The sequence below is a fragment of the Pseudomonas sp. P39-UII1 genome, assembly GCF_039672635.1.
In the GTDB taxonomy this organism is placed as follows: Bacteria; Pseudomonadota; Gammaproteobacteria; order Pseudomonadales; family Pseudomonadaceae; genus Aquipseudomonas.
Map to the genome: position 1 here is coordinate 57,672 of NZ_JBDFPP010000013.1, position 55,600 is coordinate 113,271.

The window sequence follows — 55,600 nt, forward strand, 5'->3', positions numbered from 1 at the left end:
AAGCTCGGTGGCCACCTGGGGCTGATCATCGCCAAGCAGCTGATCGGCCTGATGCAGGGCGAATTCGGCATCAAAAGCAGCACCAGCATGGGCAACACCCTGTGGCTGACCCTGCCGCTCGACCCGTCGCGGCTTGAACAACCCCCGGCCGACCTCGACGGCCCGCTGCGCGATGCGCGGGTGCTGGTGGTAGACGACAACGACACCTGCCGCAAGGTCCTGGTGCAGCAGTGCAGTGCCTGGGGCATGAACGTGAGTGCAGTGCCGTCCGGCAAGGAGGCCCTGGCCCTGCTGCGGACCAAGGCGCACCTGCGCGACTATTTCGATGCGGTGTTGCTGGACCAGAACATGCCGGGCATGACCGGCATGCAACTGGCGGCCAAGATCAAGGAAGATCCAAGCCTGAACCACGACATTCTGGTGGTGATGCTGACCGGTATCAGCAATGCGCCGAGCAAGGTCATCGCCCGCAATGCCGGGGTCAAGCGCATCCTGGCCAAACCTGTCGCCGGTTACACACTCAAGACCACCCTGGCCGAAGAGCTGGCCCAGCGCGGCCGCGAACAGACCGTGCCGATGCCATTGCCCAACACGCCGCCCGCGCACGAGTTGCCCGGCGACTTCCGCGTACTGGTCGCCGAGGACAACAGCATCTCGACCAAGGTGATCCGCGGCATGCTGGGCAAACTCAACCTCGAACCGGACACCGCCAGCAACGGCGAAGAAGCCTTGGAAGCGATGAAGGCTCGGCGCTACGACCTGGTGCTGATGGACTGTGAAATGCCCGTGCTCGACGGCTTCTCCGCCACCCAGCAACTGCGCGCCTGGGAGCTCGACAACCAGCGCCAGCGAACGCCGGTGGTGGCACTGACCGCGCACATTCTTGCCGAGCACAAGGAGCGCGCACGGCTGGCCGGCATGGATGGGCACATGGCCAAGCCGGTGGAGCTGTCGCAATTGCGTGAGTTGATCCAGTATTGGGCGAACCAGCGCGAAGCCAAGGCCGATCCGCTGCATACCTCGTAGCCGATCCCGCCCCCACAAGGACACACTGCATGCTCCATGAGTTGTTCAGTGTCTATCTGAAGATGCTGGTGCTCTACAGCCCGTTTTTCGTGCTGTCGTGCTTCATCAGCCTGACCCGTGGCCACTCCAGCAAGGAGCGCAAGCAACTGGCCTGGAAAGTGGCCTTCGCCGCACTGGTCGCCAGCGTGCTGCTGTACCTGTTCGGGCGGGCGATTTTCGGTATTTTCGGCATCACCGCCGACGCCTTTCGCATCGGTGCCGGCAGCGTGCTGTTCATTTCGGCGCTGGGCATGGCCCAGGGCAAACCCGCCGTGCAGGCCGACAACGTGCAGCAGGACGTGACCATCGTGCCGCTGACCATACCGCTCACCGTAGGCCCTGGCACCATCGGTGCGCTGCTGGTGATGGGGGTGAGCCAACCGCACTGGGACGACAAGGCCCTGGCCATCGTCAGCATCGCGCTGGCCAGCTTCACCGTGGGCCTGGTGCTGTACCTCTCGCACGGGATCGAACGGATACTCGGCGAACAGGGCCTGCAGATCGTCAGCCGGTTGATGGGGCTGTTCGTCTGCGCCTTGGCGGCGCAGATCATCTTTACCGGGATCAGGGGCTACCTGGTCGGTTAGCGCTGCGACTCACGGCGCAACCGGGTACCAGCGCGGTGTGTACACCCATTGCTGGCCATCGGCACGTGCGAAGGTGCAGGTGGTGGACGAACCCACCAGTACCATGGTGCGCATGTCGACCATTTCCGGCGTCAGTTCAGCCAGGGTGACCACGTTCAGCGTCTGCCCAGGCCTGCCGATATCACGCCCCAGGACTACCGGTGTAGCCCCAGCCCGATGCTGGCGCACGATTTCCAGCGCGCGCCCCAACTGCCAAGGGCGCGAACGTGAGATCGGGTTGTAGAAGGCCAACACCAGGTCGGCCTGGCCCGCCAGGTCCAGCCGCTGCTCGATGGTCGCCCAGGGCTTGAGGTTGTCGGAAAGCGACATCACGCAGAAGTCATGCCCCAGTGGCGCCCCCGCTTGAGCGGCGGTGGCCAGCGAGGCCGAAACCCCCGGCAGGATTTCCAGGTCGACACGCTGCCAGGCGGGGTCAGTGGACGCGTGCAGGGCTTCCAGCACGGCTGCGGCCATGGCGAACACACCCGGGTCGCCCGACGACACCACCACCACTGAACGGCCTTGCGCGGCGAGCTCGAAGGCGTGCCGCGCGCGCTGCATTTCTTCGCGGTTGTCGGTGCAATGTTGCACTTGGTCGTCGCGGAACGGCCCAGCCATGCGCACGTAGGTTTCGTAGCCAAGAATGTCCTCGGCGCGGGCCAGCTCGGCCTTGACCGCCGGCACCATCAGTTCGGCAGCGCCAGGGCCAAGGCCGATGACGGCCAGGCGACCGCGCTTGCGGCCCAGCTGGTTGGCGTCGACAGGCGCCGATGCAACGGCAATGACCAGGCCCGCCTGCTCGATCAGGCGCGCATCAGGCAGTGCTTCGGCGGCCATGTCGACAAGGGTGCTTTCTTTGGCGGCAAAACGCAGCGGGACACCCAGCACCCTGGCCGCTTCCTGCAAGGCCGGTTCGGCCATGGCCTGTTCAGCAGCCAGCAGGCACGCCAGCGACTGTTGGGCGATGCCCGCTTCATGCAGCGCCCCGCTGATCCGCTCAACCAGATCAGAGCCGCCCGCGCCCACTGCAACCACCACTGAACGGGGGTGGATCAGCAACTCGTCACGGCTGGCCGGGCGGGCTGTGCATCCGACATGAATGGTGCGCTGGGCAGCTTCACTGGCCGGCAACTGCGCCTGCGCCAGCCACGGTGCATCGCCCTCGATACGCACGGCCTCGCCAGCCAGCAGGTCGGAGACGAAGCGCTTGCCCTGCTCGATATCCGCCAGGGCATAGCCCTCGGGCGGGTTCAGCAGGCAGGTGCCGAAACGCAGTTCACCACTGGTGGTGATCGCCGCGGCCACGCCCAGCGCCTCACCGATCTCGCGGGCCAAGACATTGACGCCACTCAGCCCGCCCAGCAGCGGCACTACCGCACTGCCATCCTCGGCCACCGCCAGCACCGGCGGCTCGGCGCCCTTCTCGCTGAGCAGGCTCGCCAGACTGCGGATGACGATGCCCGCCGCACACAGGGCGATGATCGGCGTGTCCTGCTGGTACAGCGCGCGCAGTGTGTCGCCGAACCCGTCGTAATACTGGTCGGCCTGGTCGACCCGGCCGGCCAGGCCATGCACCGTCGCCTGTGGATACCGCTGCTGGATGCGCCGCGCAGTAGCCAGGCTGCCAGCGCCAAGCACGATGATTGCCGGTGCCTTGTGCATATTCACCCCTGCCATTTTTCACCCGGCACGATGATCAGCGAGAAGTACGGCGACGACTGTGGGTCGACCGCGTCCAGCGCCACGATCTTCTGGTTGGCCATGGTCGCCCGCTCGACGTACAGCGCACGCCCGTCCAGGCCCAGGTCAGCCAATACCTGGCGTACCTTGGGGAAGTTGCGGCCAAGCTTCATGATCACGGCCGCATCGGCGTCAGCCAGGCGGCGCTTGAGCTCCTCGGCTGGCAGCACGCCCGACAGCACCGACAGGCTCTGGTTGCGGTAGACCAGCGGTGCGCCCAGTACCGAAGCGCCACCCAGCATCGAACAGACGCCAGGGATCACCTGGGCTTCATAGCGCTGGGCCAGGCGGTCATGCAGGTACATGTAGGAGCCGTAGAAGAACGGGTCGCCCTCGCAGATCACCGCCACATCACGGCCGGCATCCAGGTGTTCGGCTACCTGCACGCTGGCTTCATCGTAGAAGTCGCTGATCACCTGCTCGTAAGACAGTGGTGCCGGCAGGGCTTCGGTCGTCACCGGGTAGACCAGCGGCAGCAGCGTTTGCGCAGGCTGCAGGTGCGCCTCGATGATGCCGAAGGCGTTGCCGCGCTTGCCCTTGGCCACGAAGTAGGCGACCACCGGGGCCTCGCGCAGCAAGCGCAGGGCCTTGAGGGTGATCAGCTCAGGGTCGCCAGGGCCTACGCCCAAGCCCAGCAGACGTCCGCGCGGCGCCATCACTCTACCTCCGTGGCGAGGGCGTTGACTGCAGCGGCGGCCATCGCGCTGCCGCCCAGGCGGCCTTGCATGATCACGAAGGGCACGCCACGGCTGTCGGCGGCGAGCATGGCCTTGGACTCCGCAGCGCCGACGAAGCCGACCGGGAAGCCGAGGATCAGCGCCGGCTTTGGTGCCCCGGCGTCGATCATTTCCAGCAGGTAGAACAATGCGGTAGGGGCGTTGCCGATCACCACCACGCTGCCTTCCAGGTACGGCCGCCACAGTTCCAGTGCCACGGCCGAGCGGGTGTTGCCAGCAGCCTTGGCCAGGCCAGGAACGCTCGGGTCGCGCAGGGTGCAGATCACCGGGTTGTCCGCTGGCAGGCGTGCACGGGTGATGCCTTCGGCGACCATGTGCGCGTCGCAGAGGATCGGCGCGCCGTTGGCCAGGGCTTCGCGCCCGGCGCGGCCGGCGCCTTCGGAGAACTGCAGGCCATCGATGGCCTCGACCATGCCGCAGGCGTGGATCACACGCACGGCGAGCTTCTCGAGGTCTGCGGGTATCCGCTCGAGTCGGGCTTCCTCACGGATGATCCGGAAGGAATTGCGATAGATCTCCTGACCATCGCGGATGTAATCAATCATCAAGGTGCTCCGTCGGCAGGGCGAGCATGGCGCCTGCCTCATTCAAGGTGAGGTCGGTGCCGCGCAGGGCGCCGAAGCCCGGCAGGCGCGCGTCACGCAAATAAAGGTCATAGCGGCCCGGTGAACGGGCCAGCAGCGTGGCCGGGGCGACATGGGCCACGGCGCAGGAACGGGGGCAGCCGGAGAGGTGCACGCTGGCAGGGGCGCCTGCGGGCACCAGCGCGGCCAGGCGCACGGCATCGGCTTTGGTATCGCCCTGCGCCTTGGCGCAGCCGCTGGCGCCGGTGCAGGCGACCAGGCGGGCCAAGGGTGCATCGCTGTGGCAGAGCAGGCCCAGGCTCGCCAATGTGTGTTGCGCCTGGGTGAGGCTTGTGGGGGCGATATTGGGCAGCATCAGGCTTTGCCAAGGGGTCAGGCGCAGGCTGCCATCGCCGTGCTGGCGGGCAACATGCGCCGCGCCGCGCAGCATATCGGCGGTCAGCCGGCCAAGCGGTGGGGCGATGCCCAGCGCCACGCCTTGCTGCTGAGGCACTGCACCGAGCCACCCGCTGTTGCCTGCCACGCGCCGCCAGCCAAGCACTGCAGCATCGCGGCGCACATCCAGCCCAAGCCCGTCGATGAAACAGTCCACAGTGCAATGTTCCAGCAACTGCCGCATGCGCGCCTGATCCGGGCGAGCCAGATCGAGGAAACGCCCGAGTACGGCCCGCACCAGCGCCAGCCCCTGCTCCACCGGCACTGCACCGACTACCTGGCCATCGCCCGGGCAGCCGGCCAGGCCGAACGCCAGCCAGGTACGTTGTTCAAGGCGCATGGCCGACAGCCACAGGTCGTGAGGGTGTTCGAGCATCGCCAGGCCTTCGCCGCCGTCCAGCTGCACGGCGAACTTGGCCGACAGTTGGTGAAAGCGCGGCGTGCCTTGCAACAGGTCGAGAACCTGATCGGCCAAAGGCCGCACATCCAGCACCGTCGACGGGTCATGCCCGGCCAGGGGGCTGAGCATGAGATTGCGCACATCGTCGCTGGCGGCATCACGCGGGCCAAGGCCTGCTGCCAACAGGCCGTCGATCAGGTGCCGGTGGTCATCGCCAATACCGCGAATTTGCAGGTTGGCGCGGTTGGTCGCCTCGATCACGCCGGTGGCGAAACGCTCGGCAGCCTCCGCCACCGCATCGGCCTGGTCGGCGAGCAGCAGCCCGCCAGGCAGCTTGACCCGGCAGATCCCGCCATCGAGGGCGCTGACGATACGCCACAACCCCGGGCAAGCCGAGGGACGGGGCGATACGGTGGGGGCATGGTCCTGCTTCAATGGGGCGTCCGGCAATCGCTGAAAATGCGCTTGAGTGTAGAAGGCGCGGTATTATGCCTGCTTTGTCCGGCGGCATGAAAAGCCGGTGGTCGAGCATCATTAGTGATTTGGCAAAAAACAGGGTGCTTTGCAGCCCCAACACCACGGAACGAAACACATGGCACCCTGGCTGACAGTAGTAGGCATCGGCGAAGACGGCTTCAGCGGCCTGGGCAAACAGGCCCGGCGCGCCCTGCTGGGCGCCTCGCGGATCATCGGCAGCCCACGCCAGCTGGCCTTGCTGCCGCGCTGCATAAGCGCTGCCCGGCAGGATTGGCCGAGCCCGTTCTCCCTGGCCCCGGTACTGGCCCTGCGCGGTGAACCCGTGTGCGTACTGGCCAGCGGTGACCCGATGTTCTACGGCGTCGGCGCAAGCCTGGCGCGGCAGGTCCCGGCCGAAGAAATGCAGGTCCTGTCGATGCCCTCCTCCTGCGCCCAGGCGGCCGCCCGCCTGGGCTGGCCGCTGCAGGACGTGCAGGTGGTGTCGATTGTCGCGCGCCCCCTGGCCACTCTCAACGCCCACCTGTACAGCGGCATGCGCCTGCTGGTGCTGAGCAACGACGGCGACAGCCCTGCCGCCATCGCCGCCTTGCTGCGTGAGCGCGGCTTCGGGCCAAGCCGCCTGCAGGTGTTCGAACACCTCGGTGGCGCAGCTGAGCGCCGCCTGACGGGCAGCGCAGATGACTGGGCGCACGCTGAGGCAGCCGCACTCAACCTGGTTGCCATCGAGTGCCAGGCCACCGCAGATGCTCCCCGGCTTTCGCGTACGCCAGGCCTGCCGGACGACGCATTCCGCCATGACGGCCAACTCACCAAACGTGACGTACGCGCCATCACCCTGGCCCGGCTGGCCCCGCAGCCGGGCGAACTGCTGTGGGACGTGGGCGCGGGCTGCGGCTCGATCGGCATCGAGTGGATGCGCGCGCACCCTGCTTGCCGAACACTGGCGATCGAGGCCGATGAAGGCCGCCAGGGTTTCATCGAGTACAACCGTGATGCGCTCGGCGTGCCCGGGCTGCAATTGATACGCGGCAAAGCACCGCAGGCGCTGGTTGAACTTGAGCGGCCGGATGCCATTTTCATCGGCGGCGGCGTCACCCGGGAAGGCGTGCTGCCGCTGTGCTGGGAACGCCTGCGCCCCGGTGGCCGGCTGGTGGCCAACGCGGTAACCCTGCAGAGCGAACTGGCCCTGGCGCATTTTCGCCAACAGCACGGCGGCGAACTGACCCGCATCCATGTCGCCCAGGCCCAGCCGCTCGGGGCCTTCGACACCTGGCGCCAGGCGCTGCCGATCACCCTGCTCGACGTGGTGAAACCCTTCGATGCGTGAGGAAACCCGCGAACAACCCGCGCCACTGCGCAGCGGCCTGACCACCGGCAGCTGCGCAACCGCCACCAGCCTGGCCGCCGCCCGCCTGCTGCTCACCGGCCTGCGTGACGACGCAGTCAGCATTACGCTGCCCAAGGGCAAGGTGGTGCAAATGCGCCTGGAGTTCTGCCGCTGCGAGGGCGAGCGCGCCGAAGCCGGTACGCTCAAGGATGCAGGCGACGACCCGGATGTTACCCACGGCGCCCTGCTGTACAGCCAGGTGCGCTTGCTGGATGAGCCGGGCGTGCGCTTTGTCGCGGGCCAAGGTGTCGGTACCGTTACCCGCCCCGGCCTGGTGCTCGCGGTAGGTGAACCGGCGATCAACCCGGTGCCGCGTCGCATGATCAGCGAGCACTTGCAGCGGTTGGCCGATGAGTGCGATTACCGGGGTGGCTTCGAGGTCACGGTGAATGTGCAGGGCGGCGAGGCGCTGGCCTTGAAGACCATGAACCCGCGCCTGGGCATCCTCGGGGGGCTGTCGATTCTGGGCACCAGCGGCATCGTCCGGCCATTCTCCTGCGCGGCTTACATCGCCTCGATCCACCAAGGCATCGACGTAGCCCACACCAATGGCTACACGCATATCGCCGCCTGCACCGGCAACGCCAGTGAGGACACCATGCGCCGGGTCTATGGCCTGCCGGAAATCGCCCTGATCGAGATGGGCGACTTCGTAGGTGCGGTGCTCAAGCACCTGCGCAAGGTGCCGGTGCCCCGCCTGACTCTGTGTGGAGGTTTCGGCAAGATCAGCAAACTGGCCGCCGGGCACATGGACCTGCATAGCCGCCATTCGAGCATCGACCTGCCACAACTGGCCGGCTGGGCCGCCGACATTGGCGCCGATACCGACCTGCAGGCCGCGATCATTGCCGCCAACACCAGCCAGCAGGCCCTGGCCCTGGCGCACGCCGCCGGTATCGCCTTGGGCGACGCGGTCTGCGCCCACGCCTTGGCCTTCGCCCGCAGCATCGTACCGGCGCAGGTGCAGGTGGAAGTATTCGCCATCGACCGCCAGGGCGGCATCGTCGGCCAGGCAGGTGTGCAATGAACCGGCGCATCCTGTTGCTCGGCGGCGTCACCGAGGCACTGGCCATCGCCCGCCAGCTGGGCCCCGAGCATGTCTACAGCCTGGCCGGCATAGGCCGCGTGCCACAGGACCTGACCTGCCAGGTCAGGGTCGGTGGCTTTGGTGGCGCCGAAGGCCTGGCCAACTACCTGCGCGAGGCGGGTATCACGCTGCTGATCGACGCCACTCACCCCTACGCGGCGCAAATCAGCCGCAATGCCGCCGCTGCCGCGCAGGCCGCTGGCATTCCTTGCTGGGCCCTGCGCCGCCCGGCCTGGCAGGCACAGCCGGGTGACGACTGGCGCGAAGTGGAAGACTGGGCAGGGCTGATCGAAGCGCTCAGGCCGTTCCGGCGGCCACTGTTCACCCTCGGCCGCGAGCCGCTGCAACACCTTGACGACATTCCGCCGGAACAGTTCTGGACGCTGCGGGCGCTGGAGGCCTGCGTTGGCAATGATCGCTGTGAAGTGATCGGCGCGCGTGGGCCGTTTCAGCTTGAAGCGGAACGGGCGCTGTTTGCGCGGCGTAATATCGATGTGCTGGTCAGCAAGAACAGCGGTAGCGTGGCGACCGAACCGAAGCTTGAGGTGGCGAGAGAACTCGGGGTTCCTGTGGTGATTCTGAAACGTCCCGCATTGCCTGGCGTAGACCGTGAGTATGCGTCCCTGGATGCGTTGACGGCGGCTCTCAATGGTTTTGGCGATTAACCTTCAGGGCGCCTGCCTTGAATTTTGCAGCGTGGCCAAGATCGAGCACCGGCAAACTCCCGACAAGCATCAGCATTTCCCTACACACATCGCTCTTTTGCCTGATTAGCCATCTGCCTCTCCATTAACCTAAAATCACCCCCCCTCCCCCGGAAGGCTTTACACATATGGAAATGCAATGGTGGATCTGGCTGGTCTTCGGCATCGCGCTGATCCTGCTCGAGCTGGTCCTGCCCACGTTCTTCATCATTTGGTTCGGCATCGGTGCCGTGCTGGTCGCACTCATTTCGCTGGCCGCCCCCACCCTGCAACTGGATATGCAGGTGCTTTTTTGGGTGCTGTTCTCCTCTGCCACCACGGCCCTGTGGTTCAAGCTGTTTCGGCGCACGCAGCCGGATGTGCGCTGGACCGCCGACAGCGTGATCGGCGAAGTCGGGCTGCTGATAAGCAGCGTTTCGCAATTTCAGAAAGGCCGTGTGCGCTTCCAGAAGCCGATCCTGGGCAATGAGGAGTGGATCTGTGTGGCCGACAGCGACATCCCGTCCGGCGAGCGCGTGCGCCTCGTCGCCATCGAAGGCAATACCGCCCGGGTCATTCGGGCCTGACGCCTTGTCAACAGCTTGCATTAAAAGGAAGTTCGCAGCATGACCAGCCTCATCGTTGTCGCCACACTTGCCGTGTTCGTTCTGATCACGGTGTTCAAAGGGGTGCGCATCGTGCCCCAGGGCGAAGAATGGATCGTCGAGCGCCTGGGCCGCTACCACAGCACGCTCAAGCCCGGCCTGAACATCGTCATCCCGTACATGGACGTTGTCGCTTACCGCCTGCCGACCAAGGACATCATCCTCGACGTGCAGCAACAGGAAATCATCACCCGCGACAACGCGGTGATCGTTGCCAATGCCCTGTGCTTCGCCAAGGTGGTCGACCCGCAGAAAGCTTCCTATGGCGTACAGGACTTCTCGTTTGCCGTCACCAGCCTGACCATGACCTCGCTGCGCGCCATCGTCGGCGCCATGGACCTGGACGAAGCGCTGTCGAGCCGCGAGCAGATCAAGGCGCGCCTGCGCGAAGCGATGTCCGAACAGACCGAAGACTGGGGCGTCACGGTGCGTTCGGTGGAAATCCAGGACATCAAGCCGTCCGAAAACATGCAGCTGGCCATGGAGCGCCAGGCCGCCGCGGAACGTGAGCGTAAAGCCGACGTGACCCGTGCCGAAGGTGCCAAGCAGGCGGCGATTCTCGAAGCGCAAGCACGGCTGCAGTCGGCCAAGCTGGATGCCGAGGCGCAGATCAACCTGGCCGAGGCTTCGGCGCGGGCGATCTCGCTGGTCAAGGAAGCCGTGGGCAACGAGACGGTACCGGCCATGTACCTGCTGGGCGAGCGCTACATCGGCGCCATGGAGAACCTGGCAAACAGCAACAACGCCAAGGTTGTGGTGCTGCCGGCGGATCTGCAGGAGACCGTCCGTGGCCTGATGGGCCGCAACAAGGCTTGATATCACCGGGGCCGCTGTGCGGCCCCAGATGTCACACCACCTGCGTCACTTCACCGCACCCCGCCATTTTTACCTATACTCGGCCTTACAATACCCGCCACGATTCCTGACCGGATCTCTCCATGCCCCCACGTCGGCACATTGCCTGGATAGCCTGCCTAGCAGTGCTGTTCAACCTGCTGGCCATGCCGCTGTCCTCTGCCGCGCCCAAGGGCCCGGCCGAACAGCTGCTGTGGGGGGCTTTCTGTTCCAGCCTGGCCGGCAAGGCCAAGGTCGATGTCCAGGCCTTGGCCAAGATCGACCTCGGCACCCAAAGCGACCAGCATTCCAGCATGCAGCACTGCTGGTGCTGCGCTGGCGCCGCACCGCTGCTGGCGCTGCCGGGCTATCCGCCGCAGCTGCACAACCCGCCCACGCTGCTGGCCGGGTATCCACCGCCGCTCGCTACCTACCAACCGACGCCGCGCCAGCTATGGCCTGCGCTCAACCCCCGTGCCCCTCCCCTGGTCTGAGTTCATCACGCTGTCTGCCTGAACCTGAACAGAACGGAGACTCACACCATGCTCAAGCAAGCTCTCATCGTGGCCGCCTTGCTGCTGCCCGGCGCCTTCGCCAATGCCCATGAATACACCGTGGGCGACCTGCACATCGCCCACCCGTGGTCGCTGGCGTTGCCACCGAATGCGCCCAACGTCGCGGCCTATTTCATCGTGCACAACAACGGCAAGGCAGATGACCGCCTGCTGAGCGTCGACAGCCCGATCACTGCAGATGCACAACTGCACGAGCATACGATGAGCGCCAGCGGCGCCATGAAGATGCAGCAGGTGCCCAACGTGACCGTGCCGGCCGGCAAGGACCTGGTCTTCGCCCCCAGCGCCTACCATGTGATGCTGATGCAGCCCAAGGACCGCAGCCTGCTGGTCGACGGCAAGCGCTTTCCGTTGACACTGCACTTCGAAAAGGCCGGCGACATCACCGTCGACGTGGCTGTGCAGAAGCAGCCGCCGGCGGACCAGCCGCAAGGCCACGAACACGCGCACTGACCGCTAGCTGACCGGCGCTCGCCAACATGAGCCTGCCCTGCAACGGCCGCAGCCGTACCACCCGCCCTGAACGCAGGCGCGTCGGTGGCGGCTGGCTGAGCCTGTTCGCCATGTGGATGATTTTCATCGGCCCGCTGGTTTCCCAGTCGATGCCGATGGAGCACCACGCGGGCATGAGCATGCCGATGGACATGAGCATGTCCATGGAGCATCAGCATGGCGACGCGCATAACGGCCACGGCGATGATGGCCAGCTGCATGTGATGTGGGAAAAGTGCGGCTACTGCAGCCTGCTGTTCAACTGCCCCGCGTTACCACAAACCCTCAGCCCGCTCAGCGCCGGTCACGTCGCCCCGACCACCCTGACCGCCACGCCCACGCACCAAGGCCATGCCCGGCAGGCCGTCTTCCCCGGTGCGCGCAGCCGCGCGCCGCCGCTTTCGATCAGCATCTGACATCACCTTTTGCCGCACGAAGCCTGGAGCTTCGCGCCGACTCATGACTGATCGACTGGAATCACTATGTCCGGCTGCACCCCTGTTTTCGCCCCCGCCCTGCGCGGGACATTCGCCGCGTTGTGCGGCTCGCTGCTCGCGCCCATGGCCATCGCCGCCGACCCTGGGCACGAAGGCCACGAGCAAACGCTGCCCGAGCTGAGCCCGACGGTGATCACCGCCATTGCGCCAAGCTCGCCGCTGACCGTGGTCACCAACCCGAAAGACCCACGCCAGCCCGTACCGGCCAGCGATGGCGCCGATTACCTCAAGACCATCCCAGGCTTTTCGGCCATCCGTGCCGGGGGCACCAACGGTGACCCGGTGCTGCGCGGCATGTTCGGCTCGCGCCTGAACATCCTCACCAACGGCGGCGTGATGCTCGGGGCCTGCCCCAACCGCATGGACGCACCGACCTCGTACATCGCACCCGAAACGTACGACCGCCTCACCGTCATCAAGGGCCCGCAAAGTGTGATCTGGGGCCCGGGCGGCTCGGCGGGTACCATCCTCTTCGAACGTGAGCCGGAGAAGTTCGGCACCCTTGGTAGCCGCGTCAACGCCAGCCTCCTGGCCGGCTCCAACGGCCGCTTCGACAAAGTGCTCGACGCCGCCGCTGGCAACAGCCAGGCCTACGCGCGCTTCGTCGGCAACCAGTCGCGCGCTGACGACTACCACGATGGCAACGGCGACACCGTGCCCTCGCGCTGGGACAAATGGAACGGCGATGTGACCCTGGGCTGGACGCCAGACCAGGACACCCTGCTGGAACTCACTGCCGGCAAGGGCGACGGCGAAGCCCGCTATGCCGGGCGTGGCATGGACGGCTCGCAGTTCAAGCGCGAAAGCCTGGGCCTGCGCTTTGAAAAGTCCAACCTCGGCGAGGTACTCGACAAGGTCGAGGCGCAGGTTTACTACAACTACGCCGACCACGTGATGGACAACTACAGCCTGCGCACGCCATCGGGCAGCGGCATGATGGGCATGCCCATGGTCAGCAACGTCGACCGCCGTACGATGGGTGCACGGGTCAAGGCAACCTGGCGCTGGGCAGACGTGCAACTGATCAGCGGCATCGACGCGCAAACCAACGAACACCGCCAGCGTGGTGGCATGGGCGTCGATGCGCACAAGGGCCAACCCTGGACCAAGGACGCCGACTTCCACAACTACGGTGCCTTCGGCGAACTCACCTGGTACGCCACAGGTGTTGACCGGCTGATCACCGGCGCCCGCCTGGACCGCGCCTCGGCCCGCGACCTGCGCACGGGTAGCGCCACCGCAGGCGATACCCGCGCCGACACCCTGCCCAGCGGCTTCGTGCGTTACGAGCACGACCTGGCGGCTGTCCCGGCCACCACTTACATCGGCCTTGGCCACGCGCAGCGCTTCCCGGACTACTGGGAGCTGTTCTCGCCCAAGCTGGCGCCGCCTGGTGCGGCCAACGCCTTCGACGGTATCAAGCCCGAGAAGACCACCCAGCTCGATTTCGGCATCCAGTACCGCGATGAACGCCTGGAGGCCTGGGCCTCGGGCTATGTCGGGCAGATCCGCGATTACATTCTGTTCGACTACCGCACCGGCATGATGGGCATGAGCACCTCCCAGGCGCAGAACATCGACGCCCGCATCATGGGCGGCGAGCTGGGCGCCGCCTACAAACTGACGGAAAACTGGAAAGCCGATGCCACGCTGGCCTACGCCTGGGGCAAGAACAGCAGTGACGGCAAGGCGCTGCCGCAGATGCCGCCCCTGGAAAGCCGCCTTGGCCTGACCTACAGCCGTGACACCTGGAGTGCAGGGGCATTGTGGCGGCTGGTGTCGGCGCAAAACCGCATCGCCGAGAACCAGGGCAACGTGGTGGGCAAGGACTACGAGAAAAGCGCAGGCTTCGGCGTGTTCTCGCTCAACGGTGCCTACAAGGTGAACAAAAACCTCAAGCTCAGCGCAGGGGTCGACAACCTGTTCGACAAAACCTACGCCGAGCACCTGAACCTGGCAGGGAATGCCGGGTTCGGCTACCCAGCCACCGATCCACAGCCGGTGAACGAGCCAGGCAGGACGTTCTGGACCAAGGTCGATTTCAGCTTCTGACAACAACAACGGGCGCAGCTTCGGTTGCGCCCATCTGCTGGTCAAACAGGAGGTTCCCATGAGAGGAACACGCGTCAATTTCTATAACCTGGCCTGGCGTTGGCACTTCTATGCGGGGCTGTTCGTGGCACCGTTCATGATCCTGCTGGCGATCACCGGGATCATCTACCTGTTCAAACCGCAGCTGGACCCGCTGCTGTACCGTGACCTGATGGTGGTCGAGGCCGGGCATCACCGGCAGGGCGCCGACCTGATGCTGGCCGAAGTACGCCAGGCCTACCCCAAGGGCCACGTCGGCCAGTATCTGCCGCCTATCGATGCCGAGCGCAGCGCGCAGTTCGTGGTGCACGACAGCGGCCGCGAGCTGAATGTGTTCGTTGACCCCTACAGCGGCAAGATCCTCGGCGAGCAGGACGCCAAGCAAAACCTGCAGGCCGTCGCCCGCGCCCTGCATGGCGAGCTGATGGTCGGCACGCTGGGCGACCGCCTGGTTGAGCTGGCTGCCGGCTGGGGCATCGTGCTGGTGGTGTCCGGCCTGTACCTGTGGTGGCCGCGGGGGCGCAATGGCGCTGGCGTGCTCTGGCCACGCCTGAGCGCACGCGGTCGGCTGTTGTGGCGCGACCTGCATGCGGTGACCGGGTTCTGGGGATCGGCGTTGCTGTTGCTGATGTTGCTTAGCGGCATGACCTGGACCGGCCTGTGGGGCAAGCAGTACGCCGATTTGTGGAACCGCTTTCCAGCCGCCATGTGGAACGACGTGCCCAAGTCCGATCAACAGGCTGGTGAACTGAACCATGCCCACCGCCAGACGGTGCCTTGGGCCATGGAAAACACACCGATGCCGCAATCCGGCGCGCATGCAGAACACGCCGGGCATCACATGATGTCGAACGCCCCGGCGGCGCCGCTGGTCAGCGTACAGCAGGTCGAGGACATCGCCACGGCGCGTCAGGTCGAGCCGGGCTACAGCATAACCCTGCCGACCACGGCAGACGGCGTATTCACCATCGCGGTGTTCGCCGACGACCCGCGCAACGATGCCACCCTGCATGTCGACCAATACACCGGCAAGGTGCTGGCCGACGTGCGCTGGCAGGACTACAGCCCGGTAGCCCGCGCCACCGAGCTGGGCGTGATGCTGCATGAGGGCAAGATGTTCGGCGCGCTGAACCAGATCATCATTTTGCTGGTGTGCCTGATGATCCTGCTGGGTTCGGTGAGCGGCTTGGTGATGTGGTGGAAGCGCCGGCCGGCTGGAGGGTTGGGGGTGCCGCCGCTGCGCCATGACCTGCCGCGCTGGAAGGCGGCGGTCGGGGTGATGGTGCTGCTGGGGGTGATGTTCCCGCTGGTGGGGCTGTCGATGGTGGTGATGTGGGTGGTGGATAGCCTGGTGGTGCGCCGCCGTCGGGTACTGGCCAGCGCCTGACCCTTGCAGTGGTCCCACGGGCCTCTTCGCGGGGCAAGCCCGCTCCCACAAAGTCGGTAGCGCTATGAGCTCTGTGGGAGCGGGCTTGTCCCGCGAAGAGGCCAGCAAGCGCGCCACAAAGGTCGTGTCGATCTGTCGCGCCCCGAATTGGGACGCCCGTGTTAGCCTACTCGGCTTTCACAAAAAGACTGACCCTCAATGGAATGCAGCCAATGACCCGGACCTCTTCCCCTCCTGCTGAAGACCAGCACCTGCAGCGCAACCTGACCAACCGCCACATCCAGCTGATCGCCATTGGCGGCGCCATCGGCACCGGCCTGTTCATGGGCTCGGGCAAGACCATCAGCCTGGCGGGGCCATCGATCATCTTCGTCTACATGATCATCGGCTTCATGCTGTTCTTCGTCATGCGTGCCATGGGCGAACTGCTGCTGTCGAACCTCAACTACAAGTCGTTCATCGACTTCTCCGCCGACCTGCTCGGGCCCTGGGCCGGCTACTTCACCGGCTGGACCTACTGGTTCTGCTGGGTGGTCACCGGTATTGCCGACGTGGTCGCGATCGCCGCCTACACGCAGTTCTGGTTCCCCGACCTGCCGCAATGGATACCCGCGCTGACCTGTGTGGGCGTGCTGCTGGCGCTGAACCTGGTGACGGTGAAGATGTTCGGCGAGCTCGAGTTCTGGTTCGCCCTGATCAAGATCGTCGCCATCCTCGGCCTGGTCGCCACCGGCCTGTACATGGTCATCACCGGCTTCGAATCGCCGAGCGGGCGCACCGCGCAATTGGCCAACCTGTGGAATGACGGCGGCATGTTCCCCAATGGCCTGATGGGTTTCTTCGCCGGTTTCCAGATTGCCGTGTTCGCCTTTGTCGGTATCGAACTGGTCGGCACCACCGCCGCCGAAGCCAAAGACCCCGAACGCACCCTGCCACGGGCGATCAACTCGATCCCGATCCGTATCATCGTGTTCTACGTGCTGGCGCTGATCGCGATCATGGCCGTGACCCCATGGCGTGATGTGGTACCTGGCAAGAGCCCGTTCGTCGAACTGTTCGTGCTGGCCGGCCTGCCGGCGGCGGCGAGCATCATCAACTTCGTGGTGCTCACCTCCGCAGCCTCGTCGGCCAATAGCGGCGTGTTCTCCACCAGCCGCATGCTGTTCGGCCTGGCCCAGGAAGGTGATGCCCCCCGCGCGTTCGAGAAGCTGTCACGCCGTGCCGTGCCGGCCAACGGCCTGTACTTCTCCTGCACCTGCCTGCTGCTGGGCGCCGTGCTGATCTACCTGGTGCCCAATGTGGTCGAGGCGTTCACGCTGGTCACCACGGTCTCGGCGGTGCTGTTCATGTTCGTCTGGACGCTGATCCTGCTGTCGTACCTGAAATACCGCAAAACCCGTGCGGCGCTGCACCAGGCGTCGACCTACAAGATGCCGGGCGGGCGCTTCATGTGCTACGTGTGCCTGGCGTTCTTCGCGTTCATTCTGGTGTTGCTGAGCCTGGAAGCGGACACCCGCTCTGCGCTGATCGTCACGCCGATCTGGTTCGTGCTGCTGGCCGCCACCTACCAGGGTGTGCGCAGCAGGCGCCATCCGCGCAGCGCGGTTCGCGGAAGCTGAGTCACCGGAGGGGCTGCTTTGCAGCCCATCGCCGGCAAGCCGGCTCCCACAGGTACAGCGTTGCTCTTCAGCACAATGCACCCCTTGTGGGAGCCGGCTTGCCGGCGATGGGCCGCACAGCGGCCCCAATGCTGTGCACGCAAAACATTCAGGCACCATCCTGGACCTGCCCCGCGCCCCAACACCTCGCACAACCCTTCTAACACGCACCTTCAGCCACTCGGCACACCCCTTGCAACGCCCCTCCCCGCTTGGCCAACACCCAAAAAAACTCAGCGGAGAGAGCACATGAAGCGTCGCAGTCTGATCAAGGCCTTTACCCTCAGCGCATCGATTGCGGCGATGGGTCTTAGCTGGAGCATCCAGGCCGCCGAGACCATCAAGGTCGGCATCCTGCATTCGCTGTCCGGGACCATGGCGATTTCCGAGACCTCGCTCAAGGACATGGCGCTGATGACCATTGACGAGATCAACGCCAAGGGCGGCGTAAACGGCAAGATGCTCGAACCCGTTGTGGTCGACCCAGCCTCGAACTGGCCGCTGTTCGCCGAGAAAAGCCGCCAGCTGCTGACCCAGGACAAGGTCGCGGTGGTGTTCGGCTGCTGGACCTCGGTGTCGCGCAAGTCGGTGCTGCCAGTGTTCGAAGAGCTCAACGGCCTGCTGTTCTACCCGGTGCAGTACGAGGGCGAAGAGATGTCGCCGAACGTGTTCTACACCGGCGCCGCCCCCAACCAGCAGGCCATTCCTGCTGTGGAATACCTGATGAGCGAAGACGGCGGCAGCGCCAAGCGCTTCTTCCTGCTAGGCACCGACTACGTCTACCCGCGCACCACCAACAAGATCCTGCGCGCGTTCCTGCACAGCAAGGGCGTGGCCGACAAAGACATCGAAGAGGTGTACACGCCGTTCGGCCACAGCGATTACCAGACCATCGTCGCCAACATCAAGAAGTTCTCCGCAGGCGGCAAGACGGCGGTCATCTCCACCGTCAACGGCGACTCGAACGTGCCGTTCTACAAGGAACTGGCCAACCAGGGCCTGAAGGCTACCGACGTGCCGGTGGTGGCGTTCTCGGTGGGTGAAGAGGAGCTGCGCGGCATCGACACCAAGCCGCTGGTGGGCCACCTGGCAGCATGGAACTACTTCGAGTCGGTGGATAACCCGGTCAACCAGAAGTTCGTCGCCGACTGGAAAGCCTACGCCAAGGCCAAGAACCTGCCAGGCGCCGACAAGGCGGTGACCAACGACCCGATGGAAGCCACTTACGTGGGCATCCACATGTGGGCGCAAGCCGCTGAAAAAGCCAAGTCCACCGATGTCGACAAGGTTCGCGAGGCCTTGGCCGGGCAGAGCTTCAAGGCACCGTCCGGCTTCACGCTGACCATGGACAAGACCAACCACCACCTGCACAAGCCGGTGATGATCGGCGAGATCCAGGATGACGGGCAGTTCAGTGTGGTGTGGGAAACCGAGCAGCCGCTGCGGGCGCAGCCTTGGAGCCCGTTCATTCCGGGCAACGACAAGCGGCCGGACTATGCGGTGAAAGGTAACTGAGTGCACTGGGGCTGCCGCGCAGCCCTATCGCGGATAAATCCGCTCCTACAGGTCCGTGTAGGAGCGGATTTATCCGCGATGAATCCACCGCCGATTTCCCAGGACTGCCCATATGCTCAGATTCCTGCTCACCCTCCTCCTGTTGCTGCCCCTGGCAACCCAGGCCAGCGAGGGCGAATTCTTCCTCAGCGCCAAGCCCGCCGAACAGGCCCGCCTGCTCGAAACCTGGGCGGCGCAGCCCGATGCCGCGCGCCTGCCGCTGCTGGAAAACCTGCGCCAGGGCCGCATCGCCGAAGGCGACAAGCGCAAGGTGCGCCTGAACAACCGCCTGCGCGGCTTGATCGATAACGCCCTGGCCAGCCATCAGTTGCTCAGCGATGACACCGGGACACGCCTGGCCGCCGCCCAGCAACTGCAGAAAACCGCGCAACCGGCGCAGATGGCCTTCCTCGACCGGCGCTTCGCCAGCGAACCCGACACCGCCGTGCACGCTGCCCTTGGCCTGGCGCTGGCCAACCTGCAACTGGGCGCCAGCGAACCACGGGTGCGCCTGGCAGCCGTGCGCCTGCTCGGTGAAACCGGTGACCCCGTGGCGCGCACGCGCCTGGAGGCGTTGCTGCAGCCCGATGCGGAAACCGACGCGGTGGTGCGCACCGCTGCCGAAACCAGCCTGGCTCAGGTCAAGCGCAAACTGCTCTTCGGCGAACTGCTCGGCCAAGCCTTCAGCGGCCTGTCGCTCGGTTCGATCCTGCTGTTGGCGGCCCTGGGCCTGGCGATTACCTTCGGCCTGCTCGGGGTGATCAACATGGCTCACGGCGAGATGCTGATGCTCGGCGCCTACAGCACCTACATGGTCCAGGTGCTGCTGCAGCGCTATGCACCCGGCGCCATCGAGTTCTACCCGCTGATCGCCCTGCCGGTAGCGTTCACCGTCAGTGCCGGGGTCGGCATGGCGCTTGAGCGCACGATCATCCGCCACCTCTACGGCCGCCCGCTGGAAACCCTGCTGGCGACCTGGGGCATCAGCCTGATCCTGATCCAGGCCATACGCCTGCTGTTCGGCGCGCAGAACGTCGAGGTCAGCAACCCGGCCTGGTTGTCCGGTGGCATCCAGCTGCTGCCCAACCTGGTGCTGCCCTACAACCGCCTGGTGATCATCGGCTTCGCCCTGGCCGTGGTAGTGCTGACCTGGCTGCTGCTCAACCGCACGCGGCTGGGCCTGAACGTGCGGGCGGTCACCCAGAACCGCAACATGGCCGCCTGCTGTGGCGTGTCCACCGGCCGCGTCGACATGCTTGCCTTCGGCCTGGGCTCGGGCATCGCCGGGCTCGGTGGCGTGGCCCTGAGCCAAGTCGGCAACGTCGGCCCGGACCTGGGCCAGAGCTACATCATCGACTCTTTCCTGGTAGTGGTGCTCGGCGGTGTCGGGCAACTGGCCGGCAGCCTCTGGGCCGCCTTTGGCTTAGGGATAGCCAACAAGTTACTGGAGCCGCAGATCGGCGCAGTACTTGGCAAGATCCTCATCCTTGCGTTGGTCATTCTGTTCATCCAGAAGCGCCCGCAAGGCCTGTTCGCCCTCAAGGGACGGGTAATCGACTGATGAACCAGCCACTGCTAGTCACCGCTTCGCAAAAGGCCGGGCCGCGCCTGTCGCTGGCCATTGGCGCCATCGTCGTCCTCCTGTTGCTGGCCCTGCCGTTGCTTTCGTTACTGCCGGCTGACCACGCGCTGCAGGTTTCGGCCTATACCCTGACACTGGTTGGCAAGATCCTCTGCTATGCCATCGTCGCGCTGGCGCTTGACCTGGTCTGGGGTTACGCCGGGCTGCTGTCGCTTGGCCACGGGCTGTTCTTTGCCCTGGGTGGCTACGCCATGGGCATGTACCTGATGCGCCAGGCGGCCGGTGACGGCCTGCCGGGGTTCATGACCTTTCTGTCGTGGACCGAGCTGCCCTGGTACTGGGCCGGTACTCAGCATTTCGCCTGGGCCTTGTGCCTGGTGGTGCTGGCGCCCGGCCTGCTGGCGCTGGTGTTCGGCTTCTTCGCCTTCCGCTCGCGGATCAAGGGCGTGTATTTCTCGATCATGACCCAGGCCCTGACCTTCGCCGGCATGCTGCTGTTCTTTCGCAACGAGACAGGCTTTGGCGGCAATAACGGTTTCACCAGCTTCCGCACCATTCTTGGCTTCGACATCGCCGCGCAAGGCACACGGGCGGTGCTGTTTCTGCTCACCGTGGGCCTGCTGGTGGCCAGCCTGTACCTGTGCTGGCGCCTGACCCAGAGCAAGTTCGGCCGCTTGCTCACCGCCGTACGTGATGCGGAAAACCGCCTGATGTTCTGCGGCTACGACCCCCGCGGCTTCAAGCTGCTGGTGTGGGTGCTCAGCGCCGTTCTGTGTGGCCTGGCCGGCGCGTTGTACGTGCCGCAGGTGGGCATCATCAACCCCAGCGAGATGTCGCCGACCAACTCCATCGAGGCCGCTGTGTGGGTGGCATTGGGTGGGCGCGGCACGCTGATCGGCCCGCTGCTGGGCGCTGGCCTGGTGAACGGGATGAAGAGTTGGTTCACCGTGGCCTTCCCGGAGTTCTGGCTGTTCTTCCTCGGCGCATTGTTCATCCTCGTCACCCTGTACCTGCCCAAGGGCGTGGTCGGCCTGCTGAAGAAAAGGAGCCAGCCATGAGAGGCGTGCCCCCTGTGCATCCGGAATTCATGCTTGAACCCGTGTTCGACAACCTGGGTAGCGGGCGTGACGCCATCGGCCTGGGCAGCCGCCGTACCGCGGGCCTCGACACCCGCCACGGCACGGTGCTGAGCCTGGAAGACATCAGCGTCAGCTTCGATGGTTTCAAGGCCCTCAACGCGCTCAACCTGTACATCGGCGTCGGTGAACTGCGCTGCATCATCGGCCCCAACGGCGCCGGCAAGACCACGATGATGGACGTGATCACCGGCAAGACCCGCCCCGACACCGGCAGCGCGTTTTTTGGCGACACCCTCGACCTGACCCGCATGAGCGAATACCAGATCGCCCAGGCCGGGATCGGCCGCAAGTTCCAGAAGCCGACAGTGTTCGAGGCGCTGACCGTGTTCGAGAACCTCGAACTGGCGCTGAAGACCGACAAGTCGGTGTGGGCCAGCCTGGCGGCGCGCCTGAGTGGCGAGCAACGCCAGCGCATCGAGGAGGTGTTGGCGACCTTGCGCCTGCTCCCCCTGGCCCAGCGCCAGGCGGGCTTGCTGTCCCACGGGCAGAAGCAGTTTCTGGAAATCGGCATGTTGCTGGTGCAGGAGCCACAGCTGCTGCTGCTCGACGAACCGGTGGCGGGCATGACCGACGCCGAGACCGAGTTCACCGCCGAGCTGTTCAAAGGCCTGGCCGGCAAGCACTCGCTGATGGTGGTGGAACACGACATGGGGTTTGTCGGCAGCATTGCCGACCATGTCACCGTGCTGCACCAGGGCAGTGTGCTGGCAGAGGGCTCGCTGGAGCAGGTGCAGGCAGACGAGCGGGTGGTCGAGGTTTACCTGGGCCGTTGATGACTACAAGGACATGACATGCTGAAAATCGACACCCTGCATCAGTACTACGGCGGCAGCCACATCCTGCGTGGCCTGTCCTTCGAGGCCAAGGTCGGCGAAGTCACCTGCCTGCTCGGGCGCAACGGTGTGGGCAAGACCACCCTGCTGCGCTGCCTGATGGGGCTGGTACAAGCCCGCGAAGGCAGCGTGCAATGGGAAGGCAAGCCAATCACCACGCTCAAGCCACAACAACGGGTGCATGCCGGTATCGCCTACGTGCCCCAGGGCCGCGAGATCTTCCCGCGCCTGACCGTCGAGGAAAACCTGCTGATGGGCCTGTCGCGTTTTCCGGCCCGCGAGGCGCGGGAGGTACCGGCCTTCATCTACGAGCTGTTCCCGGTGCTGGAGCAGATGAAGCAACGCCGTGGCGGCGACCTGTCCGGCGGCCAGCAGCAACAGCTGGCCATCGGCCGCGCCCTGGCCAGCCGGCCGCGCCTGCTGATCCTCGACGAGCCCACCGAGGGCATCCAGCCTTCGGTCATCAAGGAAATCGGCGCGGTTATCCGCCGCCTGGCCGAGCGCGGCGACATGGCCATCTTGCTGGTCGAGCAGTTCTACGACTTTGCCGAAGAGCTGGCGGACCAGTACCTGGTCATGGCCCGGGGCGAGATCATCCAGCGCGGGCGCGGTGAAAACATGCAAGCCGAGGGTGTACGCGGGCTGGTAACCATTTAATCTGCGCCCATCGACCCAGTGAGACGCCGCAATGAGCCACGAAATTCGCGATGCCCTGCCCACCGACGTGCCGGGCATCCTCGACATCTACAACGACGCGGTGCGCAATACCACGGCGATCTGGAACGAAACCCCGGTGGACCTGGGCAACCGCCAGGCCTGGTTCGAGGCCCGTGCGCAACAGGGTTACCCGATCCTGGTGGCGGCGGATGACACCGGCGTGCTCGGGTATGCCTCGTTTGGCGACTGGCGACCGTTCGAAGGGTTTCGCAATACCGTGGAGCATTCGGTGTACATCCGTGGCGACCAGCGCGGCAAAGGCCTGGGGCCGCAGCTGATGGCGGCGCTGATCGAACGGGCGCGGGGGTGTGGCAAGCATGTGATGGTAGCCGCCATCGAGAGCGGCAATGCAGCGTCGGTGCGCCTGCATGAGCGGCTGGGGTTCGTGGTGACCGGGCAGATGCCGCAGGTGGGTGTGAAGTTCGGGCGCTGGCTGGACCTGACGTTCATGCAGCTGCTGCTCAACCCAGGGGCTGAGCCCGCTTGAATTTCAGAGTGCCTGCATGGGCCTCATCGCCGGCAAGCCGGCTCCCACAGGATTTGCAGCGCTGCAGTCATTGTGGGAGCCGGCTTGCCGGCGATGGGGCCGGTACGGGCACCATCACAGCTGGATAAACCGCCCCAGCCGCTGTTTCAGCATGCTGTTCTCACTGCGCAACTGCTGCACTTCCTGCAACAACTCCAGCGCCAGCGCCACCCCTTCCCATTCCAGTTCCAGCTCCTGGTGCAGCTTGGCCGCACGCCTGGCCAGCAGCGGCGCCTGATCGTCGAACAGCCAATCCTCCGGCGTTCGCCCTTTCGGTTCAACGATACCGTGCTCGACGATCTCGACCACGTAATCGGCCGTGATGTCGGCCTCCTGGCAAAGGGTGCGCATGTCCAGTTGAACGATCAGGGTGCTGCTCATGATCACTTACTCCATTGTGCCCTCGGGTTGAACGCGGCCTTCTCGGAAAGCTTGGCCCACAGTTCACGGGTAGACTCGTCGGATGTCGTCGGCATCACCACTTTCAACTGCGCATAGAGGTTGCCGCGCTCGCCCTGCTTGTTCGCCAGGCCCTTGCCCGGCACCCGCAGGCGCTGGCCGCTCTGGCTGTCGGGGCGGATGGTCAGGTTGATCTTGCCGTCCAGGGTCGGCACTGCCACCTTGGTGCCCAACGCCGCTTCCCACGGTGCCAGCGGCACGGTGATGATCAGGTCTTGACCTTCGACATCGAACAGCGGGTGCGGTGCCATGCGGATGGTCAGGAACAGGTCGCCATTGGCCCCGCCACCACTGCCCGGCGCGCCCTGGCCTTTGAGGCGGATGCGCTCGCCATCGCTGACCCCAGCCGGGATCTTCACATTCAGGGTCTTGGTGGTGAACCCGGTACGCTGGCCAGCGGCGTTGGTCTGCGGCACCTGGAAGCTGATCTGCTTGGATTCCTTGCTCAGGGTTTCTTCAAGGAAGATCGCCAGTTCCAGTTCCACGTCCTGCCCTCGCCTGCCCGCACTGCGTTGTTGCCGGGCGCCACCAAACGGGCTGCCGCCACGCGCGCCGAAGATCGAGCTGAAGAAGTCGGAGAAATCACCACCTTCGAAACCCGCGCCCGCGCCACCCGCACCGCCACGGCTCTGCCAACCCGGCGGGGCCTGGAATGGCCGGCCGTGCTGGCCGCCGTACTTGCGGATCTCGTCGAACTCGGCGCGCTTCTGGGCGTCGCCAAGCACCTCGTAGGCCTCGTTGGCCTCCTTGAATTTATCCTCGGCGTCGCGCTCCTTGCTGACGTCAGGGTGATACTTGCGCGCCAGTTTGCGGTACGCGGCCTTGATCGCCTTCTCGTCCGCCGTGGGCTCTACGCCGAGTATCTTGTAGTAGTCTTTGAAGTCCATCTATGGATCACCAATGTGAATTTGCGTATTGCATCTGAAGATAGGGTCCAAGCATAGCCTTTCAAGGTGCGCTTGGCTTTGCTCCATGGCAGACGGCCGGTCTTGATTCTTGAGCCAAGTGGCATAAACTGCGCGGCCGTTTTGCCTCCGGAAGCCCTTTTCCATGTCTGACGTATCCCCGGCCCGTGCCCTCGGCATCGACTTCGGCACCTCCAACTCCACGGTCGGCTGGCACCGCCCCGGCGTCGAGTCGCTGATCGCCCTGGAGAACGGCAAGATCACCCTGCCGTCGGTGGTCTTCTTCAATATCGAAGAACGCCGCCCGGTGTACGGCCGGCTTGCGCTGCACGAATACCTCGAAGGCTACGAAGGCCGCCTGATGCGCTCGCTCAAAAGCCTGTTGGGCTCCAAGCTGATCAAGCACGATACCAGCGTGCTGGGCAGCGCATTGCCGTTCAAAGACCTGCTGGGCATGTTCATCGGCGAGCTGAAGAACCGCGCCGAAACCGCCGCCGATCGCAGCTTCGACCAGGTAGTACTGGGCCGCCCGGTGTTCTTCGTCGACGAAGACCCGGCTGCCGACCAGGAGGCCGAAGACACCCTGGCCGAAGTGGCGCGCAAGATCGGTTTCAAGGACGTGTCGTTCCAGTACGAACCGATCGCTGCGGCGTTCGACTACGAGTCCGGCATCAACCGTGAAGAGCTGGTGCTCATTGTCGATATCGGCGGTGGTACCTCGGACTTTACCCTGATCCGCCTTTCCCCCGAGCGGCACAATGTGGCCGAGCGCCAGAGCGACATCCTCGCCACCGGCGGCGTGCACATCGGCGGTACCGATTTCGACAAGCAGTTGAGCCTGCAGGGTGTGATGCCGCTGTTCGGCTATGGCAGCCGCATGAAGAGCGGCGCGCTGATGCCCACCAGCTACCACCTCAACCTGGCCACCTGGCACACCATCAATGCCCTGTACTCGCAAAAATCGCAGCTGGCCCTGGGCAACATGCGCTATGACATCGAGGACACCCTGGGTATCGACCGCCTGTTCAAGCTGATCGAGCAGCGTGCCGGCCACTGGCTGGCAATGGAAGTCGAGGCTAGCAAGATCGAGCTCACCGACCACGAAACCCGCCGTATCGACCTCGGCCGCGTCGAGCGTGAGCTGGGCGTGGACTTGACCCGTGCGGTATTCGAAGGGGCCATCGAAGGGCTGCTGGAGCGAGTGCGGGCCAGCGTGACCGAGTTGCTGGCCAAAGCCGGCGTGGGCGAAGGCCAGGTCGACACGGTGTTCTTCACCGGCGGTTCGAGCGGTATTCCCGCCCTGCGCAACAGCGTGGCGGCGATGCTGCCGAATGCGCGGCATGTGGAAGGCAACATCTTCGGCAGCATTGGCAGCGGGTTGGCGATCGAGGCGCGCAAGCGTTACGGCACGATCTGAATCTGCATCAGCTTCATCGCCGGCAAGCCGGCTCCCACAGGGATAGCACAAGCCTGAGGGCGGAGTCATTCCTGTAGGAGCCGGCTTGCCGGCGATGAGGCCGGTACTGGCCCCCTGACCTCAGACCAGCTCAGCCCGCCGCAACTCACTCTTCAGGTAGGCGTAGTAGACCGGCCCCGCTACCACCCCCGGTAAACCGAACGCCGCCTCGAACACCAGCATCGCCAGCAACAGCTCCCAGGCCTTGGCACTGATCTGCCCGCCGACGATCCGCGCGTTGAGGAAGTACTCGACCTTGTGGATGACGATCAGATACCCCAGCGCCGCCGCCGCCACCCAGATCGACAACGACAGGCCGACGATGGTGATCAGCGTGTTGGACATCAGGTTGCCGATCACCGGCAGCAGCCCCAGCAGGAAGGTCAGCACGATCAGCGTCTTGGTCAGCGGCAGGTGCACGCCGAACGACGGCAGCACCACGGCCAGGAAAACACCAGTGAACGCGGTGTTCAGCAGCGAGATCTTGATCTGCGCGAAAACGATGTTGCGAAATGCCTGAACCAGCAGGCTCAGACGCTCGAACAGCGCTGCGGCCAGCGGCTTGCGGCGGGAAATGTCGGGGATGCGCTGCAGGGCGATGATCGCCCCGAGGATCATGCCGATCAGCAGGGTAACGAACATGTGCGCCATGCCCTTGCCGACCAGCTGCAGGTCGCTCAGGTGGCTCTTGATCCAGTCACCGATGGCCACCTTGAACTCGGCGGCACTGGCCGGCAGGTAGCCTTCGATGAAGGGCGGCAACTGGCCACGGGCACGCTCGACCAGGGCCATGAACTTGTCCAGCGAGGCGCCAGGGTTCTCCGCTTCATGCAGCAGGAAGCTGAACGCACCGGCGATCAGCAGCGCCAGGGTAATCACCACGAGCGTGCCAAGCAGCGCCACCGCCAGCCAGCGCGCTCGCTGGCCAGCGATCAGCGGTTGCAGCCGCGGCGTGAGCATGTTGACCAGTTCGAACACCAGCAGCCCGGCCAGCAGGCTTGGAAGCAACTTCAGGGGCAGTGCCAGCAACAGCCCGGCCATCACGATGATCAGGCTGGCAAGGGTAATCTGGCGGGGGGTGAAGGTCATACAGCCTCGGCGGCAGACAGCGGAAAGACCCGCAGTCTGCCAGCCTTCGACCGACAGGCATAGGCGCAGGTCATTTCTTCTTCAGGCAGTCGCTCATGAAGGCTTTGCGCTCGTCGCCCTTGAGCGCCTTGGTGGAAGCGTCGGCGTTGCAGGTCTTCATCTTTTCCTGCTGGGTGGCCGGCGCGCTCTTCTTCAGGCAGGTGCTCATGAACGCCTTGCGCTCGTCGCCCTTGAGCGCCTTGGCCGAGGCGTCGGCATTGCACGTGGTCATCTTTTCCTGTTGCGCGGTGGCGGCGAAGCCCTGCGCGCTGAACAACACAGCCAACACCAGCAATGGCATTTGCAGCATCTTCATGGAGTGGTCTCCTTGGCTCCGCGCCCGATGCACGGTAGTGCACGTCAGTGTAGACAAGAATTTTTACATTCCCGCCCGGGCCTGGCGCCGGTACTGCTCCGGCGTGCACTGGGCCTGGCGCTGGAACATGGCGATGAAGGCCGAGGCGCTGCTGTAGCCGAGGTCGAAGGCAATCGCCTGGATCGGCTCGCCCGCCTCCAGCGCTTCGATGGCCCGCAGAAACCGCAGGCGCAAGCGCCACTCGCCGAAACTGATGCCCAGCTCACGCAGAAACTGCCGAGCCAGGGTGCGCTCGCTGACGTGCACCTGCGCTGCCCATGCGGCCAGCGGGCGGTTGTCGCCCGGCTCGGCACCCAGGGCATCGAGCACCTGGCGCAGCCCCTCGCTGTGGGCGAAGGGCAGGTAGCAGGTCTGTGTCGGCGCCAGCAGCAGCTGGTCGAGCAGCACCTGCACCAGGCGCTGGTCGCGCTCGCCCTGTGCCACTTTCAGGTCACGCCGGGCGAAGTCGCCGAGGATCGCCTTGAGGATATCGCTGATCACCAGGCTGCAGGGCTGCTGCGGCAGTTCGGTGCACAGGCTGCGGTCCAGGTAGACCGAGCGGTAGACGATGGCCTGGGGGTTGTAGCAGCCATGCTCGGTGCCCGGCGGTACCCATACGGCGTAGTGCGGCGGCGAGAGGAAGCGCTGGCCGTCGACATCTAGGTGCATGACGCCGTGGGCCGTGTAGTTGAGCTGGCCCCAGGCATGCCGATGAGGTGCGCTATGGGTGTCGGCGCCGAACTCGTCATGGCGAAAGTACACGGGGGCCGGGAGCTGGTCGAACTGGGGGATGTCGAGGTATTTACGCGGCATGCTGTCTGCTTCAAGGGGCAGGTTGTCTGGATACGAGTATAGGCGTGCGGACAGACAGCGGATAATAGCGTGCTATCGGGTCCTGCTTCGCAGCCCCAGGATTACTGTCTTCCCCAGAGCATCACCTGAACATGAATTACCTCTTCCCCCTCACCGCGATCCTCATCTGGGCCGGCAATACCGTGGTCACCAAGCTGTCCGCCGGTGCCATCCACCCTGCCGAGATCGGCTTTTACCGGTGGCTGCTGGCCGGGCTGCTGTTCACCCCGTTCCTGCTGCCGGCCGTGTGGCGCAACCGCGCGGCCATCCGCCCGCACTTGGGCAAGATTGCCGTGCTTGGCGTGCTAGGCATGGCGATCTACCAGAGCCTTGCGTACTTCGCCGCCAGCATCACCAGCGCCACCAACATGGGCATCATTCTGTCGCTGATGCCATTGATGTCACTGGCACTGTCCATCGCCTGGCTGGGGCAGCGCCTGAGCTATGGGGCGCTGGCCGGCGCCGTGGTCTCGTTCGTGGGTGTACTGGAAGTCGTCTCCGCAGGCCAGCCGGGCATCCTGCTGGACCAAGGCCTGAACAGCGGCGACCTGCTGATGCTGGTGGCCACCCTGGCTTACGCGCTTTACAGCTTCCTGCTGAAAAAATGGCAGTTGCGCTTGCCGCCTTTGCAGCTGCTGTACCTGCAGGTGCTGGTGGCGATCATGGTGTTGTTGCCGCTGTACCTGCTGTCGGAGAAGACCGGCCTGAACGTTCACAACGCCGGCCTGGTGCTGTACGCCTGTGTACTGGCCTCGATGATCGCGCCGCTGGTGTGGATGCAAGCCGTGCACCGCCTGGGCCCCAGCCGCACGACGCTGTTCTTCAACCTGCTGCCACTGGTGACCGCACTGATCGCCGCTGCGGTACTCGACGAACAACTGGCCAGCTACCACCTGGTCGGCGGCCTGTTGACACTGGTCGGGGTAATCCTAGCCGAGCGCTGGACCACCCCCGTGCTGGGCAAAACTACAGCCCCGCAGCTTTGAGCCGGGCGGCGTGTTCGGTAAACAGGCGCACCGGCTCGGCGCCCTTGCCCACCGCGCCCAGTGACTGGTTGACGATGTCCAGGTGATCGAGCGGGTAGTTGTCACCGATCACCTGCCCCAGGTGTGAACTGAAGCGGCCGACCATACCGTCGCAATGGCCCTTTTCCTTGACGAAACTGCGAGCGAACAGGCGGCAAAAGCGGTTGCTGCCGTCGAAGCGGTTACGGCCCTGGTCGGTCAGGCCGGGCTGCAAAGTGCCTGACCAGGAGTAGTAGCGCACGCCGTTGACCTGGGCCGGCCCTTGACCGCCCCAGGTTTCGGGCAACCCCTGTGGATAAGCCTGGTTGAACAGCGCCACCCCGGCGCTGGTCAGCGCCTGGTGCGAGGCGTGCACGTCGATCGGCAACGGGTCGCGCCGCCAGCCGGTTTCAAGCCACACCAACAGCACCGCCAGGCCGTGCAACACGGCCTTGAGGATGCGCCCCTGGGGCGAGTCGCCCGGTGCCGTACGCTCCAGGTGGTCGGCCAGTTCCGAGCCATCGTTGGGCCCTGCCACCGACGTTACCGACGCCACCCGGTCAGGCCGCCGGGCAGCGGCATAGCGCGCGTCCAGGGCGCCCTGGCTATGGCCGATCAGGTTGACCTTGTCGGCACCGGTGCGCTGGCAGATGTCTTCGATGATCGCCAACAGTTGCTCACCGCGCACTTCGCTGCAATGCAGCGGCGAAACCTGCACGGGGAACGCCTGCGCCCCGCCCTTGCGCAGGGCTGCCACGATGCCGAACCAGTACGGGTAAAGCAGCACCCGGACAAAACCGAGCATGCCCGGCACCAGCACCAATGGATACCGCGTGGCCAATTCCTGCTGCATAGCCCCAGCCCCTTTCCGTGGACGACCGGTCAACACTACAGGGGCTTTGATGACCATCGCAATCGAACTCCTGACGCGCCGCGTGGTTCCAAACCAGACAGACCCTGAGCAAGGAGCGGGACCATGTACAAGCAGACCCTGGCAATCCTTCTGGCCAGCGCCACCCTGGCCGCCTGCGGCAGCCACCCGGAAAACCCGGTGGACTACGCCACCTACCGCGACCAACCGCTGGTCAAGCAGGTGGAGAACGGCATGACCATGCAGAAGGTCATCGCCATTGGCGGTAGCCCGTCGAACGTGATCGACCTGCCACACGGGGGCACCTGCAACGACTACATCCTCAACCGCGACGGCCACCAGCAGGCTTACTACGTGCGCTTCGACGCCACCGGCCATGTCGATGCGAAGGGCTTCAAGACCTGCAAGCAACGAGAAGAGGACAGCGAAGCCGTACACGGCGCGTGAGCCTACGCCACACCTTGACCACCCGTCCCTGATCTTTTGGAGATAACCATGAGCAACGTTGAACTGACCGATGTGCAAACCCTGCGCAATCGTGCCCGCCAGCACGTAGAGCAAGGCGCGGTGACCGAGGGTTACCACGCCAACCGCGATGAAATCCTGCGCCTGCTCAACGAGTCGCTGGCCACTGAGCTGGTCTGCGTGCTGCGCTACAAGCGCCACTACTTCATGGCCAGCGGTATCAAGGCGAGCGCTGCTGCCGAAGAGTTCCTCGAGCATGCCAACCAGGAAAACGAGCATGCCGACAAGCTGGCCGAGCGCATCGTGCAGCTGGGTGGCGAGCCGGACTTCAACCCGGACAACCTGACCAAGAATTCCCATGCCCAGTACGTGGCGGGGAGCAATCTCAGGGAAATGGTGCTGGAGGACCTGGTGGCCGAGCGCATTGCGATCGACAGCTACCGCGAGATCATCCAATACATTGGTGACAGCGACCCGACCACGCGGCGCATCTTTGAAGACATCCTGGCGCAGGAAGAAGAGCACGCGGACGATATGGCCGACCTGCTGCAAGGGTTGTAATTTTCGGGGGCGCGCTGCGCCCCTTTCGCGACACAGGTTCTCCCCTCAGTTCAAAGTTTGCGGAGTACCTGTGGGAGCGGCCTTGTGCCGCGAATGGGCCGCAAAGCGGCCCCCCTTTGCACTATTTCTTGCTCTTCACCGTAGCCGGCGCTTTGCCCGCTTTCATCTGCTGCAGCAACGGCGTGCACTGGTTAGGCTCATCGCCACTGCTCGGCGCCACCAGCGCCAGCAGCCCCGCCGCCGGGCCCGCAACTACCCCAAGCGCCACCATCCCCGCGCCGCGCAACGCCAGCGGCAGTGCCTGCACACCGGCACTCGGCTTGGCAAACGGCCCGCGCACATACAGCGGCGAACGCAGCGAGAACAGCCGCACCCCTTTCGACTCCGGGGTGATCTTCAGGTCGAGTTGTTCACTGGCAAAGTTGGCCGTGCCATTGATGTAAATGATCGCGTTCTCGGTATCGAAGATGAACAGACGGGTTGTCGCCAGCCCGTCCTTGATCCCGACATCCGCCGCCGCGCAGTTGATCTGCACATCTTCGTCGCCGAACAGCTTGCCGACCACATAGTTGCCCACGTTCAACCCGGCGATCTCCATCAGGCCGCGGCTGACTGCGCCATCGTTGATCAGCATGCGCAGGTCGCCATTGGCCGTGCCCAGCAGGGCGGCCACCGAGTTGCCGCGGCCACTGATGTCAGCATCGCCGTTGAGCTCGCCAAAGCTGGTCTGCATCGGCGCAAAGGTTGGGAACAGTTGCTTGAGCTTGAACCCACGCGCAGTCAGTCGCGCCCTGCCTTGCAACGGCACACTGCGCCCATCCAGGCGGATCCTCGACGCCAGGTTGCCCCCGGCCACGCCAAAGCGCAGTGGCTCCAGGCGCAACAGGCCGTCTTCGAGAATCACGTGGGCCGACAGGTCGTTGAACGGCAACTGTTCACTGTGGACGATGCGCTTGCCGGCAAACTCGACGTCGGCGTCCATGGCGCGCCAGCGTTCGGTGCGGAACTCCTCCACGGGCAGCACCTTGTCTGCCGGCTGTTTGCTGGCACCGCCGCGGGCCTTCTGTTCGGCATTGGAGTCGGCGCCGATCAGCGGCGCCAGGTCCTTGAACAGCAGCTGGTTGGAGACCAGCTTGCCGGAAAGCTTGGGCCGTGGCTGGCTGGCGACAAAGGCCAGGTCACCGTGAATATCGCTGTCGCCGATCTTGCCGTTGAAGCCCTGGTAATTGAAGGTGGCGCCTTCGGCCGCATGCAGGTTGGCGGTGAGGTGGCCGTCGGTTTCATAGGCTGGGGTGTCTGGCAGCGTCACGCCCGTCAATGGGTAGAGGTTGCCCAGGCTAGCGCCGGAAAGGCGCAGGCGAAGGTCCAGGGCGCCAAAGTTGCGCGGGTCGGTCAGGGTGCCCGCGAGCACTACGTGGGTATCGGCAATCCGCACGTCGGCCTGCATGGGAAACGGCTGGCTGGCATCCTGCAGCGCCAGCAGGCCGCCGATCTTGCCCGTGCCGGAAACCGCCTGGCCCTTGTAGCGGCCCTGGGCCTTGAGCCCGAAGGCGTAGTCCTGGGTACCGCTGGCCTTTTCCGCACGAGCCTTGCCGACGATATCGCTGAACGGGATCGGTTTGCCCAGCGGGTCGATCTGCACCTTCATGCTGGTTTTCAGCGTCTGGTCGTCGAAGCTGACATTACCCTGGTCAAAGCCGATGGCGCCGATGTCCAGTTGCCATTTGGAGGGTTCCGCGTTCTCGTCCTTGGGGCCGAAATCGAAGGTCCAGTTGGCGCGCCCATCAGCCAGGCGAGTGAGGCTGGCAGTGGGTTTCACCAGGTCGATGCGGGGAATGACGATCTGCTGGAACACCAGCGGCAGCGGCGCCAGGCGGAACTCCACACGCTCCAGGCCGACCATCTTCGGCTCCTTGAGCCACTCAGGGTTGCCCAGGGTAAGGTCTTCAGCAATGAAATGCGGCCACGGCACCCAAGCGCGCCAGCCGCCCTCTTCGGGCTCGGTACGCCAGTGCACGGCGAGGTTGCCATTGATCGCGAAGGGCCGGTGCAAGGCTTCGGAGACCTTCTCGTTGAGCAACGGCTTGACGCGGTTCCAGTCGAAAGTGGCGATTACCACCACCAATATTGCCAGCAGGGTCAGCAGGCTGGTTAAGGTCCAGACGAGGATTCTGGCGGGACGCGTCATTGCGTGATTCTCCTGACGGCTTGGCGCAAAACGGGCGCAACAAGGGCACTCATTGTTTCGGACTGATGAAAACCCTCTGGGTTTTATCGATTGCGGCCATGATAGCGAAGTTTTTCCTGGCTTCCGGTTCGGCTCTCGCTAAGGACAGCCGCATCGCCCACCAGGGAAACACTGCTGGCAAACAGCCACTTACCATCCCGAAATCTGCAGCCTAGAGCGCTCGCGGTGCGCTATCAATAACGTCGATTGTTACCATTACCCGTATGAACTTCTCTCTGGCGTTACCGGGCGTAGCATTGGCTTCGTACCCACTTTCCAGCCCCCGAGAGGAGCACCGAAATCATGAAACGCCACCTGCTGACCCTGACCCTGTCCCTTCTTGCTGCCAACGCCTTCGCCTTGCCAGCTGCCGACCAACACCTGACTGCGGAATCGCGCTCCAGCGCCGCTGAAATCGCCCAACCGCTGAAAACCGTTGCCGAAGGTGGCGCCGAGCGCCTGCAGGAACGCGCTGGCCGTGTTGCCGAAGGTGGCTCGGATCGCCTGATCGAACAAAGTGGCCGCGTTGCCGAAGGCGGCTCGGATCGCCTGATCGAACAAAGTGGCCGCGTTGCTGAAGGCGGTTCGGATCGCCTGATCGAACAAAGTGGCCGCGTTGCCGAAGGTGGTTCGGATCGCCTGATCGAACAAAGTGGCCGCGTTGCTGAAGGTGGCTCGGATCGCCTGATCGAACAAAGTGGCCGCGTTGCTGAAGGTGGTTCGGATCGCCTGATCGAACAAAGTGGCCGCGTTGCTGAAGGTGGCTCGGATCGCCTGGTCGAAATCAGCCGTGTGAGCTGATCACCATGGCCGAAAAGAACAACTTGCAGCTTTGCGCCTGTTCCCCTCCAAGCCCGGTCCATTGACCGGGCTTTGTTTTTTTAACTAGAGTGCCCAGCTTCACTGTCACAGAATCCTGCACCATGCTGCCGCGCGCCGAACAGAAGCTACAGACCCGCCAGGCCCTGCTCGATGCGGCTTGCCAGCTCATGGAGAGCGGCCGCGGCTTCGGCAGCATCAGCCTGCGCGAAGTGGCCAAGGCCGCCGGCATCGTGCCCACCGGTTTCTACCGGCATTTCCCCGACATGGACGCACTGGGCCTGGCCCTGGTGGCCGAAGTCGATGACACCTTCCGTCAGACCATCCGCCTGGTGCGGCACAACGAATTCGAACTGGGCGGCATTACCGATGCCTCGGTGCGTATCTTCCTCGACGTGGTCGCCGCCCACCGCGCGCAGTTCCTCTTCCTCGCCCGCGAGCAGTACGGTGGTTCGCAGGCGGTACGCCAGGCCATTGCCCGCCTGCGCCAGGGCATCAGCAACGACCTGTCCACAGACCTTGCGCGCATGAAACGCTGGCAGCACCTGGACAACGCGGCCTTGGCGGTGATGGCCGACCTGGTGGTGAAGACGGTATTTGCCACCCTGCCTGAATTGATCGATGACCCGCAGCAAGGTTATCCACAGGCACTGAGCGCGCGCGAGAAGATCACCCAGCAACTGCGCTTCATCTTCGTCGGTGCGCGGCATTGGCAGGGCCTGGGCAACCCGGGCTGAAGCGCAGTTCTGCTACCATGGCGCACTGCCCGATTGTGACGAGCGCATTCATGTCCGACCCCCGCCCCACTCCGCCCGAACTGGCCCGCTTCAACCAGCACTTCGCCGAGCGCATCGTGCCGCTGTGGCAAGGCCCGGGCTGGAACGCCGAAATGGCCCTGCCCTACGAGGCGCTGGATGCCCAGCACCGGCCACTGCCCGTGCAGCGTTACCGGGCGATGGCCTGCGCACGCCAGTTGTACCTGTTCAGCAGCCGCATCGAGCAACCGGGCGCGGCAGAGCGGGCAGCGGCGCTGTTCCGCTCCCTGCAGCAGCACTTCCACGACGCCGAACACGGCGGCTGGTTCTACAGCATCGATGCCGACGGCAAACCGCTGGACCGGCGCAAGGACCTCTACACCCACGCGTTCATCGTGTTTGCCTGCGCGCATTACTGGGGCAAGGTACGAGAAGGGTTGGTGGAATCGGCGCTGAATGCAGCGTTGGAGATCGTCAGCGAGCAGTTCGCCCGCGATGATGGCCTGTACGAGGCGAGCCTGGGTGAAGACTGGTCAGACCTCGGCAGCGGGCCCTTGCAGAACCCGCAGATGCATTTGGCAGAAGCCTTTCTGCAGGTCATCGCCGTGCGTGAGGATGAGGGTGTGCAGCAGGCGTTGCTCACATTGTGCGAAGCCTTGCAGACGCACTTCATCGAACCGCAACATGGGCTGATGCTGGAAAAACCGCGTGGCGCTGTGGATAACTGGTTCGAGCCGGGGCATCAGTTCGAGTGGTTCTACCTGCTCGAAACCTCGACGCTGCTGCGCGGTACGCCGCTGCATGCGTCCATCGACCGGGCATTCGGCTATGCGCAACGGTACGGTGTGAAGCATGCCGCCGTGCTGGCGATGCTGGATGTGGATGGCACGGTGATCGACGCCACCCAGCGGGTCTGGGCGCAGGCTGAGTACCTTCGAGCGCTGGCGTTGCGCCCGGGAAGCGAAGCGAAGCTTGCTGAGCAGTTGCAGGCAATGGAACAACGGTTCCTGCATGAGGGTGGCTGGTATGAATGCCGGGATGGTGAGGGCGCCGTCAGCCGGCATGACATGCCTTCGACTACGCCTTATCACCTGGCGACCTGCCTGGAAGGCTTGCAGCGCTTGGCCTGACGCATTCGCCGGCAAGCCGGCTCCCACAGGTGTTGCGGCGCCGCTTACTCTTTGGGAGCGGCTTCAGCCGCGAAGCAGGCGGTGGATGGCACCGGCTTCGCCGGTGTTCGCGGCTGAAGCCGCTCCTACAGGAGCCCCGCCAAATCAGTAAGTTAGCGTTTGTTCTGTGGGAGCCGGCTTGCCGGCGATTGGGCCGCTCTGCAGCCCTTTCCGACCGGTCCGACGCCGCGGCGAGGCCGCTCCACGTCTGCCAGCAGCTTTCAGATCAGCCCTTGGCCGACCGGTCGATCGAGAACCCAGCCCAGTCCTGGCTCACCGGCATCAACTCAAGGCTGTTGATGTTGATGTGCGCCGGCTGGTTCATGATCCAGAAGATAGTCTCGGCAATGTCCTGCGGCTGGATCGGCTCGGCACCCGCGTAGGTCGCGTCGTACTTGGCCTGGTCCCCACCGAAACGTACCAGCGAGAATTCGCTCTCGCACAGCCCCGGCTCGATGTTGCTGACGCGTACGCCAGTACCGCGCAGGTCGCAGCGCAAGCTCAGCGAGAACTGGCCGACGAATGCCTTGGTGCCGCCGTACACATTGCTGCCCGGGTACGGGTAATTGCCCGCCACCGACCCCACATTGAGGATCGACGCCCCACGGCCGTGGGCGATCAGGCGTGGCAGCAGCAGGCGGGTGGTGTACATCAGGCCCTTGATGTTGGTGTCGACCATGGTTTCCCAGTCGTCCAGGCTGCAGTTCTGCGCCGCATCCACGCCCAGCGCCAGGCCTGCGTTGTTGACCAGGCCGCGCAGCTTGTCGAAGCCGGCCGGCAGGTTGGCGATGGCCTGCTCCATGGCCTTGCGGTCACGCACATCGAGCACCAGGCCATGCACCTCGGTCTTGGCCGACAGTTCGGCGCACAGGGCGTCCAGGCGCTCCTTGCGGCGACCGGTGAGGACCAGCTTCCAGCCGGCGTCGGCGAACAGGCGAGCGGTCGCCTCGCCAAAACCGGAAGTCGCGCCAGTGATGAATACGGTGGACGTCATGCTCTGTTCCTCGCAGTGGATTGTCGTCGGCAGGGTTTGCAGCATGCCCGCGCCCGGCGCTGTCAGCAAGTCGCGCAATGATATGGTCATTTTTTGTACATTATCCGCAAAGCCCCGTGGCAGAGGCCTTGGCGGTAGCTATGCGCATGTTATCCACAAGGCTTTCCCCACGGATTGGGGGCAACTTGGCCTGGTAGCGGAACCCTTTCAGCGTATTGCGGTCTCCTCCGACCTTTGCCCTGATGGCGCAAGGCTTTCAAGCATGCCGCCTGCAGCGGTCTGTCCAAGGGTTTTTCACAGAGTTATCCACAGGAGTACGGCGCGGTGCCAGGCGATCCTTGCTGTATAGAAAACACTCAGAAAATCATCCACAAGGGCCACATGATCAAATTATGATCAAACCCCTGCAGCCATTGAATTCAAAGGGATGCAGCGACATGCCACCATGTTTTCCACAGGCGGCTCCACATTATCCGTGGAAAAGCACAGCCTGTGGAAACAATGGCTTGCGAGGGGAATGTGGAGAACTTCGGGAAAGATGTGCGACAAGTTGTCCACATGTGCATCAACGCCAGGGGAGCAGCCTGCGCTCCCCTGGGTATAACTCAGTGCCCGCCGAGGTAAGCGTTGCGCACCTCTTCGTTTACCAGCAACTCCTGCCCTGTGCCGGTCATGCGGATTTGCCCGTTGACCATCACATAAGCCCGGTCCGACAGCTTCAAGGCATGGTTGGCGTTCTGTTCCACCAGGAAAATGGTCATCCCCGTCTTCGCCAGTTCGCGCAGGGTGGCGAAGATCTGCTTGACCACGATCGGCGCCAGCCCCAGCGACGGCTCGTCGAGCAGCAGCAGCTTGGGCCGGCTCATCAGTGCGCGGGCGATGGCCAGCATCTGCTGCTCACCGCCGGACATGGTCATGGCGCGCTGGTTGCGGCGCTCCTTCAGCCGCGGGAACAGCTCGAACATGCGCTGCATATCCTCGTTGGCATATTTGTCGCCGATGGGGATGGTGCCCATCATCAGGTTTTCCTCGACGGTCATGTCGGGGAACACTCGGCGGCCTTCCGGCGACTGGGCGATGCCGTTGGAGGCGATGTAGTGCGATGACTTGCGGGTGATGTCGGTGCCTCGGTAGACGATATGCCCGGAGGACGCGCGCGGCTGGCCGAAAATCGACATCAACAGCGTCGACTTGCCAGCACCGTTGGCGCCGATCAGGCTGACCGTCTCCCCCTCGTTGATGTGCATCGAAACCTTTTTCAGCGCCTGGATCGGCCCGTAGAACACGTCCAGGTCCTGCAGTTCGAGAATGGGTGCAGTCATACCAGTTCCTCTTCGTCAGCACCCAGGTAGGCGGCGATCACCGTCGGGTTGTGGCGGATATCCTGCGGCGCGCCTTCGGCGATCACGTTGCCGTGGTCGAGCACGACAATGTGGTCGGAGATACTCATGACCATGCCCATGTCATGTTCGATCAGCACCACGGTGATGTCGTGCTCGTCACGCAGCACGCGGATCATGCGGCTCAAGGCCTCGGTCTCCTGCGGGTTGAGGCCGGCAGCCGGCTCGTCCAGGCAGATGATCTTCGGCCGCGTGCACATGGCCCGGGCAATTTCCAGGCGGCGCTGCTGGCCGTAAGACAACTCGCCGGCCAGGCGGTTGGCGCAGTCGACCAGGTCAACCACTTCAAGCCAGTAGAAGGCGTGGTCCAAGGCGTCACTTTCGGCCTTGCGGTAGCCCTTGGTGTTGAGCACACCTGCCAGCAGGTTGCGGTTGACCCACATGTGCTGGGCCACCAGCAGGTTTTCCACCACCGACATTTCCTTGAACAGGCGAATGTTCTGGAACGTGCGCGCCAGCCCGGCGCGGTTGACCAGGTGGGTACCGCCGAACATCTTGTAGTACATGCGGTTGGCAAAGCGCGCCGGCGACACGAAGTCTGCAGCCCGGAAGCGCTCGCCGAGCAGCTGGATGACGTTGGTGTGGTTGCCGCGCACGTTCAGCTCTATACGCCCGCCGCTGGCCTTGTAGAACCCGGTCAGGCAGTTGAACACCGTGGTCTTGCCGGCACCGTTGGGGCCGATCAGGGCGAAGATCTGGTTGCGCTTGACCTTTAGGCTGACATCGCTGAGCGCCTTGATGCCACCAAACTGCATCATCAGGTTGTCGACCGAGAGGATGATTTCGTCGCTCATGGCGCCACTCCTTTACGCGGGACCACACCGGTACGGCTGATGCGGATCAGCCCACGCGGTCGCCAGATCATCATCAGCACCATCAGCACACCGAACAGCAGCACGCGGTACTCGGAGAAGCTGCGCAGCAGCTCGGGCGCCACGGTCAGCACGAATGCGGCAATCACCACCCCCACTGTCGAGCCCATACCCCCGAGCACGACGATGGCGAGGATCAGCGCCGACTCGAAGAAGGTGAACGAGGACGGGTTGACGAAGCCCTGGTAGGTGGCAAAGAACACCCCGGCCAGGCCGGCGGTGGAGGCACCGAGGGTGAAGGCCGAAAGCTTGACCAGCACATGGTTCAGGCCCATCGAGCGGCAGGCGATTTCGTCTTCGCGCAGCGCTTCCCAGGCGCGCCCGACTGGCATGCGGGTGAGCCGGTGCTTGATGTACAGCACTGCCAGCACCACCAGGAACAGCACGGCGTAGATGAACACGAACTTCAGGTTGGCGTTGTAATCGATGCCGAGGAACTCGTGGATCGGCACCCCGCCATCCTTGGCCCGGCGGCCAAATTCCAGGCCGAAGAAGGTCGGCGACGGTGCCGGCATGCCGTTCGGCCCGCCGGTGAACGACAACCAGTTGTTCAGCACCAGGCGGATGATCTCGCCAAAGCCCAGCGTCACGATCGCCAGGTAGTCACCGTGCATGCGCAGCACCGGGAAGCCGAGTATGCACCCCGCCAGCGCCGCAGCGATGGCCGCCAGTGGCAGCACGCTCCAGAACCCCAGGCCAAGGTACTGGTAACCCAGCGCCAGGCCGTAGGCGCCGATGGCGTAGAACGCCACGTAGCCCAGGTCGAGCAGGCCGGCCAGGCCGACCACGATGTTCAGCCCAAGGCCCAGCAGTACGTAGATCAGGCCGAGGATGACCACAGTCAAAAGGTACTTGTTGGCGAAGATCGGGAAGACGATGGCAATCACCACCAGCGCCGGAATGATGTAGCGCAGCCGCGACTTGTAGTCCGGCGCGTTGACATGCACGCCCGAGCCACCGCTGTCGAAGCCTTGCAGCATGCGTTTGCCCGCTGCGCTCTGAAAATACAGGCTGAGCAGAAAACGCCCGACCATCACCCCGCCAACCAACCACGCCACGCGGCGCGGTTCGGCATTGAAGGTGTAGCCATCGAGCACCACGCCGACGACCGGGCCAAACACGATAAGTGCCAGCAGGCCGGCGACGATCGTCTCCAGCAGGCTGCGTTTGAGATCGAAACCGTTGGTTTCGGCAACAGGAGCAGTTTTGGCAGTGGACATGTTCACACCTTAGCCACGAGCGGGCGACCCAGCAGGCCTTGTGGGCGGAAGATAAGGATCATCACCAGCAGCGAGAAGCTGAACACGTCCTTGTAGTCGGAGTTGATCAGGCCAGAGAACAGCGACTCGGAAATACCCAGGATGATCCCGCCAAGCATGGCGCCAGGTAGTGAGCCGATGCCGCCGAGCACTGCGGCGGTAAATGCCTTGATGCCGATGATGAAGCCGGCATAGAAGTCGAAGGTGCCGTAGTTCATGGTGATCAGCACGCCGGCCAGCGCGGCCATCACCGCACCGATGACGAACACGTAGGAAATCACCCGGTCGGTGTTGATGCCGAGGATCGAGGCCATCTTGCGGTCTTGCTGGGTGGCACGGCACATGCGGCCGAGCTTGGTGTACTTGATCACATAGGTCAGCAGGCCCATGCCGACGAATGCGGCGATCAGGATGAAGATCTTGGTGTAGGTCAATTGCACGAAGCCGGTGCCCACTTCGACGCGCCAGGCCCCTTCGAGCAGGGTCGGTACGCCTTGCTGGCGGGCGCCCTGGCTGATCTGCGCGTAGTTCTGCAGGATCAACGAGATGCCGATGGCACTGATCAGCGGCGCCAGGCGGGTGGAGTTGCGCAGGGGTTTGTAGGCGATGCGTTCGATGGTGAAGCCATAGACGCCCGTGACGACGACGGTGAACAACAGCGTCCCCAGCATAAGCAGCGGGAACGATTCGACGCCGAAATAGGCCAGCAGTGCCAGGCTGATTGCCGCGAGGTACGCGGAAATCATATACACCTCGCCGTGCGCGAAGTTGATCATGCCGATGATGCCATAGACCATTGTGTAGCCGATGGCGATCAGGCCATAGACCGACCCGAGGGTAAGGCCGTTGACCAGTTGCTGCAGGAAAATACCATCCATAACGCAATCTCACCTGAGTGAGACTGCACAGGCGCCGACCACGGCAGGCCACGGATAAAGCGGCCCCCGCAGTGCAGAACCGTGCAGATCTCCGAATAAAGACAGGTACCGCAGGGGCATTGGCCCGGGCCTGCGCCCGGGCGGGCTGCCGTTGTTATTTTTGTTTTTCCAGCTGGTGGTACTTGCCGTCCTTGTCCCACTGGTAGACCACGTAGTCGGACACGGTCAGGTCGCCCTTGCTGTCCCACTTCTTCTCGCCCATCACGGTCTGCACCGGGTTGGCCTTGAGCCACTTGGCGGCGTCCTCGCCTTTGTTGGATTTGGAGCCATTGAAGGCTGCGGCCAGCGCTTGTACCGAAGCGTAGGCATACAAGGTGTAGCCCTCAGGCTCGGTACCGCCTTTGCGGAACTCTTCCACCACGGCCTTGCTGTCTGGCAGCAGGCGTGGGTCGGCGCCGAAGGTCATGTACACGCCATCGACGTACTGCTTGCCGCCGGCGGTGGACACCAGCTCGTCGGTGACGATGCCGTCATCGGACATGAACTTGACGTCTTTGAGGCCCTGCTCGCGCAGCTGGCGGACCAGCGGGCCGGCTTCCGGGTGCAGGCCGCCGAAGTAGACCACGTCGGCACCGGTGGAGCGGATTTTGGTAACCACGGCGCTGAAGTCTTTCTCGCCACGGGTCAGGCCCTCATACAGCACCGGCTTGACGCCGCGCTTCTCGAGCTGCGCCTTGGTCGCATCGGCGAGGCCCTGGCCGTAGGTGTCCTTGTCGTGCAGCACCGCGACCTTCTTGCCCTTGAGCACGTCGACGATGTAGTCACCGGCCACGATGCCCTGCTGGTCGTCACGCCCGCACATGCGGAACATGGCGCTCAGGCCGCGTTCGGTCACTTGTGGGTTGGTCGAGCCCGGGGTAATGGCGATGATGCCCGCTTCGTCATACACCTCGGACGCCGGAATGGTGTTGGAAGAACAGAAATGCCCCACCACGCCGATCACCTTGTCCTGGTCGGCCAACCGGTTGGCCACGGCCACGGCCTGCTTCGGTTCGCAGGCGTCATCGCCTGCCACCAGGACGATTTTCTCGCCGTTGACGCCGCCGGCGGCGTTGATCTTGTCGGCCGCTGCCTGCGCACCTTTCATGTACTGCTCGCCAAACGCTGCGTTCGCCCCGGTCATGGGGCCCGCGACACCGATCTTGACGTCGGCCTGAACATACGAAGAAACACCCAGTGCCGTTGCCACGGCCAGTGCCAGGAAACCTTTCTTGTAAAACGTCTGCGACATGAGGTGGTGCTCCTAGAGTTTTTTTTGGTTGGCACTACAACTTCTCAGCCCTGTGCTCCGAGCAAGGGCCGTGCCATAGGTTTTGTCTTCCGGGAAAACACACTGTGCGGGGGGCAGCGAGGCGACCGACGGCCTTTTCTTTATTGAGCGTGCAACCGTCTGCCACGCGGCAGGCGCCACCACACGTACAGACAAGGAGCAACCGCCCTGTGCCATCATTGCAACCCTGGCAAGTGTTTACGTGCAACCTCCCTGTAACAGCCGACGTCACCGAAGTGCACACCGCTGGTGCGCGACTGCTACAGGCAGCACTGTTTCAAGGCTAGCTGGTGCACGAAAAAACACCTGTTTTGCCGGTTATGGCCCCATCGCCGGCAAGCCGGCTCCCACAGGATGCCTGCATGACTCAAAGGTTCAGACGTAGCCGAGTGAGTCGGCTTGCCGGCAATGGGGCCGGTACAGACACATCAACATCGAAAAGGCTGGCACAATGGCCGCCATTCGCCGCTTCCGGAGCCACCATTGATGAGCGAGAGCGCATTCGCCGAGCGCATCGTGCACAACCTGCTCGACACCGACTTCTACAAGCTCACCATGATGCAGGGCGTGCTGCACAACTACCCCGACGCCGACGTGGAATGGGAATTTCGCTGCCGCAATGGCGAGGACCTGCGCCCCTACCTCGGTGAAATCCGCAACCAGCTCGAACGGCTCAGCGAACTCACCCTCGATGATGGCCAGCTGGCCTTCCTCGAACGCATCAGCTTCCTGAAGCCCGACTTCCTGCGCTTTCTGCGCCTGTTCCGCTTCAACCTGCGCTATGTACAGCTCGGCATCGAGAACGACCAGCTCAGCCTGCGCCTGAAAGGCCCCTGGCTGCATGTGATCCTCTTCGAAGTGCCGCTGCTGGCGATCATCAGCGAAGTGCGCAACCGCCACCTGCACCCGCGCATGCGCCTGGCCGAGGCTCGAGACCAGCTGTACCGCAAGTTCGACTGGCTGCAGGCCCATGCCAGCGCCGACGAGCTGGCTGAACTGCAGGTGGCTGACTTTGGCACCCGTCGACGTTTTTCCGGCCGGGTGCAGGAAGACGTGGTGCGGGTGCTACGCGACGACTTCCCGGCACGTTTCGTCGGCACCAGCAACGTCGACCTGGCATGGAAACTGGATATCAAGCCGCTGGGCACCATGGCCCACGAATGGATCATGGCCCATCAGCAGCTGGGCCCGCGGCTGATCGACAGCCAGATCGCCGCGCTCGACTGCTGGGTCCGCGAGTACCGCGGTTTGCTCGGCATTGCCCTGACCGACTGCATCACCATGGATGCCTTCCTGGGCGATTTCGACTTGTACTTCGCCAAGCTGTTCGACGGCCTGCGCCATGACTCGGGCGAGCCGGTAGCCTGGGCGGAAAAGGCCATCGCCCATTACCAGAAGCTGGGCATCGACCCGATGACCAAGACCCTGGTGTTCTCCGATGGCTTGAACCTGACCCGTTCGCTGGAAATCTTCCGTGCCCTGCGCGGGCGCATCAACGTCAGCTTTGGCATCGGCACCAACCTGACCTGTGATATCCCTGGCGTGGCGCCGATGAACATCGTGCTTAAAATGACCGACTGCAACGGCTCGCCGGTGGCGAAGATCTCCGACGAAGCCGCCAAGACACAGTGCCGCGATGAGAACTTCGTCGCCTACATGCGTCACGTATTCAAAATCCCCAGCAGCAAGGAGTAACCGATGCAAGCCGTTCAGCAAGAAATTGCCCAGGCGCTCAAGGTGCAGCCGCCGTTCGCCGACGCTGCTGCGCTCGACGCCGAAGTCGCCCGGCGCGTGGCGTTCATCAAGGACTGCCTGGCCAATGCCCGGCTCAAGACCCTGGTGCTGGGCATCAGCGGTGGTGTCGACTCACTGACCGCCGCCCTGCTCGCCCAGCGCGCCATCAACGAACTGCGCGCAGAGACCGGTGACAAGGCGTACACCTTCATCGCCGTGCGCCTGCCGTACCAGGTGCAGCATGACGAGCATGACGCCCAGGCGTGCCTCGACGTGATCAAGGCCGATGAAGTGCACACCGTTGATATCGCCCCGGCGGTGCGGGCATTGGCGGCTGAAGTGGAGGCGTTGCAGAACGGCTCGCCGACGTTGGTGGACTTTGTGGTGGGCAACGTCAAGGCACGTACCCGAATGGTTGCCCAGTACACCATCGCCGGCGCCCGCGCGGGCCTGGTGATCGGTACCGACCACGCCGCCGAGGCCGTGATGGGCTTCTTTACCAAGTTTGGTGACGGAGCCTGCGACCTGGCGCCGCTGAGCGGCTTGGTGAAAAACCAGGTACGAGCGATTGCGCGCAGCTTTGGCGCACCCGAAGCGCTGGTGGAGAAAGTGCCGACAGCGGACCTCGAAGACCTGGAGCCGGGCAAGCCGGACGAGGCCTCGCATGGCGTGACCTACCAGCAGATCGATGCCTTCCTGCAGGGGCAGCCGGTGGATCAGGCGGCGTTCGATATCATCGTGGCTACCTACCGCAAGACCCAGCACAAGCGCGAATTGCCGTTCGCCCCGTAAAAGCTTCGCGGGACAAGCCCGCTCCTACAGGTACCCCACTTGATATCGATGAGTGGGGTACCTGTGTGAGCGGGCTTGTCCCGCGAATGGAGGGCTAAGCCCTCCCCTGCATCACGTCATTACTTGACGACAACCTTGCCTTTCATCATCGAGATGTGGCCCGGGAAGGTGCAGAAGAAGCTGTAATCGCCACCCGCTTCCAGCTTGGAAGTGTCGAACTTCACTTCGGTTTCTTTCTCTGGCGCGCCGATCATCGCGGTGTGGGCGATGATGTTGGCGTTGTCTTCCTTCAAGTAGCCTTTGTCGATGCCCTGGGTCATGCCTTCAGTGGCAATGGCCTGCATGTCGGCAGTCTTGCTGATCACCAGGTTGTGGCCCATTACGTTCTTCGGCAGGTTGCCGGAGTGGGTCAGTTTGACGGTGAATTCCTTGCAGCTCTTGTCGACGGTGAATTCCTTGGTGGTATAGGACATCTGGTCCGTCGATTCGACCGTTACCGAGCACTCGGCTGCGAAGACAGAGGCGCTGGCGAGGGTCAGCAGGGATACCGCTACAGCTTTCGCAAACATCATGAATCTCCTTGGCAGGGTTTTATCAATTGCGAGACTGCCTGAAACCCCTGCCCCCCTTGCTGATGTGCATCAAAGGGGTGTCAAGTGGCCAGCCAGTTGAATTGTTCAATGGATTGTATACAACCAATCTAAGGGCACATCATGCCCTTTTAATAGACGATGGGACAACCTCTCATTTAGGAGCAACCGCAATGTCCCTCTCAAGTTTCATGAACAGCCTGCTTGCCGCGTACGCCCACGGCGCCAGTGGCGCGATCTGCGAGTTCACGCGCCCCGAGTGAAGCCGGCCTTGGAACCGGCAGGCATCGGCCTTACCCTGTGCACGCATGTGACTGGAGATGAGCAATGCCTGTACGTTCCGTTTGTGTGTTCTGCGGTGCCAGCATCGGCGCCAACCCCGCCTACCGAGAAGCGGCCATCGCCCTCGGCCAGGCCATCGCCCGCCGCGGCCTGACGCTGGTGTATGGCGGTGGCGCTGTCGGCCTGATGGGCACCGTTGCCGACGCGGCCATGGCGGCGGGTGGCGAAGTGATCGGGATCATCCCCCAGAGCCTGATGAACGCCGAAATCGGCCACCGTGGCCTGACCCGCCTGGAAGTAGTAGACGGCATGCACGCGCGCAAGGCACGCATGGCCGAGCTGAGCGACGCCTTCATCGCCCTGCCAGGGGGCCTGGGCACGCTGGAGGAGTTGTTCGAAGTGTGGACCTGGGGCCAGCTGGGGTATCACGCCAAGCCGCTGGGCTTACTGGATGTGAATGGCTTCTACGAGAAGCTGGGCGGGTTCCTCGACCATATCGTCGAAGAGGGCTTCGTGCGGCCGCAGCATCGGGCAATGTTGCTGCTTGAGCAGCAGGCCGATGCGCTGCTGGACGGGATGGAGCGGTTCGAGGCGCCGGTGCTGCCCAAGTGGGTCGACAAGCAACCTGATTGAAGGCTGATATCCCGGGACCGCTTCGCGGTCCATCGCAGGCAAGCCAGCTCCTACAGGGCTTGCGCTGTGCCTGTGGGAGCTGGCTTGCCTGCGATGGGCCGCAAAGCGGCCCCCACTATCAGCGCGGGATGACCGGCTGACGCGGCTTCTTACCCTTGCCGCCGCCACCTTTGGCCGCTTCCTTGCGCTCTTTGGCCGCCTGCTGATTGCGGGCGAACGCTTCGGCCTTGGCCTTCTCGCGCTTGTCCCACGGCTTGCTGCCATCGCTGGCACGCGGTGGTAGCCCGGTGTGCTGGGTGAGGATCTTCTGTTCCTTGGCCACCTTGTGGCTACCGGCCGGCGTCGAGTTCTTGCGCCGGGCACTCTGGTAGCTGTCGGTCTGCGGCTGGTGCAGCGGGATCAGCTGGTGCTTGCCCGGGCCGATCAAGTCGGCACGCCCCATGCGCTCCAGCGCCTCACGCAGCATCGGCCAGCCCTTCGGGTCGTGGTAGCGCAGGAACGCCTTGTGCAGGCGGCGCTGCTCCTCGCTCTTGACGATTTCCACGCCTTCGCTCTTGTATGTCACCTTGCGCAGCGGGTTCTTGCCCGAGTGGTACATGGCGGTGGCCGACGCCATGGGCGACGGGTAGAACGCCTGCACCTGGTCGGCGCGGAAGCCGTTGCCCTTGAGCCACAGGGCCAGGTTCATCATGTCTTCGTCGGTGGTGCCCGGGTGCGCGGCGATGAAGTACGGAATCAGGTACTGCTCTTTGCCCGCCTCTTTCGAGAACTTCTCGAACATGCGCTTGAAGCGGTCATAGGTGCCGATGCCGGGCTTCATCATCTTGTCGAGCGGGCCACGCTCGGTGTGCTCGGGGGCAATCTTCAGGTAACCGCCCACGTGGTGGGTGACCAGTTCCTTGACGTACTCCGGCGACTCCACGGCCAGGTCGTAACGCAGGCCCGAGGCAATCAGGATCTTCTTCACACCCGGCAGGGCACGGGCCTTGCGGTACAGCTCGATCAGCGAGCTGTGGTCAGTGTTAAGGTTCTCGCAGATACCCGGGAACACGCATGACGGCTTGCGGCAGTGCTTCTCGATGTCGTGGCTCTTGCAGGCGATGCGGTACATGTTGGCGGTCGGGCCGCCAAGGTCGGAGACCACCCCGGTGAAGCCCGGGACCTTGTCACGCATCTCTTCGATTTCGTGCAGGATCGACTCGTGCGAGCGGTTCTGGATGATGCGGCCTTCGTGCTCGGTGATCGAGCAGAAGGTGCAGCCACCAAAGCAGCCACGCATGATGTTCACCGAGAAGCGGATCATCTCGTAGGCCGGGATGCGCTCCTTGCCGTAGGCCGGGTGCGGCACACGGGCGTACGGCATGCCGAACACGTAGTCCATTTCTTCGGTGGTCATGGGGATGGGTGGCGGGTTGAACCACACATCCACTTCGCCATGCTTCTGCACCAGGGCGCGGGCGTTGCCCGGGTTGGTCTCCAGGTGCAGCACGCGGTTGGCGTGGGCATAGAGTACCGGGTCGTTACGCACCTTTTCGAACGAAGGCAGGCGGATCACCGACTTTTCCCGGGTCACGCTCGGGCTGTCGAGAATCTGCACGACCTTGGCTTCGTTCGGGTCTTCCTGGTCGCCCTTGGCCTGCTCGATGGCGCAGGCCTGGGTGTCCTGGGTGTTCACGTACGGGTTGATGATCTTGTCGACGCGGCCTGGGCGGTCGATGCGCGTGGAGTCGATCTCGTACCAGCCCTCTGGCGTGTCACGGCGCACGAATGCCGTGCCGCGCACATCGGTGATGCGCTCGATGCTCTCACCCTGGGACAGGCGCTGGGCCACCTCGACGATCGCCCGCTCGGCGTTGCCGTACAGCAGAATATCGGCGCTGGCGTCGATCAGGATCGAGTGGCGGACCTTGTCCTGCCAGTAATCGTAGTGGGCGATGCGGCGCAGCGACGCTTCGATGCCGCCCAACACGATCGGCACGTGCTTGTAGGCTTCCTTGCAGCGCTGGCTGTACACCAGGCTGGCGCGGTCCGGGCGTTTGCCGGCCAGGCCGCCAGGCGTGTAGGCGTCATCGGAGCGGATTTTCTTGTCCGCGGTGTAGCGGTTGATCATCGAGTCCATGTTGCCCGCGGCGACACCGAAGAACAGGTTCGGCTCGCCAAGCTTCATGAAGTCGTCTTTCGACTGCCAGTTCGGCTGGGCAATGATGCCCACACGGAAGCCCTGGGCTTCCAGCAGGCGGCCGATGATGGCCATGCCGAACGACGCGTGGTCGACGTAGGCGTCACCGGTCACGATGATGATGTCGCAGGAATCCCAGCCGAGCAGATCCATCTCCTCCCTGCTCATTGGCAGGAAAGGTGCTGGCCCGAAGCATTCGGCCCAGTACTTGGGATAGTCGTAGAGTGGTTTGGCTGCTTGCATGTCAGTGACCGGTTTTGGTGTTCAGGGAAATCGCGGGCGCGGAATATAGCACAAATTTTGACCAAATCCGACGACAGAGGTCGGATTCATGGATCAGGCCTGCCCGGATTATTCGTCGTCGTCGAAGTTGTACATGCCCGGCGCGAGGTTCTCGAAGCGGGTGTACTTGCCAATGAACGCCAGGCGGATGAAGCCGATGGGGCCGTTACGCTGCTTGCCGATGATGATTTCGGCAATCCCCTTGTGCTCGGTCTCCGGGTGGTACACCTCATCCCGGTACACGAACATGATCACGTCGGCGTCCTGCTCGATTGCACCGGATTCACGCAAGTCGGAGTTCACCGGGCGCTTGTTCGGCCGCTGCTCGAGGGAGCGGTTGAGCTGCGACAGGGCGATGACCGGGCAGTTGAATTCCTTGGCCAGGGCCTTGAGCGAGCGGGAGATCTCGGAAATTTCGTTGGTACGGTTGTCACCGGCCGAACCTGGGATCTGCATCAGCTGCAGGTAGTCGACCATGATCATGCCGATCTCGCCGTGCTCACGCGCCAGGCGGCGGGTGCGCGCGCGCATCTCCGACGGGCTGATGCCAGCGGTATCGTCGATGAACAGCTTGCGGTCGTTGAGCAGGTTGACCGCCGAGGTCAGGCGCGGCCAGTCGTCATCGTCCAGTTGGCCGGAACGCACCTTGGTCTGGTCGATACGGCCCAGGGACGAAAGCATACGCATGATCAGCGACTCACCTGGCATCTCGAGGGAGAACACCAGCACGGCCTTGTCGGTCCGCAGCACGGCGTTTTCCACCAGGTTCATGGCGAAGGTGGTCTTGCCCATCGACGGACGACCAGCAACGATGATCAGGTCGGCCGCCTGCAGGCCGCTGGTCTTCTCGTCCAGGTCGGTGTAGCCGGTGGAGACGCCGGTGATATCGCTGTCGGAGTTGAACAGCGTGTCGATCCGGTCGATGGCCTTGGTCAACAGCTCGTTGACCCCCACCGGGCCACCGGTCTTCGGCCGCGCCTCGGCGATCTGGAAGATCTGCCGCTCGGCGTCGTCGAGGATTTCTTCGGCGTTGCGCCCCTGCGGGTTGAAGGCGTTGTCGGCGATGTCGGTACTGATGCTGATCAGCTGGCGCAACGTGGCCCGCTCGCGAATGATCGCGGCGTACGCCTTGATGTTGGCAACCGATGGCGTGTTCTTGGCCAGCTCGGCCAGGTACGCCAGGCCGCCGACCTGGGTCGACAGGCCTTCCTTGTCCAGTTGCTCGTGCAAGGTGACGACGTCGAACGGCTGGTTGGCGTCCGCCAGCTTGTGCACGGCACGGAAGATCAGGCGGTGGTCATGCCGATAGAAATCGCCATCCGAAACCTGATCCAGCACCCGCTCCCAGGCGTTGTTGTCCAGCATCAGGCCACCGAGCACGGCCTGTTCGGCCTCGATGGAATGCGGCGGCACCTTGAGGGCAGCGGTTTGCAGGTCTAGCTGGTCGGGATTGGTGATCTCGTTCATGGCCACGAAAGAATTCTGGAGGATGAAAAAGACAAAGGGCACGGCCTGTAAAGAACAGGACCGTGCCCGATGTTAACCGGCAAGCCCGCCAGGGGCCAGCCAGTCAGCGCAGCTTAGGCAGCTACGACGACCACACGTACGGTGGCTTCAACGTCGCTGTGCAGGTGCACGGCTACGTCGTATTCGCCAACCTGACGGATGGTGCCGTTCGGCAGACGAACTTCAGCTTTGGCCACTTCAACGCCGGAGGCGGTCAGGGCGTCAGCGATGTCGTGAGTGCCGATCGAACCGAACAGCTTGCCTTCGTCGCCAGCGGTGGCAGTGATGGTCACTTCCAGCTCGGCCAGTTGGGCAGCGCGGCTTTCAGCCGACGATTTACGGTCAGCTGCTGCTTTTTCCAGCTCGGCGCGACGCTCTTCGAACGCAGCCAGGTTGGCGGCGTTGGCAACGGTGGCCTTGCCGAATGGCAGCAGGAAGTTACGGCCGTAACCAGCCTTAACTTTTACTTTGTCGCCCAGGTTGCCCAGGTTAGCGACTTTTTCCAGCAGGATCAGTTCCATTTGGTAAAACCTCTTAACTTTTAACCTTCACCGTTCGCGGAATCATCCCCCTGAGGGGACTTGCGACCGCGAAAATCAATCAGGCTGTCGACAATGGCCAAAACCACGAGCAACGGATAAATCAGCTGCATGATCAGCGGCAGCGTCACGTACATGCCAACCAGCCAGAAACCGGCCAGTCGCCCCTGCGCCACCAGCCCATGCATCAAGGCGATGCCGGCCAGGACGAGCACCAGGCTGGACGCGGAAGCCAGGACGATGAACTGCGGGCCGATGAACGGGCCCAACACCATCGCGGCAACCAGAGCCAGCATGACTGCCCGCGGCAACTTCAGCGCGCGAAATTCGCGACCGAAGCCTCCAGGGTTGTACAACGCTGCTTGCCAATAACGCGCCAGCATCAAAGCCAGCACGCTGAACAACTGCAGCATCACCGCTGTGGAAGCGACCAGCACAGGGCCGATCAGCTCACCGGGAATCACTGGCTTGCCTTCGACTTGCGGCAGCGCTTCGGAAAGCGCCTTGGCCAACACGGCGAAGGTTTCGCGCAGTACCGCGTCCAGGATGAGGCTGTAGACCAGCCCCAGCACAACACTGGACAACAACACCCGGCTCCAGGAATGCCCGGCACGCAACAAGGCGGCCAGCCCCAGTGTTCCCAACAGCACCAGCAAGGTACTTGGATCACCGAAGGCCCAGATGGCCACCGCCGGCACAAGGCCGAACGCGATGACCGTTGAAGCATCCTTGAACCCGCGCCGCAGCAGCACAAGGCTGCCGGCAGCGGCACTCAACCAGAACAGCAGCGGTAATACCGCACTCACGACCACCACCAGGGTGGCCTGCACACGACCGCGCATGATGAAATCAGCCAACGCTCGCATGCTTATCCCTTACTTCTTGTCGACGGCCCGGTCTCAGCGGCCGTGGCTGTCGGTGTAGGGCAGCAGGGCCAGGAAGCGGGCGCGCTTGATAGCGGTAGCCAGCTGACGCTGATAACGAGCTTTGGTACCGGTGATACGGCTTGGAACGATCTTGCCGGTTTCGGATACGTAAGCTTTCAGGGTGTTGAGATCTTTGAAGTCGATCTCTTTCACGTCTTCAGCAGTGAAGCGGCAGAATTTACGACGACGGAAGAAACGTGCCATGTAATAGGCTCCTCAAAAGGTCCGTGGATTACTCGTCAGCGTTATCGCTGGAGTCGCTGTCATTGCTGTCATCGCCGTCGGCGGAGTCAGAATGCTCAGGACGCTCACGACGCTCACGGCGCTCGCTGCGGTTCTCTTCTGCCTTGAGCATCTCGGACTGACCGGTTACGGCTTCGTCGCGACGGATGACCAGGTTACGGATCACGGCATCGTTGTAGCGGAAGTTGTCTTCCAGCTCGGCCAGGGCCTTGCCGGTGCACTCAACGTTCAGCATCACGTAGTGAGCCTTGTGAACATTGTTGATTGCGTAGGCCAGTTGACGACGGCCCCAGTCTTCCAGGCGGTGGATCTTGCCACCATCTTCTTCGATCAGCTTGGTGTAACGCTCAACCATGCCGCCGACTTGCTCGCTCTGGTCCGGGTGAACCAGAAAGATGATTTCGTAATGACGCATGAATGCTCCTTACGGGTTAGTAGTCTGCCAGGATGCTGGTCAGACAAGGAGTGAATGACACTGTATGTCTTGCCATGGAGGGGAGGTGCATGCGCACCTGCCAGCTCGGCAAGGGGCGCAATTGTAGAGAAGGCGCAACGCACAAGCAAGGTGATTGGCGATTATTTGAACAGCCGGAAACAGTTTATGCCTGTGCTGGCCTCTTCGCGGGGCGAGCCCGCTCCCACAGGTCTCCTCGAAGGCTGCAGGGATCTTGTGGGAGCGGGCTTGCCCCGCGAAGAGGCCGGCACAGACGACAGATCAGCGCTTGGCCTGGCGCTGGCGCACGGCCTCGAACAGGCAAACCCCGGTAGCCACCGAAACGTTCAGGCTGCTGACGCTACCCGACATCGGCAATTTCACCAGGAAGTCGCAGTGCTCGCGGGTCAGCCGGCGCATGCCCTTGCCTTCTGCACCCATGATCATCACCAGCGGCCCGGTCAGGTCCTGCTGGTAGATCTCTTGCTCGGCCTCGCCCGCCGTGCCGACTACCCACAGGCCGCGCTGCTGGAGTTTTTCCAGGGTGCGCGCAAGGTTGGTCACGGCCACCAGCGGGATCACTTCGGCAGCGCCGCAGGCCACCTTGCGCACCACCGGCGTCAGGGTCGCCGACTTGTCCTTGGGCACCACCACCGCCGTGGCACCGGCGGCATCGGCGGTGCGCAGGCAGGCGCCGAGGTTGTGCGGGTCGGTGACACCGTCCAGCACCAGGATCAGCGGTGGCGTCTCGGTGCGCTCGAGCAACTCCTCGAGCATCAATTCGCCCCATACCTGGCTCGGGCTGACTTCAGCGACCACGCCCTGGTGTACACCCTCGACCCAGGCGTCCAGCTCACGGCGCTCAGCCTGGCCGACCTGCACGCGGTTTTCCGCAGCCAGTGCAAGCAACGCCTGAATGCGCGGCTCGCTGCGCCCTTCCGACAGCCAGATCTGCTTGACCCGCTTCGGATGGTGCTGCAGCAGCGCCTGCACGGCGTGCACGCCGTAGATCTTTTCCAGCTGACTCATGACTTGTTCTTGCTCTTGCGTGGCGCGCCGGACTTCGGCGGGCCTTTACGGTGCTTGGTCGGCTTGCCGGAAGGCTTGCCACCTTTGTCCGACTTGCTGCTGGCGTGCCCACCACTGCGGGCATCAGTCATCAGCGCCTTCTTCATTTCGCGGCTCTTGCGCACTTCGGCGTTACGCTGCACGGCGTCTTTCGGGAAATACGCCTCGGCGGTTTCGCCCTTGCGGCTGCGCGGTTTCGGCGTGGCCTTGGCCTCTGTAACCGGCTGCTGCTCGGCCTTTTCGGCGGCAGGTGCGGCGCCACGGCCCTTACGGCCAATCGGGGCGGCGAGCTGCTGTTCGGACACCTCGAAGTCGATCTTGCGTTCGTCGAGGTCGACGCGCATGACCTTGACTTCAATGGTGTCGCCCAGGCGGAAGCTGCGCCCGGTACGCTCACCCGACAGGCGGTGATGCACGGGGTCGAAGTGGTAATAGTCGCCCGGCAGCGCACTGACGTGCACCAGGCCTTCGACGTAGATATCGGTCAGCTCGACAAACAAACCGAAACCGGTGACGGCAGTGATCACGCCCGGGAACGTCTCACCAACGCGGTCCTTCATGAACTCGCACTTGAGCCAGTTGACCACGTCACGCGTGGCTTCATCGGCACGGCGCTCGGTCATCGAGCACTGCTCGCCCAGCTGGTCGAGGGTGTTCACGTCGTACGGGTAGATACGCGCCTTGGGAATGCTCATGGCACCTGCACGCTTGACGTGCGGGGTATCCACCTTGGAGCGGATGATGCTGCGGATGGCGCGGTGCACCAGCAGGTCCGGGTAACGACGAATCGGCGAGGTGAAGTGCGTATACGCCTCGTAGTTCAAGCCGAAGTGGCCGTTGTTGTCGGTGCTGTACACCGCCTG

At 63.8% G+C, this 55,600-nt stretch carries 55 protein-coding genes (2 of these 55 only partly in view); 29 read left to right on the top strand and 26 right to left on the bottom strand.

Translation table 11 applies throughout. The features are described 5' to 3' along the window. Positions 1–1,026, top strand: the 3' end of a protein-coding gene (locus ABEH27_RS17325; protein ID WP_346614749.1) for a response regulator. 1,746 nt of this gene lie to the left of the window's left edge; only the last 1,026 of its 2,772 coding nucleotides appear in the window; its start codon lies off the left edge, out of view; the stop codon is at positions 1,024–1,026. 29 nt (positions 1,027–1,055) lie between these two features. Continuing rightward, on the top strand, positions 1,056–1,652 hold the full coding sequence (locus ABEH27_RS17330) for a MarC family protein (RefSeq protein WP_346614750.1): 597 nt from the start codon (positions 1,056–1,058) through the stop codon (positions 1,650–1,652). A gap of 9 nt (positions 1,653–1,661) precedes the next feature. Here the strand turns inward: ABEH27_RS17330 and cobJ are convergent, their stop codons facing one another. The 4 genes from cobJ to cobG are packed head-to-tail and all read right to left on the bottom strand — an operon-like array spanning position 1,662 to position 6,037. After that, a complete protein-coding gene (gene cobJ, locus ABEH27_RS17335) occupies positions 1,662–3,368 on the bottom strand; it encodes a precorrin-3B C(17)-methyltransferase (RefSeq protein ID WP_346614751.1) in 1,707 nt (568 codons plus the stop codon). Beyond that, a complete protein-coding gene (locus tag ABEH27_RS17340; protein WP_346614752.1) occupies positions 3,356–4,087 on the bottom strand; it encodes a precorrin-2 C(20)-methyltransferase in 732 nt (243 codons plus the stop codon). The genes cobJ and ABEH27_RS17340 overlap by 13 nt, the downstream gene beginning before the upstream one ends. Then, complete coding sequence (locus ABEH27_RS17345; protein ID WP_346614753.1) at positions 4,087–4,713, bottom strand: precorrin-8X methylmutase; 627 nt, start codon at positions 4,711–4,713, stop codon at positions 4,087–4,089. Before ABEH27_RS17345 ends, ABEH27_RS17340 begins: the two co-directional genes overlap by 1 nt. Beyond that, positions 4,706–6,037 carry a precorrin-3B synthase gene (gene cobG, locus ABEH27_RS17350; RefSeq protein ID WP_346614754.1) on the bottom strand — a complete coding sequence of 444 codons (1,332 nt, stop codon included), beginning with the start codon at positions 6,035–6,037 and terminating at the stop codon, positions 4,706–4,708. The genes ABEH27_RS17345 and cobG overlap by 8 nt, the downstream gene beginning before the upstream one ends. Before the next feature lie 142 nt (positions 6,038–6,179). Here cobG and cbiE point away from each other — a divergent pair, with 142 nt between their 5' ends. The 17 genes from cbiE (at position 6,180) to ABEH27_RS17435 (ending at position 23,732) form a co-directional block, all read left to right on the top strand. Next, positions 6,180–7,391, top strand: a complete 1,212-nt coding sequence (gene cbiE, locus ABEH27_RS17355) for a precorrin-6y C5,15-methyltransferase (decarboxylating) subunit CbiE (RefSeq protein WP_346614755.1) — start codon at positions 6,180–6,182, stop codon at positions 7,389–7,391. After that, complete coding sequence (locus ABEH27_RS17360) at positions 7,384–8,478, top strand: cobalt-precorrin-5B (C(1))-methyltransferase (RefSeq protein ID WP_346614756.1); 1,095 nt, start codon at positions 7,384–7,386, stop codon at positions 8,476–8,478. Before cbiE ends, ABEH27_RS17360 begins: the two co-directional genes overlap by 8 nt. Further along, positions 8,475–9,203, top strand: coding sequence for a cobalt-precorrin-6A reductase (locus ABEH27_RS17365; RefSeq protein ID WP_346614757.1), 729 nt, complete (start codon positions 8,475–8,477; stop codon positions 9,201–9,203). Before ABEH27_RS17360 ends, ABEH27_RS17365 begins: the two co-directional genes overlap by 4 nt. Positions 9,204–9,370: 167 nt before the next feature. Beyond that, entirely contained in the window at positions 9,371–9,808 is a 438-nt protein-coding gene (locus ABEH27_RS17370) for an NfeD family protein (RefSeq protein WP_346614758.1), read from the top strand. Between the two features lie 39 nt (positions 9,809–9,847). After that, positions 9,848–10,702, top strand: a complete 855-nt coding sequence (locus tag ABEH27_RS17375; protein WP_346614759.1) for an SPFH domain-containing protein — start codon at positions 9,848–9,850, stop codon at positions 10,700–10,702. Positions 10,703–10,824: 122 nt separating this feature from the next. Beyond that, on the top strand, positions 10,825–11,214 hold the full coding sequence (locus ABEH27_RS17380) for a DUF2946 domain-containing protein (RefSeq protein WP_346614760.1): 390 nt from the start codon (positions 10,825–10,827) through the stop codon (positions 11,212–11,214). Positions 11,215–11,262: 48 nt separating this feature from the next. Next, positions 11,263–11,748: a copper chaperone PCu(A)C gene (locus ABEH27_RS17385; RefSeq protein ID WP_346614761.1), complete on the top strand. Its 486-nt coding sequence runs from the start codon at positions 11,263–11,265 to the stop codon at positions 11,746–11,748. A 26-nt stretch (positions 11,749–11,774) separates the two neighbouring features. Then, the gene (locus ABEH27_RS17390) at positions 11,775–12,203 is read left to right on the top strand and encodes a DUF2946 domain-containing protein (protein WP_346614762.1); all 429 of its coding nucleotides are present in this window, start codon (positions 11,775–11,777) and stop codon (positions 12,201–12,203) included. 66 nt (positions 12,204–12,269) lie between these two features. Beyond that, on the top strand, positions 12,270–14,336 hold the full coding sequence (locus tag ABEH27_RS17395) for a TonB-dependent copper receptor (protein ID WP_346614763.1): 2,067 nt from the start codon (positions 12,270–12,272) through the stop codon (positions 14,334–14,336). Between the two features lie 58 nt (positions 14,337–14,394). After that, positions 14,395–15,762: a PepSY domain-containing protein gene (locus ABEH27_RS17400; RefSeq protein WP_346614764.1), complete on the top strand. Its 1,368-nt coding sequence runs from the start codon at positions 14,395–14,397 to the stop codon at positions 15,760–15,762. A 212-nt stretch (positions 15,763–15,974) separates the two neighbouring features. After that, positions 15,975–17,381, top strand: coding sequence for a D-serine/D-alanine/glycine transporter (gene cycA, locus ABEH27_RS17405; protein WP_346614765.1), 1,407 nt, complete (start codon positions 15,975–15,977; stop codon positions 17,379–17,381). Positions 17,382–17,669: 288 nt separating this feature from the next. Continuing rightward, on the top strand, positions 17,670–18,935 hold the full coding sequence (urtA, locus tag ABEH27_RS17410) for an urea ABC transporter substrate-binding protein (protein WP_346614766.1): 1,266 nt from the start codon (positions 17,670–17,672) through the stop codon (positions 18,933–18,935). Positions 18,936–19,047: 112 nt separating this feature from the next. Next, on the top strand, positions 19,048–20,535 hold the full coding sequence (urtB, locus tag ABEH27_RS17415) for an urea ABC transporter permease subunit UrtB (RefSeq protein ID WP_346614767.1): 1,488 nt from the start codon (positions 19,048–19,050) through the stop codon (positions 20,533–20,535). Next, on the top strand, positions 20,535–21,614 hold the full coding sequence (urtC, locus tag ABEH27_RS17420; protein ID WP_346614768.1) for an urea ABC transporter permease subunit UrtC: 1,080 nt from the start codon (positions 20,535–20,537) through the stop codon (positions 21,612–21,614). The genes urtB and urtC overlap by 1 nt, the downstream gene beginning before the upstream one ends. Then, positions 21,611–22,468, top strand: a complete 858-nt coding sequence (urtD, locus tag ABEH27_RS17425) for an urea ABC transporter ATP-binding protein UrtD (protein WP_346614769.1) — start codon at positions 21,611–21,613, stop codon at positions 22,466–22,468. Before urtC ends, urtD begins: the two co-directional genes overlap by 4 nt. Positions 22,469–22,486: 18 nt before the next feature. Then, a complete protein-coding gene (gene urtE, locus ABEH27_RS17430) occupies positions 22,487–23,185 on the top strand; it encodes an urea ABC transporter ATP-binding subunit UrtE (RefSeq protein ID WP_346614770.1) in 699 nt (232 codons plus the stop codon). A 31-nt stretch (positions 23,186–23,216) separates the two neighbouring features. After that, on the top strand, positions 23,217–23,732 hold the full coding sequence (locus tag ABEH27_RS17435) for an N-acetyltransferase family protein (RefSeq protein ID WP_346614771.1): 516 nt from the start codon (positions 23,217–23,219) through the stop codon (positions 23,730–23,732). Between the two features lie 114 nt (positions 23,733–23,846). Here the strand turns inward: ABEH27_RS17435 and ABEH27_RS17440 are convergent, their stop codons facing one another. Together ABEH27_RS17440 and cbpA are read right to left on the bottom strand one after the other, a co-directional pair. Next, positions 23,847–24,152 carry a chaperone modulator CbpM gene (locus ABEH27_RS17440; RefSeq protein WP_346614772.1) on the bottom strand — a complete coding sequence of 102 codons (306 nt, stop codon included), beginning with the start codon at positions 24,150–24,152 and terminating at the stop codon, positions 23,847–23,849. Positions 24,153–24,154: 2 nt separating this feature from the next. Next, positions 24,155–25,117: a curved DNA-binding protein gene (cbpA, locus tag ABEH27_RS17445; RefSeq protein ID WP_346614773.1), complete on the bottom strand. Its 963-nt coding sequence runs from the start codon at positions 25,115–25,117 to the stop codon at positions 24,155–24,157. 163 nt (positions 25,118–25,280) lie between these two features. Between cbpA and ABEH27_RS17450 the strand changes: the two genes are divergently transcribed. Then, positions 25,281–26,552, top strand: a complete 1,272-nt coding sequence (locus tag ABEH27_RS17450) for an Hsp70 family protein (protein ID WP_346614774.1) — start codon at positions 25,281–25,283, stop codon at positions 26,550–26,552. A gap of 120 nt (positions 26,553–26,672) precedes the next feature. On the opposite strand, the gene ABEH27_RS17455 is transcribed toward ABEH27_RS17450, so the two are convergent. From ABEH27_RS17455 to ABEH27_RS17465, 3 genes are all read right to left on the bottom strand, one after another. Next, on the bottom strand, positions 26,673–27,680 hold the full coding sequence (locus tag ABEH27_RS17455; protein ID WP_346614775.1) for a hypothetical protein: 1,008 nt from the start codon (positions 27,678–27,680) through the stop codon (positions 26,673–26,675). A 70-nt stretch (positions 27,681–27,750) separates the two neighbouring features. After that, the gene (locus ABEH27_RS17460; protein ID WP_346614776.1) at positions 27,751–28,035 is read right to left on the bottom strand and encodes a PsiF family protein; all 285 of its coding nucleotides are present in this window, start codon (positions 28,033–28,035) and stop codon (positions 27,751–27,753) included. Between the two features lie 63 nt (positions 28,036–28,098). Next, entirely contained in the window at positions 28,099–28,887 is a 789-nt protein-coding gene (locus tag ABEH27_RS17465) for a helix-turn-helix transcriptional regulator (RefSeq protein WP_346614777.1), read from the bottom strand. Between the two features lie 131 nt (positions 28,888–29,018). Here ABEH27_RS17465 and ABEH27_RS17470 point away from each other — a divergent pair, with 131 nt between their 5' ends. Beyond that, the gene (locus tag ABEH27_RS17470) at positions 29,019–29,912 is read left to right on the top strand and encodes a DMT family transporter (RefSeq protein WP_346614778.1); all 894 of its coding nucleotides are present in this window, start codon (positions 29,019–29,021) and stop codon (positions 29,910–29,912) included. On the opposite strand, the gene ABEH27_RS17475 is transcribed toward ABEH27_RS17470, so the two are convergent. Then, complete coding sequence (locus ABEH27_RS17475; protein WP_346614779.1) at positions 29,893–30,783, bottom strand: triacylglycerol lipase; 891 nt, start codon at positions 30,781–30,783, stop codon at positions 29,893–29,895. The genes ABEH27_RS17470 and ABEH27_RS17475 overlap by 20 nt on opposite strands. Before the next feature lie 123 nt (positions 30,784–30,906). Here ABEH27_RS17475 and osmE point away from each other — a divergent pair, with 123 nt between their 5' ends. Then, entirely contained in the window at positions 30,907–31,248 is a 342-nt protein-coding gene (gene osmE / locus ABEH27_RS17480) for an osmotically-inducible lipoprotein OsmE (RefSeq protein WP_346614780.1), read from the top strand. Between the two features lie 48 nt (positions 31,249–31,296). Beyond that, positions 31,297–31,827: a ferritin-like domain-containing protein gene (locus ABEH27_RS17485; RefSeq protein WP_346614781.1), complete on the top strand. Its 531-nt coding sequence runs from the start codon at positions 31,297–31,299 to the stop codon at positions 31,825–31,827. 121 nt (positions 31,828–31,948) lie between these two features. Here the strand turns inward: ABEH27_RS17485 and ABEH27_RS17490 are convergent, their stop codons facing one another. Beyond that, on the bottom strand, positions 31,949–34,015 hold the full coding sequence (locus ABEH27_RS17490) for an AsmA family protein (RefSeq protein ID WP_346614782.1): 2,067 nt from the start codon (positions 34,013–34,015) through the stop codon (positions 31,949–31,951). A 342-nt stretch (positions 34,016–34,357) separates the two neighbouring features. Here ABEH27_RS17490 and ABEH27_RS17495 point away from each other — a divergent pair, with 342 nt between their 5' ends. The 3 genes from ABEH27_RS17495 to ABEH27_RS17505 all read left to right on the top strand — a co-directional run bounded on the left by ABEH27_RS17495 (position 34,358) and on the right by ABEH27_RS17505 (position 36,758). Next, positions 34,358–34,855, top strand: coding sequence for a phage infection protein (locus ABEH27_RS17495; protein WP_346614783.1), 498 nt, complete (start codon positions 34,358–34,360; stop codon positions 34,853–34,855). A gap of 122 nt (positions 34,856–34,977) precedes the next feature. Then, complete coding sequence (locus tag ABEH27_RS17500) at positions 34,978–35,610, top strand: TetR family transcriptional regulator (RefSeq protein WP_346614784.1); 633 nt, start codon at positions 34,978–34,980, stop codon at positions 35,608–35,610. 50 nt (positions 35,611–35,660) lie between these two features. Further along, positions 35,661–36,758: an AGE family epimerase/isomerase gene (locus ABEH27_RS17505; RefSeq protein ID WP_346614785.1), complete on the top strand. Its 1,098-nt coding sequence runs from the start codon at positions 35,661–35,663 to the stop codon at positions 36,756–36,758. 265 nt (positions 36,759–37,023) lie between these two features. Here the strand turns inward: ABEH27_RS17505 and ABEH27_RS17510 are convergent, their stop codons facing one another. The 6 genes from ABEH27_RS17510 to ABEH27_RS17535 form a co-directional block, all read right to left on the bottom strand. Continuing rightward, complete coding sequence (locus tag ABEH27_RS17510; protein ID WP_346614839.1) at positions 37,024–37,791, bottom strand: SDR family oxidoreductase; 768 nt, start codon at positions 37,789–37,791, stop codon at positions 37,024–37,026. 605 nt (positions 37,792–38,396) lie between these two features. Beyond that, positions 38,397–39,113, bottom strand: coding sequence for an ABC transporter ATP-binding protein (locus tag ABEH27_RS17515; protein WP_346614786.1), 717 nt, complete (start codon positions 39,111–39,113; stop codon positions 38,397–38,399). After that, on the bottom strand, positions 39,110–39,985 hold the full coding sequence (locus tag ABEH27_RS17520) for an ATP-binding cassette domain-containing protein (protein WP_346614787.1): 876 nt from the start codon (positions 39,983–39,985) through the stop codon (positions 39,110–39,112). The genes ABEH27_RS17515 and ABEH27_RS17520 overlap by 4 nt, the downstream gene beginning before the upstream one ends. Next, the gene (livM, locus tag ABEH27_RS17525) at positions 39,982–41,283 is read right to left on the bottom strand and encodes a high-affinity branched-chain amino acid ABC transporter permease LivM (RefSeq protein WP_346614788.1); all 1,302 of its coding nucleotides are present in this window, start codon (positions 41,281–41,283) and stop codon (positions 39,982–39,984) included. The genes ABEH27_RS17520 and livM overlap by 4 nt, the downstream gene beginning before the upstream one ends. 2 nt (positions 41,284–41,285) lie before the next feature. Continuing rightward, positions 41,286–42,200: a branched-chain amino acid ABC transporter permease gene (locus tag ABEH27_RS17530; RefSeq protein WP_016501863.1), complete on the bottom strand. Its 915-nt coding sequence runs from the start codon at positions 42,198–42,200 to the stop codon at positions 41,286–41,288. A gap of 154 nt (positions 42,201–42,354) precedes the next feature. Continuing rightward, on the bottom strand, positions 42,355–43,491 hold the full coding sequence (locus ABEH27_RS17535) for a branched-chain amino acid ABC transporter substrate-binding protein (RefSeq protein ID WP_346614789.1): 1,137 nt from the start codon (positions 43,489–43,491) through the stop codon (positions 42,355–42,357). Between the two features lie 525 nt (positions 43,492–44,016). Here ABEH27_RS17535 and pncB point away from each other — a divergent pair. Both pncB and nadE read left to right on the top strand, forming a co-directional pair. Beyond that, complete coding sequence (pncB, locus tag ABEH27_RS17540; RefSeq protein WP_346614790.1) at positions 44,017–45,225, top strand: nicotinate phosphoribosyltransferase; 1,209 nt, start codon at positions 44,017–44,019, stop codon at positions 45,223–45,225. 3 nt (positions 45,226–45,228) lie between these two features. Continuing rightward, on the top strand, positions 45,229–46,056 hold the full coding sequence (gene nadE / locus ABEH27_RS17545; protein ID WP_346614791.1) for an ammonia-dependent NAD(+) synthetase: 828 nt from the start codon (positions 45,229–45,231) through the stop codon (positions 46,054–46,056). Positions 46,057–46,175: 119 nt separating this feature from the next. On the opposite strand, the gene azu is transcribed toward nadE, so the two are convergent. Beyond that, positions 46,176–46,625, bottom strand: coding sequence for an azurin (gene azu, locus ABEH27_RS17550; protein WP_346614840.1), 450 nt, complete (start codon positions 46,623–46,625; stop codon positions 46,176–46,178). Positions 46,626–46,973: 348 nt separating this feature from the next. Here azu and ABEH27_RS17555 point away from each other — a divergent pair, with 348 nt between their 5' ends. Next, positions 46,974–47,561: a TIGR00730 family Rossman fold protein gene (locus ABEH27_RS17555; RefSeq protein WP_346614792.1), complete on the top strand. Its 588-nt coding sequence runs from the start codon at positions 46,974–46,976 to the stop codon at positions 47,559–47,561. A gap of 118 nt (positions 47,562–47,679) precedes the next feature. Here the strand turns inward: ABEH27_RS17555 and ABEH27_RS17560 are convergent, their stop codons facing one another. The 8 genes from ABEH27_RS17560 to rnr all read right to left on the bottom strand — a co-directional run. Beyond that, positions 47,680–49,983 (bottom strand): YgiQ family radical SAM protein, encoded by a 2,304-nt coding sequence (locus ABEH27_RS17560; RefSeq protein WP_346614793.1) that lies wholly within the window; start codon positions 49,981–49,983, stop codon positions 47,680–47,682. 108 nt (positions 49,984–50,091) lie between these two features. Further along, positions 50,092–51,489 (bottom strand): replicative DNA helicase, encoded by a 1,398-nt coding sequence (dnaB, locus tag ABEH27_RS17565; RefSeq protein WP_346614794.1) that lies wholly within the window; start codon positions 51,487–51,489, stop codon positions 50,092–50,094. 113 nt (positions 51,490–51,602) lie between these two features. Next, positions 51,603–52,049 (bottom strand): 50S ribosomal protein L9, encoded by a 447-nt coding sequence (gene rplI / locus ABEH27_RS17570; protein ID WP_012316464.1) that lies wholly within the window; start codon positions 52,047–52,049, stop codon positions 51,603–51,605. A gap of 20 nt (positions 52,050–52,069) precedes the next feature. Beyond that, positions 52,070–52,933, bottom strand: coding sequence for a hypothetical protein (locus ABEH27_RS17575; RefSeq protein WP_346614795.1), 864 nt, complete (start codon positions 52,931–52,933; stop codon positions 52,070–52,072). A gap of 33 nt (positions 52,934–52,966) precedes the next feature. Next, positions 52,967–53,197, bottom strand: a complete 231-nt coding sequence (gene rpsR, locus ABEH27_RS17580; protein WP_003249563.1) for a 30S ribosomal protein S18 — start codon at positions 53,195–53,197, stop codon at positions 52,967–52,969. 28 nt (positions 53,198–53,225) lie between these two features. Next, entirely contained in the window at positions 53,226–53,651 is a 426-nt protein-coding gene (gene rpsF / locus ABEH27_RS17585) for a 30S ribosomal protein S6 (protein WP_346614796.1), read from the bottom strand. 300 nt (positions 53,652–53,951) lie between these two features. Beyond that, on the bottom strand, positions 53,952–54,698 hold the full coding sequence (gene rlmB / locus ABEH27_RS17590) for a 23S rRNA (guanosine(2251)-2'-O)-methyltransferase RlmB (protein WP_012316466.1): 747 nt from the start codon (positions 54,696–54,698) through the stop codon (positions 53,952–53,954). Then, positions 54,695–55,600: the final stretch of a ribonuclease R gene (gene rnr, locus ABEH27_RS17595; RefSeq protein WP_346614797.1), read on the bottom strand. The gene runs 1,674 nt beyond the window's last position; the window shows 906 of its 2,580 coding nt (coding positions 1,675–2,580); the start codon falls outside the window, past its right edge; its stop codon occupies positions 54,695–54,697. Before rnr ends, rlmB begins: the two co-directional genes overlap by 4 nt.

Coding starts and splice junctions, on each gene's coding strand:
- ABEH27_RS17455 (WP_346614775.1), bottom strand. CDS start 27,680: ATGACCTTCACCCCCCGCCAGATTACCCTTGCCAGCCTGATCATCGTG.
- urtD (WP_346614769.1), top strand. CDS start 21,611: ATGAGAGGCGTGCCCCCTGTGCATCCGGAATTCATGCTTGAACCCGTG.
- ABEH27_RS17330 (WP_346614750.1), top strand. CDS start 1,056: ATGCTCCATGAGTTGTTCAGTGTCTATCTGAAGATGCTGGTGCTCTAC.
- cycA (WP_346614765.1), top strand. CDS start 15,975: ATGACCCGGACCTCTTCCCCTCCTGCTGAAGACCAGCACCTGCAGCGC.
- ABEH27_RS17555 (WP_346614792.1), top strand. CDS start 46,974: ATGCCTGTACGTTCCGTTTGTGTGTTCTGCGGTGCCAGCATCGGCGCC.
- ABEH27_RS17380 (WP_346614760.1), top strand. CDS start 10,825: ATGCCCCCACGTCGGCACATTGCCTGGATAGCCTGCCTAGCAGTGCTG.
- cbpA (WP_346614773.1), bottom strand. CDS start 25,117: ATGGACTTCAAAGACTACTACAAGATACTCGGCGTAGAGCCCACGGCG.
- ABEH27_RS17495 (WP_346614783.1), top strand. CDS start 34,358: ATGAAACGCCACCTGCTGACCCTGACCCTGTCCCTTCTTGCTGCCAAC.
- dnaB (WP_346614794.1), bottom strand. CDS start 51,489: ATGAACGAGATCACCAATCCCGACCAGCTAGACCTGCAAACCGCTGCC.
- urtC (WP_346614768.1), top strand. CDS start 20,535: ATGAACCAGCCACTGCTAGTCACCGCTTCGCAAAAGGCCGGGCCGCGC.
- rpsR (WP_003249563.1), bottom strand. CDS start 53,197: ATGGCACGTTTCTTCCGTCGTCGTAAATTCTGCCGCTTCACTGCTGAA.
- ABEH27_RS17575 (WP_346614795.1), bottom strand. CDS start 52,933: ATGCGAGCGTTGGCTGATTTCATCATGCGCGGTCGTGTGCAGGCCACC.
- ABEH27_RS17365 (WP_346614757.1), top strand. CDS start 8,475: ATGAACCGGCGCATCCTGTTGCTCGGCGGCGTCACCGAGGCACTGGCC.
- azu (WP_346614840.1), bottom strand. CDS start 46,625: ATGTTTGCGAAAGCTGTAGCGGTATCCCTGCTGACCCTCGCCAGCGCC.
- ABEH27_RS17515 (WP_346614786.1), bottom strand. CDS start 39,113: ATGACTGCACCCATTCTCGAACTGCAGGACCTGGACGTGTTCTACGGG.
- ABEH27_RS17395 (WP_346614763.1), top strand. CDS start 12,270: ATGTCCGGCTGCACCCCTGTTTTCGCCCCCGCCCTGCGCGGGACATTC.
- ABEH27_RS17475 (WP_346614779.1), bottom strand. CDS start 30,783: ATGCAGCAGGAATTGGCCACGCGGTATCCATTGGTGCTGGTGCCGGGC.
- ABEH27_RS17435 (WP_346614771.1), top strand. CDS start 23,217: ATGAGCCACGAAATTCGCGATGCCCTGCCCACCGACGTGCCGGGCATC.
- ABEH27_RS17345 (WP_346614753.1), bottom strand. CDS start 4,713: ATGATTGATTACATCCGCGATGGTCAGGAGATCTATCGCAATTCCTTC.
- nadE (WP_346614791.1), top strand. CDS start 45,229: ATGCAAGCCGTTCAGCAAGAAATTGCCCAGGCGCTCAAGGTGCAGCCG.
- ABEH27_RS17510 (WP_346614839.1), bottom strand. CDS start 37,791: ATGACGTCCACCGTATTCATCACTGGCGCGACTTCCGGTTTTGGCGAG.
- ABEH27_RS17530 (WP_016501863.1), bottom strand. CDS start 42,200: ATGGATGGTATTTTCCTGCAGCAACTGGTCAACGGCCTTACCCTCGGG.
- ABEH27_RS17535 (WP_346614789.1), bottom strand. CDS start 43,491: ATGTCGCAGACGTTTTACAAGAAAGGTTTCCTGGCACTGGCCGTGGCA.
- urtA (WP_346614766.1), top strand. CDS start 17,670: ATGAAGCGTCGCAGTCTGATCAAGGCCTTTACCCTCAGCGCATCGATT.
- livM (WP_346614788.1), bottom strand. CDS start 41,283: ATGTCCACTGCCAAAACTGCTCCTGTTGCCGAAACCAACGGTTTCGAT.
- ABEH27_RS17400 (WP_346614764.1), top strand. CDS start 14,395: ATGAGAGGAACACGCGTCAATTTCTATAACCTGGCCTGGCGTTGGCAC.
- ABEH27_RS17370 (WP_346614758.1), top strand. CDS start 9,371: ATGGAAATGCAATGGTGGATCTGGCTGGTCTTCGGCATCGCGCTGATC.
- ABEH27_RS17560 (WP_346614793.1), bottom strand. CDS start 49,983: ATGCAAGCAGCCAAACCACTCTACGACTATCCCAAGTACTGGGCCGAA.
- rplI (WP_012316464.1), bottom strand. CDS start 52,049: ATGGAACTGATCCTGCTGGAAAAAGTCGCTAACCTGGGCAACCTGGGC.
- ABEH27_RS17385 (WP_346614761.1), top strand. CDS start 11,263: ATGCTCAAGCAAGCTCTCATCGTGGCCGCCTTGCTGCTGCCCGGCGCC.
- ABEH27_RS17500 (WP_346614784.1), top strand. CDS start 34,978: ATGCTGCCGCGCGCCGAACAGAAGCTACAGACCCGCCAGGCCCTGCTC.
- ABEH27_RS17485 (WP_346614781.1), top strand. CDS start 31,297: ATGAGCAACGTTGAACTGACCGATGTGCAAACCCTGCGCAATCGTGCC.
- ABEH27_RS17360 (WP_346614756.1), top strand. CDS start 7,384: ATGCGTGAGGAAACCCGCGAACAACCCGCGCCACTGCGCAGCGGCCTG.
- rlmB (WP_012316466.1), bottom strand. CDS start 54,698: ATGAGTCAGCTGGAAAAGATCTACGGCGTGCACGCCGTGCAGGCGCTG.
- osmE (WP_346614780.1), top strand. CDS start 30,907: ATGTACAAGCAGACCCTGGCAATCCTTCTGGCCAGCGCCACCCTGGCC.
- cbiE (WP_346614755.1), top strand. CDS start 6,180: ATGGCACCCTGGCTGACAGTAGTAGGCATCGGCGAAGACGGCTTCAGC.
- ABEH27_RS17470 (WP_346614778.1), top strand. CDS start 29,019: ATGAATTACCTCTTCCCCCTCACCGCGATCCTCATCTGGGCCGGCAAT.
- ABEH27_RS17340 (WP_346614752.1), bottom strand. CDS start 4,087: ATGGCGCCGCGCGGACGTCTGCTGGGCTTGGGCGTAGGCCCTGGCGAC.
- ABEH27_RS17450 (WP_346614774.1), top strand. CDS start 25,281: ATGTCTGACGTATCCCCGGCCCGTGCCCTCGGCATCGACTTCGGCACC.
- rpsF (WP_346614796.1), bottom strand. CDS start 53,651: ATGCGTCATTACGAAATCATCTTTCTGGTTCACCCGGACCAGAGCGAG.
- urtB (WP_346614767.1), top strand. CDS start 19,048: ATGCTCAGATTCCTGCTCACCCTCCTCCTGTTGCTGCCCCTGGCAACC.
- cobJ (WP_346614751.1), bottom strand. CDS start 3,368: ATGGCAGGGGTGAATATGCACAAGGCACCGGCAATCATCGTGCTTGGC.
- ABEH27_RS17440 (WP_346614772.1), bottom strand. CDS start 24,152: ATGAGCAGCACCCTGATCGTTCAACTGGACATGCGCACCCTTTGCCAG.
- ABEH27_RS17490 (WP_346614782.1), bottom strand. CDS start 34,015: ATGACGCGTCCCGCCAGAATCCTCGTCTGGACCTTAACCAGCCTGCTG.
- pncB (WP_346614790.1), top strand. CDS start 44,017: ATGAGCGAGAGCGCATTCGCCGAGCGCATCGTGCACAACCTGCTCGAC.
- urtE (WP_346614770.1), top strand. CDS start 22,487: ATGCTGAAAATCGACACCCTGCATCAGTACTACGGCGGCAGCCACATC.
- ABEH27_RS17375 (WP_346614759.1), top strand. CDS start 9,848: ATGACCAGCCTCATCGTTGTCGCCACACTTGCCGTGTTCGTTCTGATC.
- ABEH27_RS17505 (WP_346614785.1), top strand. CDS start 35,661: ATGTCCGACCCCCGCCCCACTCCGCCCGAACTGGCCCGCTTCAACCAG.
- ABEH27_RS17460 (WP_346614776.1), bottom strand. CDS start 28,035: ATGAAGATGCTGCAAATGCCATTGCTGGTGTTGGCTGTGTTGTTCAGC.
- ABEH27_RS17520 (WP_346614787.1), bottom strand. CDS start 39,985: ATGAGCGACGAAATCATCCTCTCGGTCGACAACCTGATGATGCAGTTT.
- ABEH27_RS17465 (WP_346614777.1), bottom strand. CDS start 28,887: ATGCCGCGTAAATACCTCGACATCCCCCAGTTCGACCAGCTCCCGGCC.
- ABEH27_RS17390 (WP_346614762.1), top strand. CDS start 11,775: ATGAGCCTGCCCTGCAACGGCCGCAGCCGTACCACCCGCCCTGAACGC.